This is a genomic window from Gordonia jinghuaiqii (assembly GCF_014041935.1).
GTDB lineage: Bacteria > Actinomycetota > Actinomycetes > Mycobacteriales > Mycobacteriaceae > Gordonia > Gordonia jinghuaiqii.
This window is the reverse complement of record NZ_CP059491.1, coordinates 4,775,655-4,832,916: the sequence shown is the minus strand read 5'-3', so window position 1 is coordinate 4,832,916 and position 57,262 is coordinate 4,775,655. Positions and strand designations below refer to the sequence as shown.

At 68.2% G+C, this 57,262-nt stretch carries 51 protein-coding genes (1 of these 51 running past the window's edge); 27 read left to right on the top strand and 24 right to left on the bottom strand.

Annotation, left to right across the window (positions count from 1 at the left end):
- Positions 1-127: 127 nt before the first annotated feature.
- The 6 genes from H1R19_RS21490 to H1R19_RS21465 all read right to left on the bottom strand — a co-directional run bounded on the left by H1R19_RS21490 (position 128) and on the right by H1R19_RS21465 (position 4,832).
- The gene (locus tag H1R19_RS21490; protein WP_188328314.1) at positions 128-265 is read right to left on the bottom strand and encodes a hypothetical protein; all 138 of its coding nucleotides are present in this window, start codon (positions 263-265) and stop codon (positions 128-130) included.
- Positions 223-756: an acetyltransferase gene (locus H1R19_RS21485; protein ID WP_219850117.1), complete on the bottom strand. Its 534-nt coding sequence runs from the start codon at positions 754-756 to the stop codon at positions 223-225. Before H1R19_RS21485 ends, H1R19_RS21490 begins: the two co-directional genes overlap by 43 nt.
- A 191-nt stretch (positions 757-947) precedes the next feature.
- The gene (locus H1R19_RS21480; RefSeq protein ID WP_188328312.1) at positions 948-2,114 is read right to left on the bottom strand and encodes a hypothetical protein; all 1,167 of its coding nucleotides are present in this window, start codon (positions 2,112-2,114) and stop codon (positions 948-950) included.
- A 3-nt stretch (positions 2,115-2,117) separates the two neighbouring features.
- Entirely contained in the window at positions 2,118-2,516 is a 399-nt protein-coding gene (locus tag H1R19_RS21475) for a hypothetical protein (protein WP_219850116.1), read from the bottom strand.
- A 158-nt stretch (positions 2,517-2,674) separates the two neighbouring features.
- Positions 2,675-3,613 carry an adenylate/guanylate cyclase domain-containing protein gene (locus tag H1R19_RS21470; RefSeq protein ID WP_219850115.1) on the bottom strand — a complete coding sequence of 313 codons (939 nt, stop codon included), beginning with the start codon at positions 3,611-3,613 and terminating at the stop codon, positions 2,675-2,677.
- A 46-nt stretch (positions 3,614-3,659) separates the two neighbouring features.
- The gene (locus tag H1R19_RS21465) at positions 3,660-4,832 is read right to left on the bottom strand and encodes a TetR/AcrR family transcriptional regulator (RefSeq protein WP_188328309.1); all 1,173 of its coding nucleotides are present in this window, start codon (positions 4,830-4,832) and stop codon (positions 3,660-3,662) included.
- A gap of 128 nt (positions 4,833-4,960) precedes the next feature.
- Here H1R19_RS21465 and H1R19_RS21460 point away from each other — a divergent pair, with 128 nt between their 5' ends.
- Together H1R19_RS21460 and H1R19_RS21455 are read left to right on the top strand one after the other, a co-directional pair.
- Positions 4,961-6,172, top strand: a complete 1,212-nt coding sequence (locus H1R19_RS21460; protein WP_188328308.1) for an acetyl-CoA C-acetyltransferase — start codon at positions 4,961-4,963, stop codon at positions 6,170-6,172.
- 46 nt (positions 6,173-6,218) lie between these two features.
- Positions 6,219-8,393, top strand: a complete 2,175-nt coding sequence (locus tag H1R19_RS21455; RefSeq protein WP_219850114.1) for a 3-hydroxyacyl-CoA dehydrogenase NAD-binding domain-containing protein — start codon at positions 6,219-6,221, stop codon at positions 8,391-8,393.
- A 166-nt stretch (positions 8,394-8,559) separates the two neighbouring features.
- Here H1R19_RS21455 and H1R19_RS21450 read toward each other — a convergent pair whose 3' ends face one another.
- Together H1R19_RS21450 and H1R19_RS21445 are read right to left on the bottom strand one after the other, a co-directional pair.
- Positions 8,560-9,495 carry a hypothetical protein gene (locus H1R19_RS21450; protein WP_219850113.1) on the bottom strand — a complete coding sequence of 312 codons (936 nt, stop codon included), beginning with the start codon at positions 9,493-9,495 and terminating at the stop codon, positions 8,560-8,562.
- Positions 9,496-9,607: 112 nt separating this feature from the next.
- The gene (locus H1R19_RS21445; RefSeq protein ID WP_188328305.1) at positions 9,608-10,282 is read right to left on the bottom strand and encodes a slipin family protein; all 675 of its coding nucleotides are present in this window, start codon (positions 10,280-10,282) and stop codon (positions 9,608-9,610) included.
- A gap of 378 nt (positions 10,283-10,660) precedes the next feature.
- Here H1R19_RS21445 and H1R19_RS21440 point away from each other — a divergent pair, with 378 nt between their 5' ends.
- Positions 10,661-10,834, top strand: coding sequence for a type IV toxin-antitoxin system AbiEi family antitoxin domain-containing protein (locus tag H1R19_RS21440; protein ID WP_219850112.1), 174 nt, complete (start codon positions 10,661-10,663; stop codon positions 10,832-10,834).
- Positions 10,835-10,877: 43 nt separating this feature from the next.
- On the opposite strand, the gene H1R19_RS21435 is transcribed toward H1R19_RS21440, so the two are convergent.
- Together H1R19_RS21435 and H1R19_RS21430 are read right to left on the bottom strand one after the other, a co-directional pair.
- Complete coding sequence (locus H1R19_RS21435) at positions 10,878-11,735, bottom strand: alpha/beta fold hydrolase (RefSeq protein ID WP_219850111.1); 858 nt, start codon at positions 11,733-11,735, stop codon at positions 10,878-10,880.
- Positions 11,736-11,757: 22 nt separating this feature from the next.
- Positions 11,758-12,090: an ArsR/SmtB family transcription factor gene (locus H1R19_RS21430; RefSeq protein ID WP_188328302.1), complete on the bottom strand. Its 333-nt coding sequence runs from the start codon at positions 12,088-12,090 to the stop codon at positions 11,758-11,760.
- Positions 12,091-12,241: 151 nt separating this feature from the next.
- Between H1R19_RS21430 and H1R19_RS21425 the strand changes: the two genes are divergently transcribed.
- The 5 genes from H1R19_RS21425 (at position 12,242) to H1R19_RS21405 (ending at position 17,208) form a co-directional block, all read left to right on the top strand.
- Positions 12,242-13,807, top strand: coding sequence for an ABC transporter substrate-binding protein (locus H1R19_RS21425; RefSeq protein WP_244971018.1), 1,566 nt, complete (start codon positions 12,242-12,244; stop codon positions 13,805-13,807).
- Positions 13,789-14,877 (top strand): ABC transporter permease, encoded by a 1,089-nt coding sequence (locus tag H1R19_RS21420; protein ID WP_219850109.1) that lies wholly within the window; start codon positions 13,789-13,791, stop codon positions 14,875-14,877. Before H1R19_RS21425 ends, H1R19_RS21420 begins: the two co-directional genes overlap by 19 nt.
- Before the next feature lie 110 nt (positions 14,878-14,987).
- On the top strand, positions 14,988-15,785 hold the full coding sequence (locus H1R19_RS21415) for an ABC transporter permease (protein ID WP_188328535.1): 798 nt from the start codon (positions 14,988-14,990) through the stop codon (positions 15,783-15,785).
- Positions 15,782-16,549 (top strand): ATP-binding cassette domain-containing protein, encoded by a 768-nt coding sequence (locus H1R19_RS21410; RefSeq protein ID WP_219850108.1) that lies wholly within the window; start codon positions 15,782-15,784, stop codon positions 16,547-16,549. Before H1R19_RS21415 ends, H1R19_RS21410 begins: the two co-directional genes overlap by 4 nt.
- Complete coding sequence (locus H1R19_RS21405) at positions 16,546-17,208, top strand: ABC transporter ATP-binding protein (RefSeq protein ID WP_244970790.1); 663 nt, start codon at positions 16,546-16,548, stop codon at positions 17,206-17,208. Before H1R19_RS21410 ends, H1R19_RS21405 begins: the two co-directional genes overlap by 4 nt.
- Before the next feature lie 84 nt (positions 17,209-17,292).
- On the opposite strand, the gene H1R19_RS21400 is transcribed toward H1R19_RS21405, so the two are convergent.
- A complete protein-coding gene (locus tag H1R19_RS21400; RefSeq protein ID WP_219850107.1) occupies positions 17,293-18,249 on the bottom strand; it encodes a R2-like ligand-binding oxidase in 957 nt (318 codons plus the stop codon).
- A 43-nt stretch (positions 18,250-18,292) separates the two neighbouring features.
- On the bottom strand, positions 18,293-20,452 hold the full coding sequence (locus H1R19_RS21395) for an MMPL family transporter (RefSeq protein ID WP_219850106.1): 2,160 nt from the start codon (positions 20,450-20,452) through the stop codon (positions 18,293-18,295).
- A gap of 240 nt (positions 20,453-20,692) precedes the next feature.
- Here H1R19_RS21395 and H1R19_RS21390 point away from each other — a divergent pair, with 240 nt between their 5' ends.
- Positions 20,693-21,820, top strand: coding sequence for an NDMA-dependent alcohol dehydrogenase (locus tag H1R19_RS21390; RefSeq protein ID WP_188328296.1), 1,128 nt, complete (start codon positions 20,693-20,695; stop codon positions 21,818-21,820).
- Positions 21,821-21,872: 52 nt separating this feature from the next.
- Here the strand turns inward: H1R19_RS21390 and H1R19_RS21385 are convergent, their stop codons facing one another.
- Both H1R19_RS21385 and H1R19_RS21380 read right to left on the bottom strand, forming a co-directional pair.
- Positions 21,873-22,442, bottom strand: a complete 570-nt coding sequence (locus tag H1R19_RS21385) for a potassium channel family protein (RefSeq protein ID WP_219851837.1) — start codon at positions 22,440-22,442, stop codon at positions 21,873-21,875.
- Positions 22,443-22,447: 5 nt separating this feature from the next.
- Positions 22,448-24,466, bottom strand: a complete 2,019-nt coding sequence (locus H1R19_RS21380) for a M13 family metallopeptidase (protein ID WP_219850105.1) — start codon at positions 24,464-24,466, stop codon at positions 22,448-22,450.
- 105 nt (positions 24,467-24,571) lie between these two features.
- Between H1R19_RS21380 and H1R19_RS21375 the strand changes: the two genes are divergently transcribed.
- Positions 24,572-26,002 (top strand): dihydrolipoyl dehydrogenase family protein, encoded by a 1,431-nt coding sequence (locus H1R19_RS21375; RefSeq protein WP_219850104.1) that lies wholly within the window; start codon positions 24,572-24,574, stop codon positions 26,000-26,002.
- A gap of 259 nt (positions 26,003-26,261) precedes the next feature.
- Here H1R19_RS21375 and H1R19_RS21370 read toward each other — a convergent pair whose 3' ends face one another.
- A complete protein-coding gene (locus H1R19_RS21370) occupies positions 26,262-26,699 on the bottom strand; it encodes a pyridoxamine 5'-phosphate oxidase family protein (RefSeq protein ID WP_219850103.1) in 438 nt (145 codons plus the stop codon).
- A 115-nt stretch (positions 26,700-26,814) separates the two neighbouring features.
- Between H1R19_RS21370 and H1R19_RS21365 the strand changes: the two genes are divergently transcribed.
- The 4 genes from H1R19_RS21365 to H1R19_RS21350 all read left to right on the top strand — a co-directional run bounded on the left by H1R19_RS21365 (position 26,815) and on the right by H1R19_RS21350 (position 29,129).
- On the top strand, positions 26,815-27,558 hold the full coding sequence (locus H1R19_RS21365; RefSeq protein WP_188328292.1) for a FadR/GntR family transcriptional regulator: 744 nt from the start codon (positions 26,815-26,817) through the stop codon (positions 27,556-27,558).
- A complete protein-coding gene (locus H1R19_RS21360; RefSeq protein WP_188328291.1) occupies positions 27,558-28,277 on the top strand; it encodes a sterol desaturase family protein in 720 nt (239 codons plus the stop codon). The genes H1R19_RS21365 and H1R19_RS21360 overlap by 1 nt, the downstream gene beginning before the upstream one ends.
- A 166-nt stretch (positions 28,278-28,443) precedes the next feature.
- Positions 28,444-28,596 carry a hypothetical protein gene (locus H1R19_RS21355; RefSeq protein ID WP_219850102.1) on the top strand — a complete coding sequence of 51 codons (153 nt, stop codon included), beginning with the start codon at positions 28,444-28,446 and terminating at the stop codon, positions 28,594-28,596.
- Positions 28,597-28,979: 383 nt separating this feature from the next.
- The gene (locus tag H1R19_RS21350; protein WP_219850101.1) at positions 28,980-29,129 is read left to right on the top strand and encodes a hypothetical protein; all 150 of its coding nucleotides are present in this window, start codon (positions 28,980-28,982) and stop codon (positions 29,127-29,129) included.
- A gap of 162 nt (positions 29,130-29,291) precedes the next feature.
- Here H1R19_RS21350 and H1R19_RS21345 read toward each other — a convergent pair whose 3' ends face one another.
- Positions 29,292-30,044 (bottom strand): pirin family protein, encoded by a 753-nt coding sequence (locus H1R19_RS21345; RefSeq protein ID WP_219850100.1) that lies wholly within the window; start codon positions 30,042-30,044, stop codon positions 29,292-29,294.
- A 194-nt stretch (positions 30,045-30,238) separates the two neighbouring features.
- Here H1R19_RS21345 and H1R19_RS21340 point away from each other — a divergent pair, with 194 nt between their 5' ends.
- Complete coding sequence (locus H1R19_RS21340; protein WP_219850099.1) at positions 30,239-31,876, top strand: NTF2-like N-terminal transpeptidase domain-containing protein; 1,638 nt, start codon at positions 30,239-30,241, stop codon at positions 31,874-31,876.
- Positions 31,877-31,891: 15 nt separating this feature from the next.
- On the opposite strand, the gene H1R19_RS21335 is transcribed toward H1R19_RS21340, so the two are convergent.
- Both H1R19_RS21335 and H1R19_RS21330 read right to left on the bottom strand, forming a co-directional pair.
- A complete protein-coding gene (locus tag H1R19_RS21335; RefSeq protein WP_223204797.1) occupies positions 31,892-32,356 on the bottom strand; it encodes a DUF3054 domain-containing protein in 465 nt (154 codons plus the stop codon).
- Positions 32,357-32,362: 6 nt separating this feature from the next.
- A complete protein-coding gene (locus H1R19_RS21330) occupies positions 32,363-33,604 on the bottom strand; it encodes a lysylphosphatidylglycerol synthase transmembrane domain-containing protein (RefSeq protein ID WP_244970789.1) in 1,242 nt (413 codons plus the stop codon).
- 142 nt (positions 33,605-33,746) lie between these two features.
- On the opposite strand from H1R19_RS21330, the gene H1R19_RS21325 reads away from it, so the two are divergent.
- The 3 genes from H1R19_RS21325 (at position 33,747) to H1R19_RS21315 (ending at position 37,035) form a co-directional block, all read left to right on the top strand.
- Positions 33,747-35,081: an AI-2E family transporter gene (locus H1R19_RS21325; RefSeq protein ID WP_188328285.1), complete on the top strand. Its 1,335-nt coding sequence runs from the start codon at positions 33,747-33,749 to the stop codon at positions 35,079-35,081.
- 71 nt (positions 35,082-35,152) lie between these two features.
- Positions 35,153-36,307, top strand: a complete 1,155-nt coding sequence (gene macS / locus H1R19_RS21320) for a MacS family sensor histidine kinase (protein WP_188328284.1) — start codon at positions 35,153-35,155, stop codon at positions 36,305-36,307.
- Positions 36,308-36,402: 95 nt separating this feature from the next.
- Positions 36,403-37,035, top strand: coding sequence for a response regulator (locus H1R19_RS21315; RefSeq protein WP_188328530.1), 633 nt, complete (start codon positions 36,403-36,405; stop codon positions 37,033-37,035).
- Positions 37,036-37,094: 59 nt separating this feature from the next.
- Here the strand turns inward: H1R19_RS21315 and H1R19_RS21310 are convergent, their stop codons facing one another.
- The 4 genes from H1R19_RS21310 to trmB form a co-directional block, all read right to left on the bottom strand.
- Positions 37,095-38,468, bottom strand: coding sequence for an MFS transporter (locus H1R19_RS21310; RefSeq protein ID WP_188328283.1), 1,374 nt, complete (start codon positions 38,466-38,468; stop codon positions 37,095-37,097).
- Between the two features lie 204 nt (positions 38,469-38,672).
- Complete coding sequence (locus H1R19_RS21305; protein WP_219850098.1) at positions 38,673-41,897, bottom strand: MMPL family transporter; 3,225 nt, start codon at positions 41,895-41,897, stop codon at positions 38,673-38,675.
- Between the two features lie 182 nt (positions 41,898-42,079).
- The gene (locus H1R19_RS21300) at positions 42,080-42,751 is read right to left on the bottom strand and encodes an NYN domain-containing protein (RefSeq protein ID WP_188328281.1); all 672 of its coding nucleotides are present in this window, start codon (positions 42,749-42,751) and stop codon (positions 42,080-42,082) included.
- A complete protein-coding gene (gene trmB / locus H1R19_RS21295) occupies positions 42,748-43,536 on the bottom strand; it encodes a tRNA (guanosine(46)-N7)-methyltransferase TrmB (protein WP_219850097.1) in 789 nt (262 codons plus the stop codon). The genes H1R19_RS21300 and trmB overlap by 4 nt, the downstream gene beginning before the upstream one ends.
- A gap of 304 nt (positions 43,537-43,840) precedes the next feature.
- Here trmB and H1R19_RS21290 point away from each other — a divergent pair, with 304 nt between their 5' ends.
- From H1R19_RS21290 to H1R19_RS21255, 8 genes are all read left to right on the top strand, one after another.
- Positions 43,841-44,731 (top strand): hypothetical protein, encoded by an 891-nt coding sequence (locus H1R19_RS21290; protein WP_244970788.1) that lies wholly within the window; start codon positions 43,841-43,843, stop codon positions 44,729-44,731.
- Complete coding sequence (locus H1R19_RS21285; protein ID WP_219850096.1) at positions 44,728-46,257, top strand: GTPase Era family protein; 1,530 nt, start codon at positions 44,728-44,730, stop codon at positions 46,255-46,257. The genes H1R19_RS21290 and H1R19_RS21285 overlap by 4 nt, the downstream gene beginning before the upstream one ends.
- Positions 46,254-46,670 carry a DUF6802 family protein gene (locus H1R19_RS21280; protein WP_219850095.1) on the top strand — a complete coding sequence of 139 codons (417 nt, stop codon included), beginning with the start codon at positions 46,254-46,256 and terminating at the stop codon, positions 46,668-46,670. The genes H1R19_RS21285 and H1R19_RS21280 overlap by 4 nt, the downstream gene beginning before the upstream one ends.
- Positions 46,671-46,885: 215 nt before the next feature.
- Positions 46,886-48,712, top strand: a complete 1,827-nt coding sequence (locus tag H1R19_RS21275) for a phosphoenolpyruvate carboxykinase (GTP) (RefSeq protein ID WP_188328277.1) — start codon at positions 46,886-46,888, stop codon at positions 48,710-48,712.
- 61 nt (positions 48,713-48,773) lie between these two features.
- The gene (locus H1R19_RS21270) at positions 48,774-49,781 is read left to right on the top strand and encodes an esterase-like activity of phytase family protein (RefSeq protein WP_219850094.1); all 1,008 of its coding nucleotides are present in this window, start codon (positions 48,774-48,776) and stop codon (positions 49,779-49,781) included.
- Between the two features lie 114 nt (positions 49,782-49,895).
- A complete protein-coding gene (locus H1R19_RS21265; RefSeq protein WP_223204794.1) occupies positions 49,896-50,795 on the top strand; it encodes an ABC transporter ATP-binding protein in 900 nt (299 codons plus the stop codon).
- Between the two features lie 27 nt (positions 50,796-50,822).
- Entirely contained in the window at positions 50,823-53,369 is a 2,547-nt protein-coding gene (locus tag H1R19_RS21260; RefSeq protein ID WP_219851831.1) for an ABC transporter permease, read from the top strand.
- 90 nt (positions 53,370-53,459) lie between these two features.
- Positions 53,460-54,230: a hypothetical protein gene (locus H1R19_RS21255; RefSeq protein WP_219850093.1), complete on the top strand. Its 771-nt coding sequence runs from the start codon at positions 53,460-53,462 to the stop codon at positions 54,228-54,230.
- A gap of 73 nt (positions 54,231-54,303) precedes the next feature.
- Here the strand turns inward: H1R19_RS21255 and H1R19_RS21250 are convergent, their stop codons facing one another.
- Complete coding sequence (locus tag H1R19_RS21250; protein WP_188328526.1) at positions 54,304-55,035, bottom strand: class I SAM-dependent methyltransferase; 732 nt, start codon at positions 55,033-55,035, stop codon at positions 54,304-54,306.
- 143 nt (positions 55,036-55,178) lie between these two features.
- Here H1R19_RS21250 and H1R19_RS21245 point away from each other — a divergent pair, with 143 nt between their 5' ends.
- Entirely contained in the window at positions 55,179-56,333 is a 1,155-nt protein-coding gene (locus H1R19_RS21245; RefSeq protein WP_219850092.1) for a glycosyltransferase family 4 protein, read from the top strand.
- Here the strand turns inward: H1R19_RS21245 and H1R19_RS21240 are convergent.
- Positions 56,242-57,262, bottom strand: partial view of an MmpA family trehalose lipid delivery protein gene (locus H1R19_RS21240; protein WP_219850091.1) — the 3' portion only. It continues 737 nt past the right edge of the window; the window shows 1,021 of its 1,758 coding nt (coding positions 738-1,758); its start codon lies off the right edge, out of view; its stop codon occupies positions 56,242-56,244. The two genes, H1R19_RS21245 and H1R19_RS21240, sit on opposite strands and share 92 nt — an antisense overlap.

Sequence of the window (57,262 nt, the reverse complement as noted above, 5' to 3'; positions counted from 1 at the left end):
GCTCGGAGGGCATCCTAGACACGGGCCTTGAGATGCTTGTAACCCCGGACACTCAGCGACGGTTGCGCAGCGATATCTGCGACGCCTCATCGACTCCGCGAGGATCGCACCAGCTGCATCGTATCCGTCACCGTGACATCAGGTAACCGACGAGAAGGCCGACGATGAACAGCACGATCGGGTAGGTGACGAACATCGAGAACCGACCACTGAAGTAGGTGCTCAGCTCGCGCTGCTTGTTGGGTTTGTTGTTTTCCGGAGCCAACGCGTTTCCATTTCCTTGATCTCGGGTTCGGTCGTGGGCCATGTAGTTTCGGTGGTCGTGGCGGTGAATATCGAGAGCATCGAGTTGCCCGAAGCAGTGGCGTAGGACAGCTGAGCACGGCGGATCCGGAGATCGGTTCCATCCGCCTGGTACGTGCCGTCGTCGACACACGAGTATCCGTCGAGATCGGCGGCGTGGTTCAGCACATGCGCCTCGTCCAATGCCGAGATGTCGAGCGTCGTGTCGATCTCGGACAGTCGAATGACATCACATTGCCCGAGATCGAAGTACTGGATGACGACGTTCGAGGCGAAGACAGGCGTCGGATTCTCCGATCGCAGCAGAACACGACTCGCCATCGACTTGTGCGCGGTGTCGTTGTCCAGGTCGTACCAGGCCGCGGGCGGAACGAAATCGAGCTCGGGCGTGGACGCCCGGAGCGTCGCGGTACTGCCGAGATTGACGATTGCGTACTCGATGGCGGAGATCATCGGTCCTCTCAGGAGAAGATGTTGATGCTGATGAACATGCCGACACCGAACGCCGAGGCGGATGGCAGGGCGACCAGGAAGTTCCGGGTGTAGGTCTTCAGGCCGCCAACCCAATAGCCAACCCCACGCGGAAACGATTGTGCCCGATGACGAGCCGATTGTCGGCCGCCGGGCGAGTTCTGACCCTGCACTTAGTCGAACCTACCTTTCACCCATTTGCCGATACTCGCGCCGTAGTGGCTGCCGAGCGCGGCGCCGATCCCCGCTCCCACGGCGGTACCCACGGGGCCTGCGAATGACCCGATGGCGGCGCCCGCCAGCGCGCCGCCCGCGTACCCGCCACCGACTGCGCCGACGACGGCTGCCGCTGTGTCGCCGCCGTCCTGTTCATCGCGGGAGTACTTGAGTCCCTCATCGACGAAGGTGTAGGCGATGCCGGCCCAGAAGGCACCTCTGGCCACGTTCTTGCCAACGGAGTTCAACCGCGCGACATCGTCGGCGCTCATACCCGCCTGTCCCACAGATCGCCGCTGTCGGGCGTACGCGTCTTCAATGTCGGACCCGCGACGCTCTAGTGCGCCGAGTGCGCCCGTCACAGCAGCGCTCTTGGGGTCCATGCCTGCGAGTCCCAGAGCGCCGAGGACGTACTGGAGGCGCGAAGGGTCCAGGTCGGAGGGTTGTCCTGCCTTCAACATCTCCAACTGCTCCGGCGTCAGATCCATCGCTCGGAGGAAGCGCCCGCGCTGTTCGGGAGTGGCCGTCCCAGTGCGTACAGCGGCTGCATCGCTTGCGGCGAGACTCGAATCGACGACTCCGCGGTTGACCGCGTTGGCGTCAGGTGTCATGCCGCCGAGTTCACCGAGTGCGGAGTTGATCGCGTCCCGGGTAGCGGTGACGGCGTCGTCGGCTGCGGTTCCGAGCGCCAGCAGCGCAGCGTGGTGCTCGTACTCGACGCCGGCGTCGTACTCGGCGCCCTCCGGTGCCCGTGCTGCGTCGAAGTTGACCGTGTACTCCCGGCTACCCCGGTCCAGGATGTAGCCGTCGGCATCGGCGAGATCCGTTCGGTTGGTGAGCGCCGTCATCGCACCGCGGATGTTCTGCTGCCCGGCTCGGAGCGCGGCCGCCAAGTCGCCGTATTCGTCGGCGACGCTGCGGATCCAGCGTGTGAGCCCGGCCGCGCGATCATCGGCCGGGCCGCGTGCCTCTCCCGTCCACTGTGCTCCGGTCAGGTCGAGCACGGGATTTCCGGCTTTGGGGGCCTCGATCTCCAAATGAGCCTGGAGCCGCATGATTCCGTTCGCGATCGACGCCATGGTTTCGGGATTCCAGGAGCGGACGTCGTTGTGGCTCGGCGGCATGGCCTACTGCACCGACAACAGAACACTCAGCGGGACGACGTGATCTGTCTGCTGACCGCCCTGTCGGGCGGGGTAGGCAACGGCGTCCTTGATCTGCCCCGCGCTGTGATGATCGGTCTCGACCGTCGTGTTCTTGGCTCCGAGGACCAGCTCGGAGAACGCAGACACGGTGCCGGACACATTGGCCAGCGACTCGGCGACCCGCTCATCGGCGCTCGAGGCCACGGCCGACATGTCGCTCGACGCGCCGGCGAACTGGCCGGAGAGCCGGCTGAATGTGGAGGCGGTTCCCTCCAGTCCCGCATGCGATGTCAGTTCGAGCGACATCAGCCGCGACGCGCAGCGTGAGATCTCGGTAGCGGCCGCCCCGACGGCTGCCGGGTCGACGATCAAGTCCGGCAAAGCTTCCCCCTTATGACTGAATGAACCACCATCGACGTACTCCGGTGAGGTTAAACCAGCAGCGTGATATCGGCCGGAGAGTGTCCACAGGACCAGTGGACCTCATCTCGACCGCCAGACTTCGATCGAGGTCTGGCAGTCGAGATGAAGTCTGGAGGTCAATCGACGAGCGGACCGTCTCGGTGCGCCTCGAGCACACGAGCCCTGAGGTGTTTGTAACCCCGGACACGCAGGGAGGGAATCGATTTCAGGTAGAAGCGGTCGTCATCGGCGAGCTGACCGGCGATCGTGTCGTCGACCAGCGTGGTTCCGGGGCGGGCCGAACTGGTCAGCCGCGACGCTATGTTGACGGGTTCGCCGAAGACGTCGCCGAGCCGGGACAGGACTGCGCCGCGAGCGAGCCCGACGCGAAGCGGTGGCAGGTTGTCGTCTTCGGAGAGCCGATGGATGTCGACGGCGGCGCTGGCGGCGGCCACGGCATCGTCGAAGGTGAACATCACCGCATCGCCGAGGGTCTTCACCACGCGGCCACCGTGATCGACGACCACGTCGAACGTGTCGTCCTCGAATGAACCGAGCAGTCGTTCGAGGTCCTGCATGTCGATCCGCCGAGACAGGCTGGTGTATCCGACGATGTCGGCGAAGCCGACGATGAGGTCGATCTTCTCGTCGGTCGAGTGTTCGGCGTGCCGCTCGAGCGCGAGCGCCATGTGTCGTCGCCAGATCAACTGCTGGATCTGGCCCAGCGCGTTGCTCATCTGTTCCAGGTCCCAGGGGAAGTCGGGGTCGTCGGCGATCTCACGCAGCTGATCGGCCTGCCACTCCGTCAGGCGGGCCATCGTCTGTCCGATGGCGCGGGCCATGGCGATCTGGGTGCCTTCGGGCATCGCGGCCGACGACGCCGTGAACAACCGGAGCGCAGCCAGGTCGGCGTCGGTGAAGACCTTGTCCGGGGTAGATCTACGCGCGAAACCGAAGGCGTTCCAGGCCTTTTCCGCGAACTCCGGAGACATGTCGAGCTCGGCGATCAACTCGTCACGGGTGTAACGGGGCTCGGTCATCGGGGAGATCTCGGATGTCGGGGAGGTCTCGTACATGCGAACAGTGTCCCCTACTCCGTGGCGCCGCGAGCGGTGTTGTGTGTCAGATCGCCAGTACGCCTTTCATCAGATACGCCATCCGGGCCGCGAACTGCGGACTGTGGGCGCCCCGCCGCATCCGTACGGCGTCGTTGACGATCGAGAGCGCGGCGTGCACGGCGACTGCGCCCTGATCGCGTTTGAGGCCGGGATCGACCTGGGTGAGCAGATCGACCCAGCGCGCGACATAGCGACGCTGCACGTCGACGAGGTCGGTGGCGCTGGCCTGGCCGGCAAGCACCGGCGAATTGTTGAAGCTGACCGACAGGTCGGGGGTGCTGGTGATCACGTTCACGTACGAGTCCACCAGGGTGGCAAGCAATTTCGCCGGGTCCGAGGTCGCCGCATAGGCCGCCATCACCCCGGCTTCCAGGCGCGCGCCGCTGCGCTGGCCGATGGCGACCAGGATGGCCAGCTTGGACGGGAAATGTTTGTAGACACTGGGTCCGGCGATACCCACCGCGGCGCCGATCTCGTCGACCCCGACGTCGGTGTAACCGCGCTCGGCGAACAAACCGGCTGCGGCGTCGAGGATCTCGTCACGGCGCGATCGGGTGACGCCGGCAACCGCGGGCGCCGCGTCGAGCGGTGGCGCGGCCGACGGTCGGAGCTCCACGAGTCGGCGGATGAGTGTCTCGATCTCGTCACGCGCGCGGGCGCTCGACATGCGGGTGTGGTGCACGGTGAGGCTGCCGCTCACACTGAGCAGTGCCCACGCGAGTTGCACCGCTTCGCGGTCGGTGAGGTCGTCCCGTTCGGCGGAGAGTGCCGCGGCCCAGCGGCCGATCGCCTCGCGGGTCCGCACCGCGACCTGCCTGTTCTGCTCGGTCGTGAGGTAGTTGCTGGTCCACCGCCACAACGACGCGGTCTGCGGGCGCTGCACGGCCAGCGTGCACACCGTCGAGATCAGCGACGCCGCGTCGTGACCGTCGGCCAGGGCGCGGTCGGTGCACGCCTCGAGATCGTCGACGCCGGCGAGGACGGCGGCGGCGAGCAGTGACTGCTTGTCGTCGAAATGCCGATACACCGACGGAGCGGTGACCCCTGCCGACCGGGCGATGTCGGCCAGCGACACCTGGGGATACCCGCGCTGGAGGAAGAGCGCGGCCGCTGAGTCGACGAGTTGTCGCTTGCGGTCGGCGCCCCGGGCTCGGGTGGCGGGTTTGCGGTCAGGCATGGTGAACAGACCATAGCGCACATTCCACCGATCACCCTCCGCTTGACCACTGGGTATAGCCAAATAGGTTATTCCGGGTTAGCCTCGGTGGGTAACCAATTCGTGGTTCGTGTGAAAGGAACACTTTCGTGCCTGATCAAGCATTCATCTACGAGGCAATCCGTACGCCTCGTGGCAAGCAGCGCGGCGGTGCGTTGCACAGCGTCAAGCCGGTCGACCTCGTGTCCGGGCTGATCAACGAGCTCCTGGCCCGCCACGGTGGCCTCGACCCTGCCGACGTCAACGACGTCATCCTCGGTGTCGTCTCGCCGGTCGGCGAGCAGGGTGCGGTCATCGCACGCACCGCAGCGCTCAACAGCGGACTCCCCGAGACCGTTCCGGGCACCCAGATCAACCGCTTCTGCGCCTCGGGCCTCGAAGCCACCAACCTCGCCGCGGCCAAGGTCGCCTCCGGCTTCGACGACCTGGTTCTCGCCGGTGGCGTCGAGTCGATGTCGCGCGTCCCGATGGGCAGCGACGGCGGTGCGCTCTTCACCGACCCCGCAACCGCATACGACCACTACATCGTCCCCCAGGGCATCGGCGCCGACCTGATCGCCACCATGGAGGGCTTCTCGCGCGAAGACGTCGACGCCTACGCCGCCGAGTCGCAGGCCCGCGCCGAAAAGGCTTGGAACAGTGGCTACTTCACCAAGTCGGTCGTCCCGGTCAAGGACATCAACGGGGTCACCATCCTCGACCACGACGAGCATCGTCGTCCCGGTAGCACCGTCGAGAGCCTCGGCAAGCTGAAGGCCGCCTTCGCCGCCCTCGCCGACATGGCAGGCTTCGACGACGTCGCCCTGCAGAAGTACCCGAGCGTGGAGAAGATCAACCACGTCCACACCGGCGGCAACAGCTCCGGCATCGTCGACGGCTCGGGCCTGGTGCTCGTCGGCAGCGAAGAGGCAGGCAAGCGCAACGGTCTGACCCCGCGCGCCCGCGTCGTCTCCTTCGCCGAAGTCGGCAGCGAGCCCACCATCATGCTCACCGGCCCCACCCCGGCCACCGAGCTGGCGCTGAAGAAGGCCGGACTGACCGTCGACGACATCGACGTCTTCGAGCTGAACGAGGCCTTCGCCTCGGTGGTCATGAAGTGGATGAAGGATCTGAAGATCCCGCACGAGAAGGTCAACGTCAACGGTGGCGCGATCGCCATGGGTCACCCGCTCGGCGCGACCGGCGCGATGATCTACGGCACCTGCCTCGACGAGCTCGAGCGCACCGGCGGCCGCTACGGCCTGATCACCCTCTGCATCGGTGGCGGCATGGGCGTCGCAACCATCATCGAGCGTCTCTGACCCTCCCGGCCCTGCCACTTCACGAGAAAGAACTCTGCGAAACACAATGAGTGACAACATGATCAACTGGGAGAAAGACGCCGACGGCGTCGTCATCCTGACCATGGACGACCCCAACCAGGGCGCCAACACGATGAACGCGCTCTATCAGGAGTCGATGGCTGCGACCGTCGACCGCCTGGAGGCCGAGAAGGACGACATCACCGGTGTCGTGCTCACCTCCGCGAAGAAGACCTTCTTCGCCGGTGGCGACCTCAAGGACATGACGAGCGACCGCAAGGACGTCTCGAAGGCGGAGATCGCCACCCAGATCACCGAGACGACCAACGGCATGAAGAAGGTGCTGCGTCGTCTCGAGACCCTCGGCAAGCCGGTCGTCGCCGCCATCAACGGTGCTGCCCTCGGTGGCGGCCTGGAGATAGCGCTGCACACCCATTACCGCGTGGCCGCGGACGTCAAGGGCCTCGCGGTCGGTCTGCCCGAGGTGACCCTCGGCCTGCTGCCCGGCGGCGGTGGCGTGGTCCGTACCGTGCGTCTGCTGGGTATCCAGAACGCACTCATGGGCGTCCTGCTCCAGGGCCAGCGCTTCAACGCGACCAAGGCCAAGGAGACCGGCCTGGTCGACGAGGTCGTCGGCTCCATCGAGGAACTCATCCCCGCCGCCAAGGCATGGATCAAGGAGAACCCCGAAGCGGCACAGCCGTGGGACAAGAAGGGCTACAAGATCCCGGGTGGTGCCCCCACCAACCCGGCCTTCGCCGCGAACCTCCCGGCACTGCCCGCCTTGCTGCGCAAGCAGATCAAGGGCGCCAACATGCCGGCTCCGCGCGCCATCCTGGCCGCCGCGGTTGAGGGTGCCTACGTCGACGTCGACACCGCCGACATCGTCGAGACCCGCTACTTCGTCTCGCTGGTCACCGGCCAGGTCGCGCAGAACATGATCAAGGCGTTCTTCTTCGACCTGCAGCACATCAACGGCGGCGGCTCGCGTCCCGAGGGCTATGACAAGTTCACCGCCAAGAAGGTCGGCGTCATCGGCGCCGGAATGATGGGCGCCGCAATTGCTTACGTGTCGGCCAAGGCCGGCATCGAGGTCGTCCTCAAGGACATCGACCTCGACGCCGCCAAACGCGGCAAGGGATATGCGGAGAAGCTCGAGGCCAAGGCTGTCGCCAAGGGCAAGTCGACGCAGGAGAAGAGCGATGCGCTCCTCGCCCGCATCCACCCGACCGTCGACGCCGCCGATTTCAAGGGTGTCGATCTGGTCATCGAGGCCGCTTTCGAGTCGGTCGAGGTCAAGCACAAGGTGTTCCAGGAGATCGAGGACATCGTCGAGCCCGACGCCGTCCTGGGTTCCAACACCTCCACCCTGCCGATCACCATCCTCGCCGAGGGCGTGAAGCGGTCCGAGGACTTCATCGGAATCCACTTCTTCTCGCCGGTCGACAAGATGCCGCTGGTCGAGATCATCAAGGGTGAGAAGACCTCGGATGCTGTGCTGGCCAAGGTCATCGACTACACCCTGCAGATCCGCAAGACGCCGATCGTGGTCAACGACAGCCGCGGCTTCTTCACCAGCCGCGTCATCGGCACCTTCGTCAACGAGGCCATCGCCGCCGTCGGCGAGGGCGTCGAGCCGGCGTTCATCGAGCATGCGGGCACCCAGGCCGGTTACCCGGCCGCGCCGCTGCAGCTGATGGACGAGCTGACCCTGACCCTGCCGCAGAAGATCCGCAAGGAGACCGAGACAGCGGCCAAGGCCGAGGGCAAGGAATTCCCGCAGCACGGCTCGAACGCCGTCGTCGACTGGATGATCGAGAACGGCCGCACCGCCAAGAAGGACGGCAAGGGCTTCTACGACTACGACGAGAACGGCAAGCGCACCCAGCTCTGGCCGGGTCTGCGTGAGCACTTCAAGTCGGGCACCAAGGAGATCCCGCTCGAGGACATGAAGGAGCGCATGCTCTTCGCCGAGGCCCTCGAGACCGTCAAGTGTTTCGACGAAGGTGTGCTCACCTCCGTGCCGGACGCCAACATCGGTTCGATCTTCGGCATCGGCTACCCCGCGTGGACCGGTGGTGTCATCCAGTACATCAACGGTTACGAGGGTGGACTCCAGGGCTTCGTCGACCGCGCGCGCGACCTCGCGTCGAAGTACGGCAAGCACTTCGAGCCGCCGGCCTCTCTGGTCGAGAAGGCCGCGAAGGGCGAGAAGTACTGACCCTTCGTGGCTCGTCGCTGACGCTCCTCGCGCCTCAGGGGGCGGGAGACTGACGTAACAGGGCCCCGGCCGGATTCGTTCCGGCCGGGGCTTCTGCTTGCGCTCACCTTTTCCGTTCCCGCTCATAAGAGTTGGGTGAGCGGGAACGGAAGACGTGAGCGCACGGTCAGGCGGCGAGGAGGCCGAGCTTCTGTAGCCAGGGTCGCAGAAGCGCGTCGAGTTCACCCTTCCTCAGGGTCGACCATGTCCACCGGACGACGACCACTCCCGCGGCGCGCAATCGGTCTTCACGGAGCTTCTCGCGGACGACCGCGTCCGCCGTTGTCTCACCGGGTTTCACCAGCGCGCCGTATTTCTGCAGACCGTCGAACTCGCCGACCAGTAATTCGTCCCAGTCGAAGTCGCTGCGGTAGCGCGCCCCACCGAGCACGAACTCCCGTTGCAGAGTGGGAAGTGGCAGGCCCGCGTCGATCATCTGTGCGCGACTCCACGATTCGCCGACGCTTTCCGACGCGGCGTCTGCGAACGGCATGGCCCGTCGGGCGTTGCGAGCGCTTCGACGCCGACGGCCGGACAGCAGGTCGCTCATCGTCTCGCGATCCGCGCCGAGCCGCAGAGCGGCGTCGAAGACGACCAGCGCCTGCGCAAAGGTGCCCATGATGGCGACGTCGACCGCGGTGCGCTCGATCGAGGTCGCGCGAACGCCGTCGATCTGGACGATCTCGGCGGGGTCGAGTGGCGCGGCGTGGATATGTCGCTGTGCTCGGATGGACCCGCCCGAAGTGCGACCGGTGGTCACGTGGACGAGCGACAGGTCGGGATCGAGCATGGGGAGACCGAGCACCGCGGCTGCGGAGGTATGACTGAGGGGGTGTCCGTCCGCCCGTTCCGAGGCGGCGGTGGCGAGAGCGCGGAGGCGATGCCGCTTCTCGGCCGAATCCGCACCCGTGGGCTGATCGGTGGCGGCGATCCAAACACCCGGGATCACACGGATCAGCTCGCCGCGGGCCAGGGAACCGGACAGTTCCTCGTCGGAGAACCCGGCACGGAGCGCCGCGTCGCGCTGGAGGAGTCCGAACCGGTCGGCGGGGAACATCAGCATGGGTACTTCGACGCAGCGGGGCGCTCTTCGGTTCCATCTACACCGGTCGCTCACGATATCCGTTCCCGCTCACATGATCTGGGTGAGCGGGAACGGATCCGGTGAGCGTAACTCAGTCGTCCGACGGCACCTCGGCGCCGCCGACGCTGAGGACGACCCGCGCGCCGTAGGGCACGGCCTCGACGAGGCGCAGCTGCGCCAGTGCCGGGTGGGCGTCGAGCAACCGGCCCGCGTTGGCCAATGCGCGCAGGGCGGCGGTCTCCGCCCGAGCCGCCTCCAACTTTGCGAGACCGCGGGTCTTGGCGGTGATCACCTCGAGTGCGGCACTGCGGACTTCGGCCGGGACGATGACGTCGCGGACGACGACCTCGAGGACTTCCATCCCAACGGTCCCCGCGACCTGTGCCGCGGCGACGCGGATCGGTTCGACGTCGACAGAGTCGCCGCGCCGCACGAGATCGTCCGACGCAACGCCGGCGCAGACCTCACGCAGCGCGATCTGGGCGGCCAAGTATACCGCGCCGATCGGGTCGGAGGCCCGCTCGACGAATGCCACGGCATCGATCACTCTGGCGCGCAACGTCATTGAGATGCGGACCGCCATGGAGTCGGCGGTGAGGATCTCCTGCGGTGCGACCTGGATCAGGCGCTCACGCAGGTCGACGCTCAGCGTTGCGTCGGGCTTGCGTACGCGGTGACGACCGGTGGGCAGCGTCTGGACTTCCGCGCCCCGGTACGCCAGCACGGTGTGGCCCGGTGGGACGGTGATTCGGTTGTGGAACAGCATGGCGATCCTCCTTTCCGTTGCGTCGCAATGCTTGTCGGGTCAGAAAATTCGGATGGCGACACCGCTCGCGGGCGGGCCGGCCGGTGGGGTGCGTCGCGGGGTCGCGAACGACCCGGACGACGACCGCAGAACCGACCAGGCCCGTGCTCCCGGGAGCGGTGCCGTGTCAGGACTCGAACCTGCTCGGGATGTATCCCTTGCCATCTGGAGGCGGACGAGGATTCCGACGCGCAGAAACACTTCGCGGTATCCCGCTCCGGCCTGCTGGTCCTCGTGCCGAATGGGAACTATGCCAGCGGGGCGCCCACGGGTGCAACGGATTTATCTGTGAGACAAGCGGGTGGGAACCCGTTGCCGCCTTGCTGCGTCGAACAAATCGTGAACCTGATTCCCCCAGACCCAACCGGCCTCATCCTGCGCGAGGACGCCCTGCGCGCCGGGCTGTCCGATGAGGACCTCGACACGGCGGTGTCGCACGATCACCTGGTGCGCGTCGGCCCGGGTGTGTTCGCGTTGGCCTTCGGATACCTGCTGTCGTCCAGGCATGTGTGATCGTGCCGTCGGCGGGCGCCTCGAGGGGGCCCGCCGAACGAGATCAGCGACTCAGGAAGGCCGATACCGCCGACTCGAAGGCCTCCTTGGCCTCGATCATCACCCAGTGACCACACTTCGGGAAGATGTGGAGCTCGGCGTCGGGGATGAGGCGCATCGGGACCATCGCCATGTCGGGTGGGCTGACGCGGTCGTCGCGGCCCCAGGTCAGCAGCGTGGGGCAGGCGACCTTGTGCATCGACGCCCAGTACGGCGGGTTGTCCGAGGCGGCCATGAACTGTTGCTGCATCTCGAAAGCTGCAGAGCCGTACATCATCTGCGCGGTCTTGTGGGCGTCGGGATTGATGGCGGCTTCCCATCGCTCCTCGATGAGCTCCTCGGTGACGAGCGAGCGGTCGAAGACCATCGAGTTCAGCCACCGGACCAGCTTGTCCTTGTCTGGGTTGTCGGTGAACTCCTGCAGCAGACGCAGACCCTCACTGGGGCTGGGGCTGAACACATTCGGACCGACGCCGCCGATGGTGACCAGCTTCTCGACCCGGTCGGGTTTCTTGATGGCCAGGTTCACGCCGACGACGCCGCCCATCGAGTTGCCGATCATCGCCGCCGAGTCGATGCCGAGCGCATCCATGAAACGGATGACCGAACCGCCGGCGGTCAGGACCGGGTGACCTTCGACGGCATCGCTCACGCCGAAGCCGGGGAACTCGATCACGTAGCAGTGGTGCGTCTGCGCGAAGTGGCCGAGGTTGCCGCGATAGTTGCGCCAGCCCGTCACGCCCGGGCCGGAGCCGTGCAGCAGGATCAGCGGCGGCGCGTCGGCGTCGCCGGCCTCGTGATAGCGCAGCGTGCCCTGGTCGGTCGTCAGTTCCCGTTTGGTTGCATCGAAGGTGACATCCACAGCGACAAGACTAGAACGTGTTCTAATCCATTGTCACCGCATGGGTGTGATCAGCGTGCTGACCGGGCGAAATATGGCCGACTCCGATGATGTCGTGCAGGATGCGATGGACGATCGCGTCGCCGACGACCTCGTAGTGGACCATCCGGCCCGCCTTCTCTGATCTCACCCACCCCTGGGCTCGCAACTTCCGGATCGACTGCGACGCCGCATTCTCGGTGATCCCGGTGGCGGTGGCGAGCTCGGTGACCGTCGAACCCGGGCGTGCGTGCATCTCGGCGACGAGGCGCAGTCGGGTCGGATCGCTGAGCAGTGTGAATCTCGCCGCCCACGACTCCGCATCGAAATCGGTCACGCAGTCCTCCTCGTCTCGCCGGTGCCCCCAATCGTTCATCACCGTTGTGCAGACGGCAAATGCATGTCTGTGCGAACATGTGTGAATGACGACACGTGTTGCGCGACCCCGGTCCCGGCGGTCCAGGCGCGTGTTCGCGCTCACCGGAGCGATGGTCCTGCTGGTGGTGTCCGCCGCGGCGGGATGCTCCTCGTCGGACTCCGCCACGGCCACCGACCAGATCGTGCTCGGCGAAGGTCAGGAACTCGGCGCCTTCAACCCGATGCTCGGCTATGCCCAGCTCGGTGTCTCACCGATCTACGACGGCCTGCTCATCCCGGCCGCCGACGGAGACGACCGCGTACCCGACCTGGTGCCCGCACTCGCCGCCGCAACGCCCGAGCGCACCGCGCCGCGGACCTGGCGGGTGCCACTGCGGAGCGGGGTCACCTTTTCCGACGGCAGCAGCTTCGACGCCGCCGATGTCATAGCCACCTACCGTGCTGTCGTCGACCCGCAGGTGGCGTCGGAGATCTCGACCGACTTCGCGCCGATCGTCGACATCGAAGCCGATGGGCCCGAGGCGATCACGGTCCGGATGGACACCGACGCCGACCCGTCGCCGTACCTGCTGCTCGGGATCGTGCCGTCGGAGGAGGTGCAGGCGGCTCCGGCCGCCGAATGGTCACTCAACACCGCACCGGTCGGCACCGGCGCCTACCGCCTCGACACTCTCGAGCCGGATCAGGCGATACTCGTTGCCCGCGAGAACTATTGGGGCACCGCACCTTCGGTGAACCGGATCGTCTACACCTACGTGCCCGACGACAACACCAGGGCGCAACGGATCGGGGCCGGCGAGATCGACGGGGCGGCGCTGCCCCCGCGCCTCGCCGACAGCCTCACCGGGAGGGCGGGAATCGACGTCGTCGCGGTGAAATCCGCGGACTGGCGGGGCATCTCGTTGCCGAGCGCCAACGCGTTCACCGCAGACCCGGCGGCTCGGCGCGCGATGAACCTCGGTGTGGACCGCCAGGCCGTCGTCGACGATGTGCTCAGCGGTAAGGGCGAGGCGGCCAGCACCCCGATCGCCTCGGTGTACGGCGACGCCGTCTACGACGAGCAGACCCAGTTCGCCTACGACACGACCGCGGCGGGCGCGGCGCTCGACGCCGCCGGATGGCGAACCGGACCCGACGGCATCCGCACCCGCGGTGCCGACCGCGCATCGTTCCCGCTGCTCTACAACGCTCAGGACACCCTGCGTCGCGACCTCGCGGTGGCGTTCGCGGCCGAGATGAAGAAGATCGGTGTCGAGGCGTTGACCCGGGGGACCAGCTGGGACGAGATCGAGACCAAGATGACCACCGCCGGTGTGCTCCTCGGCGGCGGTGCGACGCCGTACAGCATCGATTCACAGGTCTACGACACTCTCCACACGCGCGTGGCCGATTCGTCGCCGTACTCCAATCCGGGGAACTTCACCGCACCCGGCCTCGACGCCCTTCTCGACGAGGCGCGCGAATCCGCACCCGGGCCGGAGAACGACGAGCGGTACCGGCGGATCCAGCAGATCTACGCCGAGCAGCCGTCGTATGTGTTCCTCGCCTTCCTGCACCACACCTACGCCGCGCGCAGTGCCGGATGGCAACACGACGCCCCGATCCTGGAACCCCATTCACACGGTGTCACGTGGGGGCCGTGGTGGAATCTCCCGTCATGGCAACCGAAGTCATGACCGCGGTCGTCACGCCTGGGGTCACCGCGTCTGGGACCACCACGCCGCCGGTCACCGGCACCGGCGCGCGGAGCCCGCACGACCGCCGTCGTTCGCGGTTGCGGGCGACCGGACGGCTCCTCCTGCGCCGGATCGCGCTGATGATCCCGACGACGATCCTGGTGTCGCTGGGTATCTTCGCGGTGGCCGCGGCGTCGCCGTTCGATCCGCTGACCGCACACCTCGGCGACAACTACCAGAACGCCACGCAGTCCCAGCGTGATGCGGTGACCGAGGCCTACGATCTCGACCAGCACTGGCTGCACGCGTGGTGGGACTGGTGGGGCGCGGTGCTCCACGGCGACCTGGGCTGGTCGTCGACGCTCAAGGACCCGGTCGCCGACGTGATCGTCGAGCGGATGCCGTTCACATTCGCGATGTCGTTGGCCGCGTTGGTCACCGCAGCGTTGATCGCGATCGTCCTGGGTGCTGTCATCGGCATGCGCCGTGGCGGTCTGCTCGACCGCGCGTGCACCGCGATGGCCGCGCTGCTGGCCGCCACCCCGCCCTTCGTGGTGTCGCTGGTCCTGGTCAGCGTCTTCGCGGTGGGTATGGGGATGTTCCCGACCTCGGGCGCCCGGCGCCCCGGCGAGGACTATTCGATCGGCGGCCTGGTCACCCATGGCGTGCTGCCGTACCTGGCGCTCACGATCTCGATGATCCCGTGGCTGCTGCTGACCATGCGGTCGGCGGTCGTCGACGCCTCCGCCTCCGATGCAGTGCGTGCGGCCCGGGCGCGCGGCATCGGCGGGTGGGCGCTGCTGCGTGGGCACATCGCGCCCGTGTCGGTGTTGCCGACACTGGCACTGCTCGGCACCCGACTCCCCGAACTCATCGCCGGCGCCGCGATCGTCGAGACCGTCTTCGGATGGCCCGGTCTCGCCCAGGCGCTCGTCGAGTCGGCAGTGGCACTGGATTTCTCGTTGCTGGCTGCACTCGCCGTCGGGTCGGCGATCCTCGTGCTCGTCGGCTCGGCGCTCGCCGATGGCGCAGCCGTCTGGATCGACCCGCGGATCGGGCTGCGCGCGTGACCATCCTGCGACGAGACGTCGCCGCACCACCGACCACGCCGCCACCGACCAGGCCGTCACCGGACGCAGCGACAGAGAGTCGCCGCGTCGTCATCGCGTTCCGCGTGAAGATGATCGCGCCCTGGGTCGTGCTCGGAGCGGTCGCACTGATCGCGATCGGCTGGCCGCTGCTGGCCGGCGACCAGACCGCCGATTTCTCGAAGTCGTTGCGGGCGCCCGGTGGTGAGGCGCTGCTGGGCACCGACCACTCCGGGTACGACCTGGGCGTCCGCACCGCCGAGGGTCTCCGCATCTCCCTGCTCATCGCGATCGCGTGTGCCCTGCTCGCAACAGCGCTGGGCGTGGTCATCGGCCTCGCGTCGGTCACCGTGGGCGGTTGGGCCGACGCGATCGTGATGCGCGTCGTCGATGGTGTCAATGCACTACCGCACCTCGTCGTCGGTGTGGTGATCGCGGCGATGTGGCGCGGCGAACCTGTCGCGATCATCGCCTCCATCGCACTCACGCACTGGCCCGCCGTCGCCCGCGTCGTGCGTGCCGAACTCCTCGAGGCAACCTCGGCTGGTTGGGTGGAGTCTGCCCGGCTGGCCGGCGCCTCCCGCACGTTCATCGCCACCCGCCACCTCCTGCCCGCGGTGAGCGGACAGGTTCTGGTCGCGTTGACAGTGCTTCTCCCGCATGCGGTCTGGCATGAGACGACCCTGTCGTTCCTGGGTGTGGGACTCTCGCCGGACGAGGCGAGCCTCGGCACGCTGCTCGGTCAGGCACGTGGCGACGTCCTCACCGGAGCCTGGTGGACGCTCGTCGTTCCGGGTGTCGCACTGATGATCACCGCGCTCGCGTGCGCTGCGGCGGCGTCGTCGCTACGGCGGGTATCGCTCCCGCCGGCGGGGGAGGTGTGGCGATGAACGGCGCGCAGGTCGAGCACCTGACCGTCGACATCGACATCCGGCAGCGGTGGAGGCGAAGCGCCGTGCGGGTACTCGACGACATCACCGTCGATCTCCCTGCCGAAACGATGACCGCGCTGGTCGGCGAATCGGGTTGCGGGAAGTCGATGGTCGCCTCGGCGCTCTGCGGGCTGCTCCCTCCGGGGGCGACGGCGCTCGGCACGGTGACGATCGGCGAGGCGGCGCTCACCGGTGACGAGCTCGACGGGAGCGGCCGCCGCTGGGCCGCCCTGCGCGGGCACCGCGTCGGCCTCGTGCCGCAGTCGGCCGCGTCGTCGTTCACGCCGGTGCGCACCCTCGGCTCCCAGCTCGACGAGGTCATCGCGACCCTCGACGGTCCCCACGACGCTGCCCGGCTGTGCCGTCGGGTTCACCTCGATCCCTCGGCGCTGGATCTGTTTCCGCACGAACTCTCCGGCGGCATGGCCCAGCGGGCTGCGATCGCTGCCGCGATGGCCGGCGACCCGGAGGTGATCGTCGCCGACGAGCCCACCTCCGCACTCGACCCCGACCTCGCCGCCGGGATCTGGGACCTCCTCGCCGAGTCGGCGGGCAACGGCGCCGCCGTGCTCGTCATCACCCATGACATCGCGGCGTTGCGCCGGGGGTGCCACTCGATCGCGGTGATGCGCGCCGGACGGATCGTCGAACACCGCGAACCGGCCGACATCCTCCGGTCCGACGATCCCTACGTCGCCGAGTTCTTCCTGGAGGCGTCGTGACGACCTCCGAAACCGGTCGCATCCTCGGCTCCGGCGCCCTGGTGGGCACCGGGCTGAGCGCGCGATACGGCGAGACCGAGGTGTTCGCCGGCCTCGACGTATCGGTGGAGTCGGGGTCCATCACCGGTGTCGTCGGACGATCGGGCAGTGGCAAGACGACGCTGCTGCGCATCCTCGCCGGACTCGTCCCGCCGGCCGCGGGCAGCGTCGACCGGCAGGGATGTCGGCCACCCGGGAATCGTCGGGCGGCCGGGGACATCGGCCTGCTCGCCCAGCACCCGCGACTGGTCACCAACCCTCGCTGGACTCTGCGGCGAATCGTTGCCGAGCCGGCCGCCATCTCGCGACGTACCTGTGACGTGGGCTCGGTCGCGCGGAAGGTGGGACTCGACCCCGCGCTCCTCGACCGCTACCCGGCACAGGTCAGCGACGGCCAGCTGCAACGCGCGTGCCTCGGCCGGCTGGTGGTGCAGGCCCCTCGATTCGTGTTGTGCGACGAACCGATCGCCATGCTCGACCCCGTCTCCGCGCGCGGGGTGATCGCACTGCTTCAGGACATGGTCGACGACGGCGCCGGGATGGTGCTGGTCAGCCACAACCGCCGGCTGGTGGAAGCACGGAGTTCGCGGCTCGTCGACCTCGACGCGAACAGGGCGTGATGGCCTGCGGTGTCGAGTCACCAGGTGGTTTCGACACGGCTCGTCGCTTCGCTCCTCACCTGCTCAACCAGCGGCGGGCTCAGTTCAGGTCTGCAACCTGACCGCGTCGTCCGCGCCGAACTCTTCCTCGAGGACCTCGGGCGAATAGTCGAGGTCGATCTCGGCGACCGGGCGTCCGCGGGCCGATTCGATCGCCGAGAGCCGACGGTTGGCGCGGTCGGCGGCGTAGGCGAGGAACTCGTCGTTGTCGAGGCCGAAGGGCTGTTCGTCGAACTGCTGGTCGACCCAGTCGATCATGCCCAGTGCCAGCGGGAGCAGCTCGTTCATGCGTTCGCCGACGGCGTCCCAGAGCGAGTCGTCGGCTGCCACATGCCGACGGCACGTGAAGGTACCCCACGCCATGTGGCGGCGCTCGTCGTCACCGATGAACCGGATGAGCTTCTGCATGCCGGGGAAGATGCCGTAACGGGTGCAGACCTTCTGCCAGGCGTGATAGCCGGTCAGCGCGAGGCTGCCCTCGATGACGTGGTTGTAGGTGACGCTGGCGCGGATCTGCCTCCGCGGCGACGGGTCGTGATCGAGGGCGTGCAGCGACGCGGGGAGCTCCTCGTAGAAGAGCCGACGATAGAAGGGATTCTCGGCGACGAACGACTGCAGGTCGCCGGTGAGGCCGACGGCGTCCATCCACATGCGGAACACCTGAGTGTGTTTGGCCTCTTCGAAGCAGAACTGCGAGAGGTACATCTCGTCGCCGAACCGGCCCTCGGAGGCCATCGCCTTCATGAACGGCTGGATGTCCTGGGTCACCGCCTCCTCGCCGGCGATGAACTGACTCACGAGATAGGTGGCGCTGCGCCGCTGTTCGTCGGTGAGCTCCACCCAGTCCTGCGCGTCCTGGGAGAAGTCGATGGCCATCGGGTCCCAGAAGCGGGAGTTGCCTTTGATGAAGAGCCGCAACGGAAATGAGTCCCAGTTGAGACCGCCTTGTCGCAACGACGAGAAGTCCTGGCGGCCTTCTGCTTTGTGTTCGATCACAGTCATGGGATCACCAGCCAGACACTCGGGAAGTGGGAATACCCCGACGCTAACCCTTTCCAGGTTGGGCAGTCGTGGAATCGGCCAACTCCGTTGTCGCAGAGCCATTTACCGGCGACGGGTCGGATCTGGCGAGTGCGCTCGGCCACCAGATCCGCTTGCCGATGTCGAGGGTGAGGGCCGGTACCAGCAGTGTCCGCACGATCAGCGTGTCGATGAGGACGCCGAAGGCGACGAGGAACGCCACCTGTGCCAGGAACAGCAGCGGGATGACCGCGAGCGCGGCGAAGGTCGCGGCGAGCACGACACCGGCCGAGGTGATGACGCCGCCCGTGGCGGTGAGGCCCCGGATCATGCCCAGGCGGGTCCCGTGCCGCAACGCCTCCTCCCGTACGCGAGTCATCAGGAAGATGTTGTAGTCGATCCCGAGCGCGACGAGGAAGACGAAGGCGAACAGCGGAACCACCGGATCGGCTCCGGGGAAGCCGAACGGACCGTTGAACAACAATGCTGCGACGCCCAGGGTCGTCGCGAACGACAGCACCGTCGTGGCGAGCAGGATGGCGGGCGCGACGATGCTGCGCAGCAGTGCCACGAGGATCACGAAGACCACGATCAGGACGATCGGGATGATCAGGTTGCGGTCGTGGATCGACGTCTCGCGGGTGTCGAGGTCGATGGCGGTGGTGCCGCCGACGATGGCGTCGGCGTCCGGGACGTCACCGACCGCGTTTCGGATGTCGGTGACCGTGTCCTGGGCGGCCAGCGAGTCGGCGTTGTCGGTGAGAGTCGCGGTGATCGCGACCTTCCCGTCGTGCACGACCGGGTTGTCGCCCTCGGTGAGCACCTCGGCCGAGGCGACACCATCGGTGGACCGGACCTTCTCGAGCACCGCGGTGGCGTTGCCCTGATCGGTGATGATGTAGGTGGGCGCGCCACTGCCCGCGTCGAAGTGTTCGGCTTGGATCTCGGCGCCCTCGACGGATTCGACGGTGCCCATGAAGAAGTCGGTCGAGGCGATACCGTCGGCCTTGAACATGGGCGCGAAGGCGGCGCCGATGAGCAGCAGGATCAGCGTGCCCGCCCAGATGGCGCGAGGCCTGGCGGCCACGCGGTCGGCGATGCGCTTCCACAGCCGGTGGGTGGCGCCGCCGTCGGCCGAGGCGTCGGGCGCGTACTTGGGCTTCAGCGGCCAGAACGCAGTGCGGCCGAGCAGCGCCAGGGCCGCGGGCAGGAACGTCATCGACGCCAGGAACGACGCGACGATGCCGATGGCGGCCACCGGGCCCAGGCTCTTGTTGGAGTTCAGATCGGACAGCAGCAGGCACAGGACGCCGGCGATGACCGTACCCGCCGAAGCGGCGACCGGTTCGATCGTCGCGCGCCAGGCCTGTGTGATGGCCGCGTATTTGTCCTCGGCGGCTATCAGCTCTTCTCGATATCTGGAGACGAGTAGCAGCGCGTAATCCGTGGCGGCGCCGAAAACCAGGATGAACAGGATGCCCTGGCTCTGCCCGTTGAGGTCGAGGATGCCCTGTTTGGTGAGGAAGTAGACCAGGCCCGAGGCGAGACCGAGTGCGAACACCGCGGAGATCAGGACCACGAACGGCAGGATCGGACTGCGGTAGACGACGATCAGGATCAGGATCACCACGGTGCCGGCCACGAGCAGCAGCAGGCCGTCGATGCCGGCGAAGGCCTCGCCGAGGTCGGCGACCTGGCCGGCGGGGCCGGTGACCGCGACGGTCAGCCCCGACGGCGGGTCGGCCAGGGCCTCGCGCAACACCTCGACGGTGTCGGCGGGCTCACCCTCGGTGGAGATCGGCAGGAACAGCTGCGCCGCCTGACCGTCCTCGGAGGGGATCGGCGGCGAGGCCGCCGCGCCGAAGCCGGGCTTCCCGGTCAGCGATGAGGTGGTGGTGCTGAGGAACTCGAGATCGCCGGGCGTGATGCCGCCGGACCGCTCGGCGATGACGATCGCCGGGATCTCGTCGGTGTCCTGGAACTCGGCGAGCAGCTTCTGGACCTGCGTCGACTCGGCGGATGCCGGCAGGAAGGTGCTGTTGTCGTTGCTCGCGACGCTCGCCAGTTTGCCGGCGAACGGTCCGGTCACACCGCCGACGATCAGCCAGCCGAGCAGCAGGAGCGCCGGGATCAGCCAGCGCAGCTTGTGAGTGGGACGGGGACTCGAAACGGTCTTGTCCGGCATGCCCTCATCGTTGCACGCTGCAGGTCCGCGTACGGGCGAGGGGCGGGAAGACGGTGGCTGCATGTGGGCAGATTCGGTGCCCTCGCCCGGACGGATGGCCCGCCGGCAAACGGGTGACGTGGATCATGCGAATCGGCTGCGCGGGACCGGCCCGGTCCACCAACATGTGACATACATCGCATTAGCAGATGGCGATATTTAGCGCCCCGGGATCGGGGTGGCACGAGCAAGGGAGCACATGTGAAGACCAAGGGTGCAGTTCTGCGGAATCCGGGCGAAGACTGGAAGATCGAGGAGTTCGAACTCGGTGATCCGGTCGCGGGTGAGGTTCAGGTCAAGCTCGTGAGCTCGGGTCTGTGCCACTCCGACCATCATCTGCGCACCGGTGACAGCCCGGCGCCGATGCCCGTGCTCGGCGGGCACGAGGGCGCCGGCGTGGTGACCAAGGTGGGCCCGGGCGTGACCCGCCTCAAGGAAGGCGACCACGTCGTCACCGCGTTCATACCCGCCTGCGGAACCTGTGAGCCGTGTTCGCGCGGTCAGCAGAACATCTGCGACGAGGGTGCGCGGCTGCTGACCGGACTGTCGATCTCCGACGACACGCACCGGGCGCACACCTCCGACGGGCAACCGCTGGTGCAGATGTGCATGCTGGGTACGTTCGCGCCATACATCACCGTCAATCAGGCCTCACTGGTCAAGATCGAGGACGACATCCCCCTGCAGGCCGCCGCGCTCCTCGGCTGCGGTGTCGCAACCGGTTGGGGCTCGGCCGTGGAGATCGGCGGCACGCATGCCGGTGACACGGTGGTCGTGGTCGGCATCGGTGGTGTCGGCATCAACTCGGTCCAGGGGGCCGCGGCTGCGGGCGCACGCCACGTCATCGCCGTCGACCCGGTGCCCTTCAAGCTCCAGATGGCCGAAAAGCTCGGTGCGACACACACCTTCGCGTCCATGGAAGCGGCGCTGGAGTCCATCGGCGACATCACCTGGGGCAAGATGGCCAACACCACCATCCTGACCGTCGGCGAGATCGACGGTTCGATGATCGCCCCCGCGCTGGCACTGACCGGCAAGGGCGGGCAGGTCGTCGTCGTGGGTATGGGCAACTTCGCCTCGATGGACGCGCAGATGAACCTGTTCGACCTGACGCTGATGCAGAAGCGGGTCCAGGGCGCGATCTTCGGTGGCGCGAGCCCGCGCACCCAGGTCCCGGCGCTGCTCAACGAATACCGCGCGGGCAAGCTCAATCTCAGCGATCTGGTCACCAACACCTACCGGCTCGACCAGATCAACGAGGCCTACGACGACATGCTGGCGGGCAACAACATCCGCGGCATGATCGTCTACGGCGACGACGACTACTGAGCGCTCCCTCGACTCCCCGGCCGATCGGCCGGGGACGACCGATGACGCCAGGTCACCCTCCGGTGGCCTGGCGTCGCTGGGTGATCAGCAGGTTGAGGAACCGCAGTCCGAGACCGAGGAGCACCAGGGTGCTCGCCATCTGGATCGACACCGCGATGCGCGCGCCCTGCGAGTCCGGTGCGATGTCGCCGAAACCCGTTGTGGTGAAGACGGTGAGGCAGAAGTAGAGAGCGTCGACGCGGGTGAGGCCTGCGTTGAAGCTGCCCGTGTCGTACTCGGAGAAGAGGAAGTACGTGGTGGCGAACGCGACGACGTAGAAGCTCGCCAGCGCCACCAGCATCTCCATGGCGGTCGCCACCGGACGGTTGGAGCGGGCGAACCTGCGAACCTCCCACACGCAGAACGACGTCAACAGAAGGCCGCCGATCAGCAACCCGAGGTAGTTGGCGTCATTCGCCTTGTTGATGGGCAGCAGGAAGTAGCCGCTGAGCAGTACGATCGCCGCGCCGATGGGGCGGAGTAGGGCGAGGGTGAGGTCTCTGCCCCCGGCCAGCCCCAGCTGCGCCGTGCCCGACGCCGGCTGCGGTTCCGGTTGGGTGGATTCGCGGCCGGCGTCGGACATCTCGGTCACCAGATCCGGACGCGTTGTGCCTCTTCGAGATACAGGGCGTCACCGGGCTTCACATCGAAGGCCTCGTAGAACGCGTCCATGTTGCGCACGACGCCGTTGCAGCGGAACTCCGGCGGCGAATGCGGATCGATCGACAGGCGCCGGATCGCCTCGGCGTCACGGGTCTTGGTGCGCCAGATCTGTGCCCAGCTGAAGAACACGCGCTGGACACCGGTCAGGCCGTCGATGACCGGCGGCTCCTGACCTGGAGAATCGGTCCCGTTCGCGCCGCCCTCGTTCGAGATCTGGTAGGCGACGAGCCCGATCGACAGTCCGCCGAGGTCGCCGATGTTCTCACCGATCGTGAACTCCCCGTTGACCTTGTATTCGGGATCGAGTCCGGTCGGGGTGAACTCTCCGTACTGGTCGATGAGCTTGCGTGTGCGCGAGGAGAACTCGGCACGGTCGGTGTCGGTCCACCAGTCCACCAGGTTGCCGTCGCCGTCGTACTTGGCGCCCTGGTCGTCGAAGCCGTGCCCGATCTCGTGTCCGATGACCGCACCGATGCCACCGTAGTTGACGGCGTCGTCGGCGTCGGGGTCGAAGAACGGCGGCTGCAGGATCGCGGCGGGGAAGACGATCTCGTTCATTCCGGGGTTGTAGTAGGCGTTGACCGTCTGCGGCGTCATGAACCACTCGTCGTGATCGACCGGGCCGCCGATCTTCGCGAACTCGCGATCCTGCTCGAATGACGAAGCGCGAGCGACGTTCCCGATCAGGTCGCCACGATCGACACTCAGGGCACCGTAGTCACGCCACTTGGCCGGGTACCCGATCTTCGGGGTGAACTTGCCGAGCTTGATCAGCGCCTTCTCCCGCGTGGCGGGCGTCATCCACGGCAGGTCGGAGATGTTGCGGCGGTAGGCCTCCACCAGGTTGGCGATCAGCTCGTCCATCCGGGCCTTGGCCTCGGGCGGGAAATGCTTGGCCACATAGAGTTTGCCGACCGCGAAGCCCATCGCACCTTCGACGAAACCGACGCCGCGCTTCCAGCGGTCGCGGTTGGCTTCCGCACCGGTGAGAGTGCGGCCGTAGAAGTCGAAACTCTCGTCGACGAACGGCGACGACAGGTACGCCGCAGCGGCGCGCAGCAGACGCCACGTCAGCCAGGTCTTCCACTCCTCCAGCGGGCGGGAGGTGAGGAGCGCGGCGACGCCGGAGACGAAGGACGGCTGCGCCACGACGACCTCGGCGAACGTCGTGTCGCCGGTGGTGCCCAATCCGCCGAACCACTCACCGATCGGGAATCCGGCTGCAGCGGAAGTGAATTCGTCCAGCGACATGAGGTTGTAGGTGAGCTCGGCGTCGCGGCGTCGTACGACATCCCAGTGCTCGGCGGCGATCGCGGTCTCGAGGTCGAGGATGGTCGCGGCACGCGCTGCGGCATCGTCGAAGCCGGCGAGTGCGAACATCCGCTCCACATGTGCGACGTAGGCCGTCCGCGTCGAGGCGTGCTTGTCCTCTCGGTAGTAGGACTCATCGGGCAACCCGAGACCGGACTGCGTGATGTGCACGAGATAGCGGTCGGACTGCTTGGCGTCGGTGTCGACGTAGTAACCGAACAGGCCGCCGGTGCCGTGTCGCTGCAACCGTCCGATGCGTCGGGCGAACGCGTCGACGGAGTCGATGGCGGCGATCTTCTCCAGTTCGCCGGTGATCGGCCCGATTCCGAGGGCCTCGATGTGGTCGGTGTCCATGAACGACGCGTACAGATCGCCGATCTTCTGTTCGTCCGAACCGCTCACCGGGCTCGACGCCGCGCACTCGGTGATGATGTCGCGCACGTTCTCCTCGGAGTTGTCGCGCAGTACGTGGAAGGCGCCGTCGACGGAGCGGTCGTCGGGGATGACGTGCGACCGGAGCCACTTGCCGTTGACGTGGGTGAACAGATCGTCCTGGATGCGGACGGAATCGTCGACCCACTCGAGGTCCAGTCCGGAGTTGAGGTCGGTATGCGATGCAGTCACGCGCTCCATCCTGTCACCGGAATCGCGATTCGTCTCCCCGCGTCCGCCGCAGGCGCAATCCCGGCGTCGCCGCTTCTCGGCGAGTCGCCGGCTTTCCCGTCCTAGGCTGGGTCGATGAACGATCAGGTCAGCTATGACGTCGTCGTGATCGGCGGCGGGCCGGTGGGCGAGAACGCCGCCGACTATGCGATACGGGGCAGTGATCGCACCGCGGTCATCGTCGAACACGAGCTGGTCGGAGGGGAATGCTCCTACTGGGCATGTATGCCGAGCAAGGCACTGTTGGGGCCGGGGGCCGCGCTGGAGGCCGTCCGCGCCCTTCCCGGTGCCGCCGAACGGGTCACCGACGCCCGGCCGGACCGCGATGCGCTGCTGGCGTGGCGGAACACGGTCACCAGTTCGCGAGATGACTCCTCGCAGGTCGAGTGGGCGACGGGCGCGGGAATCGACGTCCTGCGCGGACATGTCCGACTCGACGGACCGCGGCAGGTGCGGGTGGGCGAGCAACTGGTGCACGCGCGGCAGGCGGTGGTGATCGCGACGGGAAGTGTCGCGACCATCCCGCCCAATCCCGGTCTGCGCGAGGCACTGCCGTGGACGTCACGGGACGCCACCAACATCGTCGACGTCCCGGGCAGTCTGCTCATCGTCGGCGGCGGAGTGGTGGCCTGTGAGGCGGCGACCTGGCTGTGCGACCTGGGCGCGACGGTGACGATGGCCGTCCGCGGCGACCGGTTGCTGCCGAAGACCGAGCCGTTCGTGTCCGAGCGCGTCGCGGCGGGGCTGGCCGAACGGGGCGTCGACACCCGTTTCTCCACGACGCTGTCGTCGGTGGACCGGCCCGATGCCGCCGACACCGGATACGGACGAATCCACGGTGGGTCTGCGCGGGTAGTGTTCGACGACGGTGCCGAACTGACGGTCGACGAGATCCTGGTGGCGGCCGGGAGGTCCCCTGCGACAGCCGATCTCGGCTTGTCCTCGATCGGTCTCGAGGACAAGGGGCCGATCGGGGTCGACGACCAGCTGACGGTGCCGGACCATCCCTGGCTGTATGCGGTCGGCGATGTCAACGGCCGAGTCGCGTTGACGCACATGGGGAAATACCAGGCACGCGTGGCGGGGAAGGTGATTGCCGCGCGGGCGGGGAATGGGGACATCGACGACGCGCGGTACTTTGCATCCTCCGACCACGACGCGGTGCCGCAGGTGGTGTTCACCCGGCCCGAGATGGCGGCGGTGGGACTGACCGAGGCGCAGGCCCGCGACCGGGGACTGGAGGTACGCGTACTCGAATCCGACATCTCGGTGGCCGGGTCGTACCTCCTGGGACCGGACTACTCCGGGCACGCGAAGCTCGTCGTCGACGACGCACGCGGTGTCCTGCTGGGGGCGACCTTCGTCGGCGCCCAGACCGGCGAGCTCGTCCACTCGGCGACGGTCGCGATCGTCGGACAGGTCCCGCTCGACCGGCTCTGGCATGCCGTGCCGTCGTATCCGACGGTCAGCGAGGTGTGGCTGCGTCTGCTCGACCAGGCGCACTGACCCGGCCCGGTCGGCTCGGGCAGACACACGAACGCCGCCACCGGTGTCCGGTGGCGGCGTTCGCATGGTGCACGACGGGTCCGCCTCGACGCGCCTCTCGGCGAGTGGCCGCTCGAAGCGGCAGATGAGTTGAGGCCCGGGGGCATTGAGCCGGACACCGTCACGCTGTACAACCGTACCTCCTGCGGAACTATTCCGCGGTGCCCGCCACCACGATATGTGATGCCGATCGCAGCTGAATGTGCTGGTCAGGGCCAGATCAGAAGGTGAACCGCCGGATCTGCTCCGGATGGAGGACCACGCGGACCTGGTCGTCGGCCAGGATCTCGGCGAGGTCCGCGGCGCGAGCGGGATCGTCGAGGTCCCAGTAGCGGGCCGCGAGCCGCGCGGCCAGGTTGTGTGCGGCGTCGAGGCCTTGTTCCACCGTGGTGCTACCGGACACCGAGATCCATCGTTCGCGCTCACCGGCGGGTGCGGCGACGACGAGCGACGATCGGGGGTCCTCGGCGAGCCGCCGCACCTTCAGCGAGTCGGGGGCGGTGAAGAGCTGGATCGTCCCGTCGGCGGTGGCCTCGAACCAGACCGGTCGGGGTTGTGGCGGGACCGGGCCGCTCGCAGTCGAGAAGAAGCCATGCAGTGGGCGTCGTAGGAAGTCACGGTCGTCGTCGGTCAGCGTGGTGAGGGTCTCATCGCTCATGGTCGGTCCAACCACTCCTGGGCGCAATGATTCCGGCGTCGGCATCGGTCGGCGACGCGCGAGTAAATTGGTAAGACCACTTGACCACTGACGATTCCGTGACTACGGTCACAGAATGACCTTCGAGCCGATCACCCAGCGAAGCGTCCCCGAGGACGTCTTCGCGCAGATCGTCGAGGGAGTGCTGTCGGGAGAGCTGGCCGTCGGCCAGAAGCTGCCGAGCGAGCGCGACCTGGCCCAGATGCTGGGGGTGTCCCGGCCGACGGTGCGGGAAGCGCTGAAGCGGGTGGCGGCCGCCGGTCTGGTGACGATCCGGCAGGGCGAGGGAGCGCGGGTCCGAGACCTCGCTCGATCCGGTGGCCTCGACCTGTTGCCGCGGCTGCTGATCCGGGGCGGTTCTCTCGTGCCCGGTGTCGCGCGGTCGATCATCGAGGCGCGGGCCGCGGTCGGCCCGAAGGTGGCCGACCTCGCCGCGCGACGGGCCGGGCCCGAGAACATCGCCGCATTGCGAGCGACGCTCGACGACCTGGCCGCCGAACCGGACCCCATCGGCCAGCAGGTGGTGGCCCTCGAATTCTGGAGCCTGGTCATCGACGCCGCCGACTCGATCGCCTTCCGGCTCATGTACAACTCGCTGCGCGCCGCGTACGAACCCGCGGTACCCGCGCTGGCCGCGGTCCTGGAGCCGGAGGTGGGCAACATCGACGGCTACCGCGCCGTCGTCGACGCCATCGCAGCACACCGGCCCGAGCATGCCGAGGCCGCCGCCCAGGCTCTCATCACGCCCGCGACGACAGCTCTGCTCGCACTCTGCGACGTATTGGAAGCCGAAGAACGAGACCCGGGGGAGACGACCTGATGGCAGCCGACGACATCGACACCACAGCACGCAGGCGGGTGGCCGCCGAGGAACGCCGCATACGGTCACGCCCGTCGTTGACGCTGCGCGGGGCATTCGCGGAGTTCCTCCGCCACCCGTCGCCATGGATCATGGCCGGTTTCCTGGCGATCGCCCTGACGGCGCGGGTGTGGCTGGGCGACTGGGGGTTTGCGGATCTGCTCGTCCCGGCGGTCATGGTGGCGAGTTTCCCGTTGGTGGAGTGGTTGATCCACGTGTTCGTCCTGCACTGGCGCCCGAAGCGACTCGGGCCGGTCACCATCGACCCGCTGGTGTCGCGCAAACACCGTGAGCACCATCAGGATCCGCGTGACATCCCGCTCATCTTCATCCCGTGGCAGGTGCTGGCACCGATCGTCGTGGCCGCGGTCGGTATCGGCCTGCTCGTGTTCGCGAGTCCGGAACGCGGACTCACCTTCATGGTGGTCCTGGCGATGATCGGACTCACCTACGAGTGGACCCACTACCTGATCCACACCGACTACCGTCCACGGCACCGTCTCTACAAGTCGCTGTGGCGCAACCACCGATTCCACCACTACCGCAACGAGCACTACTGGTTCACCGTCACCACGGCGGGCACCGCCGACCGGTTGCTGAGGACCTACCCGGACCCGGAGACGGTGGAGAAGTCGCCGACGGCCAAGGACCTGCACGCGATGTCGCGGTCGGCGCAGTAGCGCCGAGACCGACCCGCCGCCTTCGGGATTCGTAACCTGACGCTGATCCTGTGGATAAGGTGCGTCCCGTGAGTATTCCGTTGTGGCGTGAACTGCGGGCGAGAAATCGCGGAACGGTCGGGCGGACCGTGCGAGCACAGTTGCGCGACAACGTCGGCCGGCGGGTGTGGAGACGTTCGTTCTCGACGACGCGACGGGGCTGGCGCTGAAGTGGACCGACGGTGCCGACGAGCTCTCGGTGGTGTCGGTTGCTCTCGACGAGATCTTCGACGACGCCTTTGTTCGGTTGGACCGGCGCGTGGATCAGCGAGGCCGATGAGATCGTGGAGGCGCCGCTGACCGTGGGTTCTCCGCTGGTGCTCAGCGGTTGGAGCTCGGGACAGCCCGGGGTGGAGTTACCCCTCACCCGTGGAACGTATCGCGTTCGCTATAGCGCCACGAACATGGACGCGGCCGCCGAGGCCGACACCGGCTCCGACATCGACTCGTACCTCATCGAGATCTGGCCGGCGGCGATCGCCCCGACGAGATCCTCAAGCAGACATCAGACCACGCGCGGTACCAGCACGAGCACACGCAGAGCCTCGCCGCCCCCGTGCCCGACGAGACAACCTAGCGCCGGCATCCCGAGGCGATCCGACGGTGGCTGGACCCACGTGATCCACCCCCGCCGCTAGGAAGTCTGCGGTTACGCTCGCACGCATGCGGGTGTTCGTGACCGGCGGGACAGGGGCCATCGGGGGGTATGCGGTGCCTGCACTGGTCGCCGCGGCCGTAGCCGCCGACGTACCTCGTGTGCTCCAGGAGTCGGTCGCCATGGTCTACGTCGATTCCGGTGACCGGTGGATCTGACCCGATCGCTGCGAGTGTCCAACAAGCGGTTTCGGTCGGCGAGCGGCTGGCGGCCGCGCTACCCCTCGGTGCAGGAGGGGTACGCGCAGATGGCGCGTCAACTCGATGACGGGTTCGACGGCCACCGGCCCTCGGCGTGAATCCCGGGGCAGCCCGGCCCGGCTAGCGACCGCCCAGGCCGGTGGCCATGGTCCAGACCAGTACCTCGGCGCCGGCCCCGGACGTCAGGTTCACCGGGCCCGCCTCCACCGCGCGGATCGCGTCACCACCGTCCAGTGTTGTGAGTGCGTCGTCGACGCCTGCGTCGACCGCGCCGTCGACGACGAACACGTGAGTGAAGTGGGCCGCGGGTACCTCGACGCTGTCGCCGGGCCGCAACCGCGCGGCATACAGAGTCGCCCCGGCGTTGGCGATCGAGATCGCCGCGTCGACGTCGGGATCGCCGGAGGCGACCGCGACCAGCCCGCCGCCCGCGAGCCGGTCACCGATGTCGGCCTGGGCGTACGACGGCTCCAGTCCGTGCCGGTCGGGCATCAGCCACATCTGGATGTAGCGGACCGGTTCGGCGCCCGACCCGGGGCGGTCGGGCCACGGATCGTTGCGTTCGGAATGTTCGACGCCGCCACCGGCGCTCATCCGTTGCACCAGCCCCGGGTAGAGGACTCCGGTGTGCCCGGCCGAGTCGCGGTGGACCAGGGTCCCCGCGACCACCCAGGTGACGATCTCGCTCTCCTGATGGGCGTGGAGATCGAACCCCTCGCCGGGTGCGACCTGCTCGTCGTTGATCGCCAGCAGCGCGCCGAAATGAGTGTTCGACGGGTCGTAGTGGTCGCCGAAGGAGAAGCTGTGCCGCGAACACAGCCAGTCGGTCGTGGTGACTGCGCGATCGTCACCTCGGATCACCGTGAAAGCCATGCGTTCATCATCGCAGTCCGGCAAGCTGAGTCACCCGGGGGCGAGCGGCCCGGCCCTGCCGGCGCAGGACGGCGATCATGCACGCCACGGTGCGCCAAAGGTCCCGTCGGCGAGATGAGTTCGTGACCGGCTTGATCCCCGAATGGAAGCTGGCGGCATCGATTTCGGGTGTGACAAGAGTGAAAATTGTAATCATGAAGATCTGGGTCAAGCGAGCAACCACCGCCGCTTGTGCCGCGGTCACGTGCGCCGTCGTGGTGAGCTCCTGCGGGTTCACCGGATCGTCGGACACCGGGGCCGCCGCCGCCATCGACGCATTCGCCTCCGCACTCAGTCGGCAAGACGCCGGCAGTGCGGCCGCGCTCACCACTGCGCCGGGACAGGCCGGCAACCTCCTCACCACCACTTTGAAACAGATGTCGGCTCAACGCGTCGACGTCGACGTCGAGAATCCGGTCGAATACAGCGACGGAACCGCGACGTTCTCGGTGACGACGACGTGGAACTGGGACAAGGGCCGCGTCTACGAGGCGAGCAGCGGCGGCACCGCCCGCAAGCTGTCGTCCGGCTGGAAGGTGACCTGGGACCCGGCGATCCTCCACGCCGGTCTTCCCGCCGGTGGCAACCTGCGTCAGGTCCGCACCGACGCCACACCCGCGCCGTCGGTCCGCAGCCGCAGCGGACGTGTCTTCATGTATCTGCAGCCGGTCAACGAGATCGTCTTCGATCCGTCCAAGACCGCCGATGTCGCCGCGTCGACGCGTGCACTGGTCGGTGTCATCGCACCGATCGCACCGCTGATCACACCGCAGGTCATCAGCGAGCAGCTCTCCGCGACCCCGGGTAAACCCATCACCGCGGTGACCCTGCGCAACTCCGACATGGAGGTCCTCGCCGGCGACCCGGCGCGCGTTCCCGGTGTCACGGTCAACCGCACCGACCAGCTGGTGATGGCCGACCGTCGGCTCAACTCGCCGCTCGAGGCCGGACTCACCAACTACTGGCAGGCCATCCGAGACGCCACCGCGGGCTGGCAGGTCGAGATGGTCGGCCCCGGGAGCGCACCGCGGCGCCTCGCCGGACAACAGGGACCTCCGGGACCCGACGTGCACACCACCGTCGACCAGAACGTTCAGCTGACACTGGGCGACGCGGCGGTCGAGGTCGGACAACCGGCGACGATCCTCACCCTCGACGCGCAGAGCGGCGCCATCCTCGGCATGGCGCAGAACACCTACGCCGTCGAGCGCGGCATCGACATCGACCAGCCCTATCCGGTCGGTTCGACGCTCAACCCGGTCTTCGACGCGGTCGGGCGGGTGGCAGGGCAGCAACCCGCACGCGGCGATGAACTACTCGACCGACTGGGCCTCGGCGTGCAGTTCACCGTGCCCGGCGCGAGCGTCCCCACCCCCGGCCGTCCCGGAATCGCGACCATCGACTTCCGCCCGGGCCAGGGCCAGATGTCGATGGCGAACATGGCCGCGTTCGGCGTGGCGATGGCACGCAGTGCGTCCGGACAGCCGACGTCGGTTCCGCCGTTCGTGCTCAAGGGTGTGCCGACCAAGGTCGTCGGCGGTGATCTCGGTGGTCTCGACCCGGCGCTCGTCGGGCCGGTCCAGCAGGCGATGACCGCAACCGCCGCCACCGGCGACGCGAGCGATCTCACCCGCGCACCCGGACTGCGGGCTCTGGTCGGGACGAACGGACCCGAGGGGCCGGGCTGGTTCGTCGGCCTGCAGGGCGGACAGGTCGTCGTGATCTACACCGAGGGACCCAAGTCGGGGACCGCGGCGCTGCAGGTGGCCCAGAAGTACTTCACCATCAAGTAGCCGAATCGTGGGGCGTCACGCCGCGGCGCGGCGCCCCAGCACGGCGAACACCGCGCGCCAACCCAGCAGGAAGAGCGCGAGGACCAGCGTCGCGACGATGATGAAGCTGACCGCCACGCCCTGGGCGAGGATGAAGCGCAGGATCATCGCCACGGTCACCGTGCAGAACCACACGACGATCCCCACCGGCACCACGCGGTCGGGCCGGAAGTCGTGGCCGAAGAAGTCGCTCGAGCGGACGTGCGCGTACACGTAGGTGATCGACCAGCCCGCCGCACACCCGATGAGGAACGGCCACAAGGTGTGGAGCACCGAGGCCGGGGCGTAGCCCTCCTCATGGCTGGCCCGGCCGATGAGCACGAACACCGTGATCGCCACCGCGTCGAACAGGGCAGCGACCGGCCCCGTGGCTCTCCCCTTCGCGGGAGAGGTCCCGGCGTCGGCCGTGTCGGGGCCCCGGGACATCTTCGAGCTGAGCATGGTGGACTACCGTACCGGGTCCGACGGAGGATCGGTGTCGGTCCTCCGTGTCGATCCCCCCACCGGCGGATTCCGGCGCAGCTCGTCGAGTGGGGAGCTGTCGAGCGGCGAGGCGGGCGGAAGGGCGGCCTCGGTCGGGTGCTCGGCGGCGGCGGACTCCGCGGGCGGGGGTGCCGGCCCCGGGCCGTTCGGACCGCCGTCGGCTCCCACCGGTGACTGTTCGGTGTCGCGTTCGATCTCGTCGACGAAGGTCTCGTCGCGCTTGAACGTCGACCGGAACATGATGGCGATGACCACCCACCCGATCGCCGAGACGATCACATAGCTGATGAACCGGTAGATGAGGACGGCGGTGATCGCGTCGGCCGCGGGCATGCCGGCACTGGTGAGCGCGGGCACGAGGACCGCGTCGACGACGCCGATGCCGCCGGGGAGCAACGGGATCGCCGACCCGACGGCCTTACCCGCCGCGTAGGCGACCATCAGCCCGGAGATGCTCGGATGGGCATCGACCGCCCAGCACGCGAACATCAGGCACGCGACGTCGGCGACCCAGTTGAACAGGCTCCATCCGAAGGCCACCGAGGTGTCGCGCTTGGTCAGCTGCACCGCACGGAGCTGTTCGAGGGTCTCGAGGAGACGCGTGGCGCCGTGCTGGTCGGGCTTGTTGCGGAGCTGGTTGCTCCAGCCGAGAACGCGAATACCCGTGCTCTTCAGCGACTCGGGGTGGCTCGCCAGGTACTGCAGGACCACCGCGACGGCGAGGAATCCGGCCACCGAGAACACGACCGAGAACGGGCTGGTCTTCGCGCCGGCCAGCAGCGCGCCTCCGAAACCGAGCACCGCGAGCCCGACGCCGGCGAGCAGGCCGGACATCACCACCTGCCACGACGCGACGACCGGGGTCGCACCCCACTTGCGTGTCTCGCGGTAGGTGAACGCGGGCGCCAGCACCTGGCCGCCGGGCATGGTCTGACTCAACGAGTTGGCGGCGAGGATGACCGACAGCGACTTCCACTGCGTGACCCGAACACCCGCCGAGCGCAGAAGAGCGCGCTGGACCTGGGCGAAACTGTCCATCGACAACATGGCGGCGACCAGGCAGGCGGCGACCCAACCCCACTGGATGTCGCCGATCCGGAGCCAGGCGCCCTTCAATTCGGGCCAGATCAGCACGACCTCGACGGTCAGGATGGTCAGCACGACGGCGATGAGTACCCAGCGCACCCACCAGAAGCGAGGGCGCATGGCCGGCTGGGCTGTCGCGCCCCCCGGCGAGTCAACACCCTCTGACGACATAGGTGCCACCCTAAGGCAGGGCAGCCTTGCTCATGACCACCCCCGTCCGGGACGGGCCCGGTCCGCGGCGGCTGAGTCTAGTGTTGCTGACGTGAGCGAAGCCGAGAGGGGCGACGGGCCGCGCCAAGCCCCAGACCTCGCGTCCATCGACCGGGCCAAAGTCCACCCGCAGGTGCGTGCCGCGGCCGAATGGAGCTGGCGTCTGCTGCTCATCGCCGCCGTCGCCTACGTCGCCACCCGCGTGTTCGTCGAGTTCGAGGAAGTCCTCGTGCCGGTGGCGCTGGCGACTCTGATCGCGGCCATGCTGGTGCCGGCGGTCGACGTGATGGACCGCCGCGGCGTGCCCCGCGCGTTGGCGGTCATCATCAGCATCGTCCTGGCGGTCGGGCTTCTCGCGGGCGTCATGACGTTCGTGGTCCGCGAATTCATCCGTGGTGTCCCCGAACTCGCAGACAAGGTTCGGGTGACCATCGAACGGGGCCGGGACTGGCTCGTCGACGGCCCGCTCGGTCTCGACCCCGATCAGGTGCGCAACCTCGGCACCGATTCGCTGGACTTCTTGCAGCGCAACCAGGAGCGGGTGACCAGCGGCGCCCTCGCCACCGCGACCACCGCGAGTGAGATCGTCACCGGCGCTCTCCTGATGATCTTCCTGTTGATCTTCTTCCTCTACGGCGGCGGCCAGATCTGGCGATTCTCGGTCAACGTCGTGCCCGAGAGCAGCCGCGAGAAGGTGTGGCGGGCCGGGATCGCCGGTTTCGGCACCCTCGTCGGCTACGTGCGCGCCACCGTCGTGGTGGCCTTCGTCGACGCCTGCGGCATCGGCATCGGGCTGGCGATCCTGCAGGTGCCGCTCGCGCTTCCACTGGCGTCTCTGGTCTTCCTCGGTGCGTTCATCCCGATCGTCGGTGCCCTGCTGACCGGTTCGCTGGCGGTGCTCGTCGCACTCGTCACCCAGGGCTGGATCGCAGCAGTCGTGGCACTGGCGATCGTGGTCGGTGTCATGCAGCTGGAAAGCCATGTGCTGCAACCATTCCTGCTCGGTCGTTCGGTTCGGTTGCATCCGGTCGCGGTGGTGCTCGGCATCGCCGCGGGCCTCGTGTCGGCGGGCATCATCGGCGGACTGCTGGCCGTCCCCCTCATCGCCTTCCTCAACACCGCGATCCGACAGCTCAACAGTCGCGACGGTGAGCGACACGACGGGGAGGGCCGCGACGGGGAGGGTGACGACAGCCGTGGCCCCGGCGCCGAGGGCGAGGACCGGAACGACCGATCAGCGGTCGGGGGCTCGGTCGCAGAGCCGGCCCCGCCGACCTGGGACACCCGCGACCCCGACGCCGCAGCCGAAGCCGTCGTCGAACGGTCGGTGGACGGGGACACGGCGCCGGGGGACGCGGAACAGCGGGACATCGGCGGCGGAACGTGACCGGACCGGAGCTTTCGCGATCACTTACGCGAGCACGGCAGGCGGGCGGCAAGGACCGGCCGTCCTCGGCCATGGGCGACGAACTCATCGACGACGACCCCGTCGGGCCCCTGTGGCGTGCCGCGCAGATCTTCCGACTCCTGTCGTTCCTCTACGCCCTCGGGTTCCAGATCGCGATCAACCCCGACCTCGACCGCGGCGCTGTGGCCTGGCTGCTCTTCGGGGCGCTGTCGGCGTGGACGCTGGTGTGCGGAATCGGGTACTTCGTGGGGTTCGCCCGTAACAGGTACTGGGTGAGCATCGAGGTCGTCGTGGTGTGCGGCCTCATGCTCTCGACTTCCTATGTCGCCGGGGCGGAGTGGGCCTGGCACAACCAGACGTGGCCCACCACGCTCTGGGCCACCAACGCCGTCATCTCGGTCGCGATTCTCGCGGGACCGGTCGGTGGGATCGTGGCAGGCCTGATCGTCGGCGGGACGAGCACCTTCGTGAAGGGCGCATTCGACCTCGACTTCGGGCGCAACGCGACGATCATCGTGATCATCGCGGCCGGGATGGCGGTCGGTCTGGCCGCCGCGATCGCGCGCCGGGCACACGAGAAGATCTCGCAGGCCGCGCGCATCGCCGCGGCGGCCGAGGAGCGCGAACGGTTGTCGCGTGAGGTTCACGACGGGGTGTTGCAGGTGCTGGCCCTGATTGCCCGGCGCGGTCGGGAGATCGGCGGTTCCACAGCCGAACTGGCCGCACTCGCCGCCGAACAGGAGCGCGCTCTGCGCCGGCTCATCTCCGACGCCGACGAGGAGATCGGTGTCGGGAGCGGTTCGGCGCCCGCCACGGTCGATCTCGCCGCGTCGCTGCGCGAGTTCGCCGACGGCGAGGTGTCGGTGAGTGCGCCCGCGGCCCCGGTGACCGTCGCCGCCCGGGTGGGCTCGGAGATCCGCGCGGCGGTCGGCAACGCACTCGACAACGTGCGTCATCATGCGGGTCCCGGTGCGCGGACCTATGTCCTGGTGGAAGATCTGGGGGACGCCGTCGTGGTGAGTGTGCGCGACGACGGAGTCGGCATCGTAGACGGCCGGCTGGTGCAGGCCGAGTCGCAGGGTCGGCTCGGGGTGTCGAAATCCATTGTGGGACGGATCGAATCGCTGGGCGGGACCGCGGTGCTCGACACCGAGCCCGGCGGCGGCACCGAGTGGGAGTTCACCGTCCCGAGGAACGAGAGCTGAGGGAGCCCGACGTGGCCGCAACACATGGCACCGCACACAACGGTGCCGCACAGGACGATGCCGCAGCAGACCGGGGTGAGCCGCGTCTGCGGATCATGGTGGTCGACGACCACCCGATCTGGCGCGAGGCGGTCGCGAGGGATCTCACGGACGAGGGTTTCGACGTTGTCGCGACCGCCGACGGCGTGGGCAGTGCGGGCCGGCGTGCTGCGGCGGTCACCCCCGACGTGGTCCTGATGGACATGCAACTGCCCGATGGCACCGGAACCGAGGCGACCGCCGCAGTCCTCGAGGTGTCGCCGCGTACCCGCATCCTGGTGTTGTCCGCCTCGGGGGAGCGCGACGATGTCCTCGAAGCCGTGAAGGCCGGCGCCAGTGGGTATCTCGTGAAGTCCTCCTCGCGGGAGGAGCTCGTCTCGGCGGTGCGCGCAACCGCGCAGGGGCAGGCGGTGTTCACGCCCGGCCTCGCCGGCCTCGTGCTCGGGGAGTACCGGCGGATGTCGCTGCAACCCGATTCCACGCCTGAGATCCCCGTGCTCACCGAGCGGGAGACCGAGGTCTTGCGTCTGGTCGCGAAGGGCCTGAGCGCCAAGCAGATCGCGCGACGCCTCGACCTGAGTCACCGTACCGTCGAGAACCACGTCCAGGCCACGCTCCGCAAACTGCAGCTCGGCAATCGCGTGGAGTTGACCCGGTATGTGATCGAACACGGCCTGGAGGAGGACTGAGTCCTGCTCCAGGCCGCGTGGTCGGCTGTGTCAGAGATGGGAATCGCTGGGCTCGAACATCATTCGGTGACTGCGAGGCCTGCGGGTGGTGTCCGCCCCGGCGTCGGTTCGGTGGCCGATGTCGACGTCGGTGTCGACTTCGGCGACACCACCGCCAACGTGGCCGCCGCACCGGCGAGCGCGATTCCGGCGAAGAGGTAGAACGCGGTCGCCGAAGAGATTCCCGCACCGATCAGCAGGCCGCCGATGACCGGGCCGACGATCCCGCCGAGACGGCCGAAGCCGGCACACCACGCCACACCCGCGGCACGGGCCCGCGTCGGGTAGAAGTTCGACACGAATCCGTAGATCAGGACCTGGGTGCCGATGGTGCCGGTACCGGCGACCGCCACCGCAGCGAGGAGCAGTGGTAGTGGCAGCCCGAACGTCAGGCCCACGAGTGCGAAGGTCGCCAGGCAGAACGACGTCGCGACGACCTGTTGCGGGCCCCGGCGATCGGCGAAACGGGCGGCGATCAGGCCGCCGACGATGGCGCCGCCGTTGAGCACCAGCAGGAACGACAACGAGCCCTTGGCGTCGAAGCCGTTCGTCTCCATGATCTGGGGCAGCCACGTGTTGAGGCCGTAGGTCAGCAGCAGGCCCACAAAACTCATCATGCCCAGGAGCATGGTCGGGACCGCGAAGCGACGCGAGGCCAGAACCGCGAAACCGACCTTCTCGGCGGTGTCGGCCGACCCGGTGAGGTGCCGTCGGCGCAGGTCCGCGGGAATGCCGGTGCGCGTGGAGATCTCACGGGCCTCCTCGAAGCGGTCCCGGGTGACCAGCCACTGCGGGGACTCGGGCATCTTGAGCAGGGCCAGCGGCAAGAGGGTGACCAGCGGCAGCGCGCCGATCCAGAAGAGCCCGCGCCAGCCGATGTGATCGGCGAGGAGGATCGCCAGGGTCGAGGCGAGAACGCCGCCGGCCGGAACGCCGCTGTAGACGATCGCGTTGAACAGATTCCGCCTGGCCGGGGGAGCGAACTCGGCGACCATCGCGCCCGCGGTGGCGACGAGACCGCCGACACCGATACCGGTGACGAAGCGCAGGATGCCGAACGTGGTGAGATCGTGGGCCAGCGCGGTGGCGCCCATGCCGATCGAGAACCAGGCGATGTTCGCCAGCATCATCCGGCGGCGGCCCACCCGGTCGCCCAGGGCTCCGGCGGTCAGCGCGCCGACCATCACGCCGATGAGGGCGTAGGAGCCGAGTACACCGGCGGTGGCCGGGGTGAGTTGACCGAGTTGCGTCGGGTCGTCGAGCAGAGTCGGCAGGACGGTGCCGTAGACGACCAGGTCGTAGCCGTCGAACACGATCGCGATGGCGGCGAGCGTGACGATCCAGAGCACGCTTCGGCGGTGCTCTGGCGATGTCCAGGTGGTGGATGAGTTCATTCGGCTGCCCTCCAGCGTCAGTGTGCTGGGTGACATCCTGCGCGGAGTGCGGCAGCGGTCACATCAGGGCAATGCCCTGTCCTGGCCCATCCCCGATTCATCTCGATCGCCGATGAATCCCCGGTCCCGGTCTTATGGATCGAGCGGCTCTGTGTGGCGCCCCTCGGTCCACGAGGCCGGGGCCGGGTCAACCGGCGAAGACGTTCACTTCTGCGAACGGCTCCGCTTGAGCAGTTCCTGGACGCTGATCTGCCCGTCGTCGCCTGAGTCGTCACGGGCGTGGCGATCGGTACGCGGCCGCTTGCGCGTGCCCGACTCCTCTGACGAACCGGTGTCGTCGGAGTGGGACGGAGCCGCGGGTGTGGCGTTCGAGCTGAGTCCACGTTCCATCGGCGACGGCCCCGTCGTACGACGACCACGCGAGAACGACGGGGTCGTGCTCTCCGGACTCACCGACGCGGCGAGCGGTCGGCGTCCGGTTTGATCCAGCGCCGGGCGGCGTCCGAGCGGGGACGGTTGTCCGGCATCGGGATTCGCCCTCGGAGGGGTGGGGCTCGACGCCGGTCGGCCCGGCGCGGTATCGGTCGCGGGGGGCGTCGGGCGATCACCGGCGGACGGACGTGACGTCTCGTCACCGAGTCGGATGCCGCCTTCGCCGAGACTCCAGCCGCCGGTGTCCGGGCGGTCGCTCTTGGGCAGTCCCGGGCGCCGGTACGGTGCCACGGGTCGACGGTCGGCCGTGGGCTCGGGAACCGGGGTGCCCGACGACGGGGCCGGACCGACCCGAGCGGGGCGAGGCGGTGTCGGACCCTGCGGCCTGTTGCCCACCGGCGTATTTCCACGACCCGGCGCGGGCTGGTGCGGACGCTGCTGCGGAGGTGTCGACTGTGGAGGAACCGGCTGCGCGGGTGCCGGCTGCTGGGTGACGGGACCGCCGGGCCGCTGGGGCTGCGCCCCGGGCTGGCGGGTGTCGGTCACGGGCGGGCGTCGCCGGGCGGGCGTGGCGCCCGCGGGCATCTGACGAGGCCGCGCCGCCACCATCACCGAGGTGGGTGCCTCGGCGACCAGGGTGCCCGCGCTCATCGGCCGGCCGACGCCGGAGTCGCGCTGCTCGTCGGGCTCGTCGTCGAGGACGGCCTCGCCCAGCCCGATCTTGCGCTGCACCACGCGCATCCAGCGCGGCGCCCACCAGCAGTCGTCGCCGAGCAGCTTCATCACCGACGGCACAAGCAGCATGCGGATGACCGTGGCGTCGAGGATCAGTGCCGCGATCATGCCGTACGCGATGTACTTCATCATCACGATCTCGGACAGACTGAACGCGCCGGTCACCACGACGAGGATGGCGGCTGCGGCGGTGATGATCCCGCCGGTGTGCGCGGTACCGCTACGTATCGCCTCGGTGGTACTCGCGCCCTTCTGTCTGGCCTCGACCATCCGGGAGAGCAGGAACACCTCATAGTCGGTGGACAGGCCGAACACGATGGCGATGATGAGCACCAGGATCGCCGCGAACAGCGGGCCGGGGGTGAAGTTCGCGATCTCGGCACCGTGGCCGTCGACGAAGATCCACGTCAGGATGCCCAGTGTGGCGCCGAGGCCCAGGGCCGTCATCAGCGCGGCCTTGATCGGCAGGACGATCGAACCGAACTGCAGGAACATCAACACGCCGGTGATGAGGACCAGCATCACCGCCATCAGCGGGAGCCGGTCCATCAAGGCGTCGATCGAGTCCTGGGTGAGCGCCGGGGTACCCGCCACATACATGGTGAGGCCCTCGGTGTCGATCGCCCGCAACTGTTCGATCGCCTTGGCGGCGGTGTTGCGGTCCTTCAGGCCGGCCGACACCTGGTAGACGCCCACATTGGGATATCTCTCCGGGTCGTAGGAGCCGAAGTCCGACTTGTCGGGGTCGCTGAACTTGTTGGTGAAGCCGGGGATCTCGTCGGCGCGCTTGGCGATGGCGTCGAGCTTGTTCTGGTCCTCTTGGCTCGACTCGTCGTAGACGATGACGAGTTTGACCGCCTCGGTGCGTTCACTGGGGAAGTACTCGTCGAACTTCTCCTGGGCGACGCGGTTCGGATTGTCCGGCGGCAGGAACTTCTCGCTGATGCCGCCGAACTGGATGCTGCCGAACGGGATGATCAGTGCGAGCAGCAACAGCACGGTGGGAACCGCGGTCTTGACCGGGTGCTTCATCACCCACGTCGCGAGCCGGCCCCAGAAGCCGTTCTCGACTTCCTGGCTGGTCTTCATCCGCCCCGAGAAGCGGTCCTCGATGGCCATCGCCCGCTCCTCGGTGGAGAAGCGCCGGACCAGCGGGATCACGGTGTACTTCATCAGGGTGCTGATCGACAGCAGGTTGACGCGCGGGCCGAGGATGCCGAGGATCGCCGGCAGGACCGTGATCGACAGGATCGCCGCGAGTGACACCGACGCGATGGCGCCGTAGGCGACCGACTTGAGGAAGCCCTGCGGCATGATCAGCAGGCAGGCGAGGGCAGCGACGATGATCGTCGCGGAGAAGACCACCGTCTGACCGGCGGTCATCACCGTTCTTCGGACCGCGGCCTTCGTCGAATATCCCTCGCCGAGTTCCTCGCGGAACCGCGACACGATGAACAGGCCGTAGTCGATCGCGATGCCGAGACCGATCAGCGTCACCACCGACTGGGCGAAGATGTTCAGCTCGGTGGTGAGCGCCAGGATCTTCATGATGCCCAGCGAACCGGCGATGGTCAGACCGCCGATCAACACCGGCAGACAGGCCGCGACGACGCCGCCGAACACGAAGAACAGCATGATCGCCACGATCGGGAGGGCGATCACCTCGGCTCGGTGGATGTCCTTGTCCATGCCCTCGGCCATCGACCCCGAGACCGGTTGCAGGCCGGCGAGCTCGAAGGTGGTGTCGGGCAGGTCGAAGCGTTCGCCGATGTCGTCGAAGAACGGCTCGATGATCTTGTAGTTGTTGAGCACCGTCGTGTCGTCGTCACCGGCGACGCCGATGCTGATGAAGGCGTGTCTGCCGTCCTCGGTGAACAGCCGCTCCTGCAGTGCGCTCTGCGCAGGCTGGTCGAGGAACGGGTCATAGAGGCCCGGATCGGCGCGTCCGACGATGTCGGGGTGCGTCGCGATCAGATCCTCGACGAACGTCTCCACCTTCGCGCCGAAGGCCTTGTCGTCGACGCGTGTCCCCTCGGGCGGGGTGACCATGAGGATCACGTCGGAGGTGTGGTCGCGTCCGAGTGCCTGGTCGGCGTAGCGCGAGCCGAGGTCGGATTCCGACGTCGGGTCGAACCAGCCGCTCTGGCTGAGGTGCTTGCCGAGATCGAGACCGTACAGTCCGAGTCCGGCCATCATCGCGATCATCACCGCGATGACGAGGAAGCGCATTCGATAGACGAATGTGCCGATGAACCGGAACACGCTGATGTCCTTTCGTGTACGACAAGTCGGGCACGCGGGGTGCCGTTGGCGATTCTGTCAGTTCTGCGAGAGATCCTGACAGTGTTGCCTGAGCGATCCCTGAGGCGTCTGGCCACAGGTTCCCCGTGGCGGCACCCGCGACGCCCCTCTCCGCCATGCCCTGATGGGCACGACGCCGCTGGTCAGCGCAGTAGTGCGCTGAGCGGTCGGAACGGCGTGAGCCAGGCGCCTTCGTCGGGCAGCGAGTCCAGTCCGATGCGCGGCAGCGGCTCCCGGAACACGCCGGGGATGTCCTCGAGGTCGATGAACTCGAGTTCCTCGGTGGTGAGGGCCCAGCTGGCGTGTTCGCGGAATCCGATGACGGTGACGGGCACACCGTCGCCGACCACGTCGAGCAGCGGCTCACGGAATGCCTGACCGTCGGCGGATGCCACGATCACGCCGGCTAATCCAACAGTGTGCCTGCGAAGCTCGATGTGGTCGAGCATGTCGGAGTCCACATCGCTGTCATCGGACAGCTTCGGCTTGGCGAAAACCGCGAAACCGACATTCCGGAGTGCATCCACCCAGGGGCGTACGACATCGGCGCTACCTGGGGCGATGTTGGTGAAGACGGTGGCCTCGGGCTCGACGCCCCCGGAGCCGTCGGTGAGAGCGGACACATCTGCGGTCCGCTGCAGCAACCAGCGGCCCAGCGCGTCGAATCGGGGTCGGTGGGCGGCCGTCGGACGTCCGCCGAGCAGCGCGCCGAGACCCATGTCCATGTTGGGTGCGTCCCAGACGAGCAACATCCGGCGCGACCCGGTCTGCCCGGCGATCGTATCGGCGAACGCGCCCGAATTCTGTTCACTCATGCCGGGCTCCCGTCGGTGGTGTCGCCGGCTCCGGAGGCCGGCGGGATGGGCCGTGTGTAGACGAACTCGCTGACGAAGCGACCGTCGCGCTCGGCACGTCCCTCGAACTTGGTCGTCGGCCGCTCCAGCGAGATCGGCGACTCCCGTGTCAGCTGTACGACGTGCGGTCGATCGGCGTCCTGGGTGGCGAGTGCTTCGGCGATCCACTCGGCGTAACCGGCGTGGTCGGTCGCGATGTGGAGCACGCCGCCCGGGACGAGACGGTCGGCTATCAGCTCCAGTGTGCCCGTCTGGACAAACCGGCGCTTGTGGTGCCGCGATTTGGGCCACGGGTCGGGGAAGAACAGTCGGACGCCGGTCAGGCTCGACGGCGGGATCAGCTCACGCAGGACGATCGCGGCATCGCCCCGGATCAGACGCACATTGGTGAGCCCGTTCCGGTCGATCAGACCGAGCAGCTGGGCCAGGCCCGGCTTGTAGACCTCGACGGCCACCACGTCGACGTCGGGTTCGGCAGCGGCCATCGCCGCGGTCGAGATCCCGGTTCCGCTGCCGATCTCGAGGACCTTGGGTGCGTCGCGACCGAAGAGGGCCGCGAGGTCGAGTTGCGGCTCTGGAACACGCTCGGGCCCGATCTCGAGGTCGCGTCCGAGGACCGGCCACAGAGTTTCCCAGTTCCGTTGTTGACCGGTCGTCAAGGTGCCCCGGCGGAACCGGAAGCTGGTCACGCGGGGGTACAACCGGGACCTGTCGGCGCTGTTGTTCACCGGTCCATCGTTGCGCATCGGGCGTGGTCGGCGAAGTCGTGGGGGAGGCGAACCGCCGCCGGTGGGGGATGAAACCGCTGATCGCCGGAGGATGTGGAGGTCAGGACGCCGTTCGCGCGAATCGGGATTAGTCTCAGGCAAGCCGCTGATCACGTGGCATGCCCGTCGCGCAGGCCATGCCCGGCGACGTGGCGAGCGCAACACCGTGGCGAGCACAACACGTGGCGAGCGCAACACCGTGGAACGCGGGAGAGCGCGATGGCGCAGACACGGGGACATTCGGGGGGGTTCGAGTCGTGAGGGGGCGATCGTGGGGGCGCCGGTGAACGGATCACGACCGGACGGTTCGGGGCGCGCCGGGGCCGGGAGTCCGGGGCAGGACGTGTTGTCCCGGGCGGCCGAGCAGGGCAGGCTGGTCGCCCTCGTCGAGCCGTCGTCGCCGCTGGTCCCGATCCTCGACGCCGCAGGACGTCGCTTCCTGCGTCCGCTGCACGTCCAGGTGGTGGGGCGGCCGGGCGTCGGACGCGACACCATGGCGCGGGCGCTGAGGGAACGGTTGTCGCTGACCGCGATCGGGCCGGGCGAGGGTGAGCACGGCGCAGCCGACGCGGACCTGTGGCTACTCGTTCTCGCGGGGTTGCCGCGGCGCGCGGACCACGAACTCCTGACATCGCTACCGCCCGACCGCGTGGTGGTGGTTCTCGGCAAGGCCGACACGCACGGCGAGTGGGAGACCGCCACCGCGGTCGCCTCGACGTGTTCGACGCGTCTGGGTGTGCCGGTGCAGCCGGTGTCGCAGCTGCTGGCGTGCGCCGATCTCGATCCTGCTGAGTTCGCGGCACTGACGGCGATGGCACAGGCGGGCGAGGAGATGCCGTCGATGGCCGGGCGGTTCCTCGTCGGACGGCCCGGTTCGGCGGAGCGACTCATGCGGCAGGGCCTGCTGCGACGGATCGATGCGTTCGGGATCGAGACCGCGCTGGCCCTCATCGCGGCCGGTTCGGCGGCCGCCGGGGACCAGCGCACCCTCAACCGGGCACTGCGCGATGCGAGTGGTGTTGCGGACCTGTCCGGTCCGATCGGTGCCCGCGTCGGCCGCGTCCGGTACTGGCGCGAGGTGGAGGTGCGCGCCGAGCTCGAACGCGCGGCCGCGGGCGGCCACGACCGCGAGGCCGTCGAACGTCTCCTCGCGGCGCCCGGGGTGTCGGGATGAGTGGCCCTGTCCTCGACGCCGCTCACGAACTCACCGGATTCGACGCCCGGCGCGTCGAGACCGGTTCGGGGGTGCTGATCGTCGGCACCGAGGGCGTCGGCGTCCGGACGCTCGCCGACGCGTGTAGCGGGCTCGCGGCCGACCTCGAGATCTGCCCGCGCACACCGGGGCCCACGCGCCCCGGTGTGGGTCTCGTGGTGATCGACCCGTCGTCGTCGGTGGGCCAGGAGGAACGCCTGCTCGTCGAACGGATGCGTTCACAGGTCGGCACCGTCGCCCTCGTGTGCACCAAGATCGACGCGTTCTGGGAGTGGCCGCGGATCGTGCGCACGCACCGCGCGACGCTGGACCCGTTCGCGACACTTCCGCTGTTCGGTGTGTCCGCCGCCGCAGCGCTCGGCGGGGCCGTCGACGAGTCGGGCGTCGACGCCCTGGTCGAGTGGATACGTGAGGCCCTCGACGCACCTGCGGATCTTCGCGCCGAACGGGCACGCGTGTCCGCCGGAGCAGGAGCGGTCGAACATCTGCTGGGTGACGGGACCGGCCCCGAATCCGATGCAACAGGCTCGGGTGCAACGGACGCCGGCGCGGCCGACGCTCTGCTGGCCGAGCGCCGTGCTCTGGTTTCAGCGCGGGACCGGGGCCGTCTCGATCGCCTTGCCGCGGTCCGGGCCGGGCTGTCCCGTGCCCGGTCGCAGTCGTCGGCCGAACTCCACGCAGGCGTCCGAGAACTGGCGGGCGCGGCCACCGACCACGCCCGGGACACCGACGCCGACCACCGCGCCTGGTTGACCGCCGGTTGGGCCGACCTCGCCGACCGGGTACGCCGCGCCGCCGACGACCGCATCGACCACGTCCGCGATTCCGCACTCGTGGGTCTCGAAGCCGAGCAGGCGCCGCCCGAGGCGTGGGCCGACGTCCCGCTCAATCGGCACCGGTCAGGCGCCCGCCCCCGCCGCGGGGGCGCCGAAGATGCGTTGCTCGTGATCATCGGCGCCTCGACCGGTCTCGGCGTGGGGCGCCTGATCGTCGCGCCGATGGCGTCGGTCCAGACGTTGCAGTGGATCAGCATGCCGCTCACCCTGATGTTGGGCGTCGCTGTCGCGGCGTGGGTGATCCGTGTGCGCCGCGGGGCGCTGAACCGATCGGAGCGGGTGTCGCGGACCGTCGAACTGCTCGGTGAGGCACGGGCGACTCTCGATCACCGGCTCGGACTGCGCATCGCCTCGGCCGAGACCCGTATCGCCGGTCAGATCGCGCGTGCCTACGAACGTCGGGCCCGCCGGACATCGGAAGGTGTTGCGCGGCTCGACGACGAGATACGACGTCTGCGCAGCGGCTCAGGCGCACAGGAGTCACGCCGGCGCCGGGACCGGGCCGAGGCCATCCGCCGCGAACTCGTCGCCAGATCCGAACGCCTGTGGGCCGAGGTCGACGATCCCGGCGGGAACGAGCAACAGACAGAACAGGGCCGGAACGAAAGCCGGGGCCGCACGGCCACCGACCACGACGACGGGAATCAGTGACCACGATGGACCCGATGTTCGACGACGAGACCGCGGGACTCGGCGACGCCGGCGAGGCGTCGATCTTCGAGGGGCCGTCTGCGGCCCCGATCGACCCGGCAGGACCCGCCGTCGATTCGGTGGCCGCGATCCACGAGGTCCCGGCTTCCGACGATGTCGACGACCACCTGTGGATGCACGACGACGGCCGTATCTGGGACCTCGGACCGGCCGAGGTCGACACCGACAACGACGGCATCAACGACTCGCTCACGCGTAACGGGCCCGACGGGTTCACCGTGTACACCGACAGCGACCGGGACGGCCAGGTCGACAAGATCACCGAGATCGGCGCCGACGGCGAGTTCCGTTCCGCCGTCCTCGACCCGGACACCGGGGAGTGGATCTCGGGCGGATCGGGACGGGTCGGCTGAGACCCGCCGGAATGTCGGGGTGGCAGCCGTTCGCCCGGTACGGTGTCGGGTACACGATCACCAGGAACTTCGGCCGTCGTGCGGGCGGTTGTGGTGGGCACCGCATCTCGCCGGGCCCCGTGACCTAGCGTCCGTTCGGTGGACGTATCCTAGACGACGAGATCACCTGACGGCGACCATTCAAGCTGGTCACCACCTCGGAGGAGGCCCCAACGATGACCGCAGCCACCATTCCCGGATTGGACCCGAGCAGCGCTCCGACCAAGCATGCGGGGCTGCTGGCCTGGGTTGCCGAGATCGCCGAACTGACCCAGCCCGATCGGGTGGTGTGGTCGGACGGCAGTGACGCCGAGTGGGAGCGACTCACCGACGATCTGGTCAAGGCCGGCACCCTCGTCAAGCTGAACGAGGAGAAGAAGCCCAACTCGTTCCTGGCCAACTCCGACCCCGCCGACGTCGCCCGTGTCGAGTCGCGGACCTACATCTGTTCGGAGAAGGAAGAAGACGCCGGACCGACCAACAACTGGGTCGATCCGGCCGAGATGCGTTCGACGATGACCGAGCTCTACCGCGGTTGCATGCGCGGCCGCACGATGTTCGTCATCCCCTTCTGCATGGGACCGTTCGACTCCGACGACCCCAAACTCGGTGTCGAGATCACCGACTCCGAGTACGTCGTCCTCTCCATGAAGATCATGACCCGCGTGGGACCTCGCGTCCTCGAGATCCTCGGCGAGGACGGCTTCTTCGTGAAGGCGCTGCACTCCGTCGGTGCGCCCATCGAGCCCGGCCAGGCCGACGTGCCGTGGCCCTGCAACACCGAGAAGTACATCACCCACTTCCCCGAGACCCGCGAGATCTGGTCCTTCGGTTCGGGTTACGGCGGTAACGCGCTGCTCGGCAAGAAGTGCTACGCGCTGCGCATCGCCTCGGTCATCGCGCGCGACGAGGGCTGGATGGCCGAGCACATGCTCATCCTCAAGCTGACCAGCCCGGCGAACAAGGTCTATTACATCGCCGCAGCGTTCCCCAGCGCCTGCGGCAAGACCAACCTCGCGATGCTGCAGCCCACCATCCCCGGCTGGAAGGCCGAGACCGTCGGTGACGACATCGCGTGGATGCGCTTCGGCGACGACGGCCGTCTGTACGCCATCAACCCGGAGTTCGGCTTCTTCGGCGTCGCCCCCGGCACCAGCTACTCGTCGAACCCGAACGCGATGAAGACCATCGAGGCCGGAAACACCCTGTACACCAACGTCGCCCGTACCGACGACGGTGACATCTGGTGGGAGGACATCGACGGCGAGGCGCCCGCTCACCTCACCGACTGGCTCGGCAACGACTGGACCCCGGAGTCCGGTCACAAGGCCGCACACCCGAACTCGCGGTACTGCACCCCGATCTCGCAGTGCCCGTCGCTGGCCGACGAGTGGGACGACCCCAAGGGTGTGCCGATCTCGGCGATCCTGTTCGGCGGTCGTCGCAAGACCACCGTCCCGCTGGTCACCGAGGCCCGCGACTGGCAGACCGGTGTCTTCATGGGTGCCACGGTGGGCTCGGAGCAGACCGCCGCCGCCGAGGGCACGGTCGGCACCGTGCGACGCGACCCGATGGCCATGCTGCCGTTCATGGGTTACCACGTCGGTGACTACCTGCAGCACTGGGTGAACATCGGCAAGAACGCAGACGAGTCCAAACTGCCGAAGGTCTTCTACGTCAACTGGTTCCGCCGTGGCGACGACAAGCGCTTCCTGTGGCCAGGATTCGGCGAGAACAGCCGCGTGCTGAAGTGGGTCGTCGGGCGTATCGAGGGCGAGGCGGACGGCGTGGAGACGCCCATCGGCATCGTCGCCAAGCCCGAGGATATCGACGTCAGCGGCCTGGACGTGCCGGCGCAGGATGTCGCCGAGGCGTTGGCCTTCAACGCAGACGAATGGCGCGAGGAGATCCCGTCCATCGAGGAGCTCTTCGACTTCATCGGCGACAAGCTGCCGACGTCGCTGCGCGACGAACTCGACGGACTCAAGCAGCGTCTGAACTGATGCGCGTGGCGGTCTGAAGCCCGCCACAACCTGAAGTGGCGGTTGAGGTATCGTGCCCCTCATGAGACTACGTTTGTGGGGGGCCACGATCGTCGGAGCCTGTGTTCTGGGCCTGTCCTCAGCTGTCGCAGTTCAACCTGCTTCTGCCACACCGTCTTCCGGGGCGGGGGTCACAGCGTTCTACACCGACTCGACGACGGTCGGCAACGGTCTCCCCACGGTCAACCGGATCTCGGGTCTCGATCGGATCGGCAACGGCCGGTACGTGATGATCTCCGAAGATGTCCTGCCGGCGCGCTTCTTCACCGCGACCATCGGATATACCTCTGCGACAGCGTCTTTCCACGGCACGCCGCGGATCAACGGCGGTGGCACGGTGCTCGGCCCGTGGTTCCTCCCGCTGATCCCCGGGCAGGCGCAGTTCGAGGGCATCCGGCAGACCAACGGCGGCTACACCGTCCTCAGTGGCGGCAATACGCCGTTCATCCGCCAGATCGGTCCGATCGGCCAGGTCACCCGTGACGTGCCCCTGCCCGCCGCATGGCGCCCGTCGTCGAAGTCGGGTACCACCGGGCAGCGCGGGCTGACCGGGCTCGCGGTCGGTCCGCAGGGACAGATCAGCGTCCTCACCGCCGGCGGTCTCCGCCAGGACGGACGAAGCTCGGCGCGCCTGCTCACCCTGGGCAAGAGCAACCGCGAGTTCGTCTACCGCACCGACGCCAACAAGCAGGCGGCCGACGTGCTGGCCGTCAACGCCACCGACTTCCTCGTCCTCGAGCGTGGCCCCGGCAAGCTCGCCAACATCTTCTGGACCACCACGCGCGGCGCCGCCTCGGTCACCGGCAAGAAGAAGCTCAGCGGTCGCGAGAAGGCGATGACCAAGCGTCGGATCTTCTCCACGACGGGAACGCCGCGTCTGGTCACCGGCAACATGTCGGGCCTCGCGTGGGGCAACTGGCACCCCGACGATCCGTTCGCCAAGACCCGCACCCGCACCCTCCTCGTCGTCTCGGACGACGTCGGGGCGCCCAATCGCGTGCACTCCTTCGAGGTCCAGATCCCGAAGTGATCGCCAGGTGCGGGCCTGTTCAGCACCCCGCAGTGCCGAAGGTCACGCTCTTCAGGGTGAGGTCAGGGTGATACCTGATGGCCATCTGGCCCAGGATTTGGCACCGTTGATGGCATGACGACGACTGATGTGGCCGCCCGAGACGATGGCGATGCGTTTGGGACGCCCAAGCATGCGGTGGCTGCCGGTGCCGACAACCTGTCCAAGCGTTACGGCAGCGGAGACACCGCCGTCGAGGCCCTCAAGGGCGTGTCGATCTCGTTCCGCGAGGGCGAGTTCACCGCCATCATGGGTCCGTCGGGGTCGGGCAAGTCGACGCTGATGCACTGCCTCGCGGGGCTCGACGTGGCGAGCGAGGGCCGCGTGTTCATCGGTGACATCGACCTGACCGAGTTGTCGGACAAGGCGATGACGATGCTGCGCCGCGACCGCATCGGCTTCGTGTTCCAGGCGTTCAACCTCGTGCCGACGCTGACCGCCAAGGAGAACATCACCCTGCCGGTCGACATCGCCGGCCGCGACGTCGACACCGAATGGTTCGACGCGGTCGTCAACCGACTGGGCATCACCGACCGCCTCGGACACCTCCCCAGCGAGCTGTCCGGTGGTCAGCAACAGCGTGTGGCGTGTGCCCGCGCGCTCATCGGCAAACCGTCGATCATCTTCGGCGACGAGCCGACCGGCAACCTCGACTCCCGCTCGTCGGGCGAGGTGCTGGCGATCCTGCGGGCCGCCACCGACGAGTTCGGGCAGACCGTGGTGATCGTGACGCACGATCCGCGTGCGGCGTCCTACGCCGACCGGGTGGTGTTCCTCGCCGACGGTCAGATCGTGCAGGAGCTGACCCGCCCGAGCGCCGACGACGTCTTCGAGGTGATGAAGAACCTCGACAACGGCCCGGCCCCCAAGGTGTCCCCGGCGCAGGGATCCGCATCGACGGTCTCTGTGTCGAAGACCGCCGGGTCCGAGGCCACCTCCGACGGTCCCGCCGTCGAGATCTCCGAAGCGCGCTGACCCGTGGCCTCCTCCTCCTCCTCGGTGATGCGCAGGGTTTCGCTGCGAAACCTGCGGGCGCACAAGCTCCGACTGTTCCTGACCCTTTTCTCGATCATCCTCGGCACATCGTTCGTCGCCGGGTCGATGGTGTTCACCAGCTCCATCTCGAAGGCCTTCACCGACATCTTCGACAGTGCCGCGCAGGGTGTGGCCGTCCAGATCACGCCGGGCGACCCGCAGTCGCCGGGCGTACCGCTGTCGGTGGTCGACCGGTTGCGCGCACAACGCGCCGAGCTCGGCATCGACAAGCTCGTCGTCAACAACAGCGGGCTGATCACGGTCGCCGACTCCGACGGCAAGGCCATCCAGACCGGCGGCGCCCCCAGCGTCGGCACCACTTACATCCCACCCGCCGAGGCGCTGTCTCCCGCGGAGTCGGAGATCGTCCCGGGCGGGCGGAGCCCCGCGAACGCCGGTGAGATCGCCCTGAACTCGTCGGCCGCCAGGGATGCAGGACTCGAGGTCGGATCGAAGACCAAGGTCGTCATCGGGCAGGGCAACGCGGAGCCGCTCGAGGTGACCGTCGTCGGACTGATCGACCTGCCCACCTCGACCGGCGGGTACGTCAATGCGCAGTTCGACGCCGCGACCGCCGATCGCCTGTTCACCGACGGACAACACGTCGGGCTCGTCGACATGTCGGCCGTCTCCGGTGTGAGCCCGCCGCAGCTGCAGGAGCGGGTCATCGCCGCACTCGGTGCGGACGCGAAGCTGTACGACGTCCGCACGGGCGATCAGGTCCGCGAGGACCAGAAGGAACAGGTCAACGAGTTCCTGCAGATCTTCCAGTACATCTTGCTGGCGTTCGCCGCGATCGGTCTGGTCGTCGGCACGTTCATCATCTTCAACACCTTCTCGATGATCGTCGCGCAGCGGAACCGTGAGTTCGCGCTCCTGCGTGCGGTCGGCGCAAGTCGTCGGCAGGTGTCGCGGTCGGTGCTGTTCGAGGCCTTCGTGGTCGGCGTCATCGGCGGCGTGCTGGGCCTGGCGATCGGCATCGCGCTGGCCGCCGGGCTCAAGGCCCTCACCAGTGCGACGTCGGGCCTCCCGGACGGTGAGTTGAGCATCGGGCCGGGCGCGATCCTCGCGGGCATCCTGGTGGGTGTCGTCGTCACGATGATCAGTGCGTGGGTGCCTGCGGCGAGAGCCGCGCGGGTCCCACCCGTCGAGGCGATGCGCGCCTCGGCAGCGGAGGGATCGGCGTCGTTGCGCAACCGCACCATTCTCGGTGCGGTCGTCGGCGTCGCCTCCATCGCGGCGATCGTCGTGGGCGCCATGGGCGAGGGTGCCGGTCCGGCGCTGACCGTGGGCGCCGGCGCCGCGGGTGCGGTGCTGGCGGCAGTCCTCGTCGGCCCGGCGCTCGCGCGACCGTTCGTCGGCGCGCTCGGCCGCGTGATCGGCGCACCGTTCGGCATGATCGGCCGCCTCGCGCGCACCAACGCGATCCGCAATCCACGACGTTCAGCGGCGACTGCGTTCGCGCTGACCCTGGGACTGATGCTGGTCGCGATCATCGGCACGCTCGGCCAGTCCTTCAAGGGCACGGTCGACGACGCGATCGATTCCGGCATCACCGCCGACTACATCGTCGGCGGCACCAACCAGCAGCCGCTGCCGCCGACGGTCACCCAGGCCGTCGACGGGGTGTCCGGGGTCGGCGAGGTGGTGTCGTTCGGGGTCGTGCAGGCCAAGGTCGACGACCGGCCGGTGACAGGTGTCTCCGCCATCGGCGGTCCGCTGAACTCGGTGACCGTGATGGACATGCGGGACGGTGCATCGCCGACGCTGTCGCCCGACGGGATGCTGATCAGTGAGCGGACCAGCATGACGAACGGCTGGAAACGCGGCGATGTGCTGACGTTCACCTCGGCCACCGGCGCCGAGATGAAGGTCCCGATCACCGGCGTGTACGCCGACAACGAGGCACTGCAGCCGTGGGTGGTGGGTCCCGAGGTCTACGACACTCTGGTGCCGCCGTTCGCGCGGGTCAACGTCACCATGTTCGTGAAGGCCGCACCGGGCACCGACCTGGGCACCCTCCGCACCGAGCTGGAGGACGCCACCGCGCAGTACCTGACGGTCCAGGTGCAGGACCGCGATCAGTTCAAGGGTCAGATCTCGTCCCAGATCGATCAGATGCTCGGCACGTTGTACGCGATGCTCGGACTCGCTCTGGTGATCGCGGTGCTCGGCATCATCAACACGCTCGCGTTGTCGGTGGTGGAACGTAAACGGGAGATCGGCATGCTCCGGGCGATCGGCATGGTGCGCGCGCAGGTCCGCCGGTCGATCTACCTCGAGTCGGTGCTGATCTCGATCTTCGGCGCGGTGCTCGGCGTGCTCCTCGGGACGGTGATCGGCGTGGCGCTGGTGCGGACGCTTGCCGCCTGGGGCCTGGGGGCCCCGGTGATCCCGTGGTCGCTGATCACGATCACGCTCGTCGCATCCGCCGCGGTCGGGGTGCTGGCCGCCCTGTGGCCCGCGGTGCGTGCCGCGCGCACGGGGCCGCTGGAGGCGATCGCCGACCTGTGACAGTTCGACCTGCTTCGGGCGTGGCCGCGGTGGTCCGTGGCCGCGCCTGTCACAGGTCGATATCAGTTTCGGGATGACAGAATCGAGCGCATGACCCGACCACCAGAGGGCGATCCCAACGATCCGCGGAACAATTCGCCGGAGACCCGGCAGTTCGATCCCGAGTTCGATCCGTCGGCCCCGCCGTCGCAGGCCTACACGCAACAGCCTCCGGCACAGCCGTATCCGGGCCCCTACACCGAGCCGCACTACGGAACGTCCCCATACGGCGGCGCCCAATACGGTGATTCCCAGTACGGCGAGTCCCAGTACGGCGATCCCCGGTCCCCGTATGACGAGCAGCCGGGTGGCCGTACTCCGGGCGGCTCGGGGTCCAAGGGCCGGACCATCGGGTTGGTGCTGGTCACGCTCGCCGCCGTCGTGGTGCTCGGGCTGGTCGTCGTGCTGGTCACGCGTGGCGGCGGCGAGTCGACCAGCGCGGCGACGGCGTCGTCGACGACCGAGTCGAGCGAACCGTCGACGACGACCTCGACGCCCTCGAGCACCACGACGACGACCGAGGAGACCACCTCGAGCCCGCCGACCACCCCGCCGTCGGGCACCGTCACCTATCAGCTGACCGGAAGCGGCGACGTCGTCGCGCTGAACTTCAGTCGCGGATCCGGATCGCCGACGGTCATCCCCGCGACCGGGACACCGTGGTCACAGCGGGTCAAGCTCGACGGGACCACGGCGTCGATGTCGGCCATCGTGGTCCGCGGGCCGGTGACCTGCACGATCCTCGCCGACGGCGAGCAGCTCGCCACCGCCACCAGCAACGCAGGCACCCTCAACTGCTCCGCCGAGCTCGACGCGGAGTAGAGCTCTGATCCGACGATCCGGTTGCGTTTTGTCCCGGTAACCGGGACAAAACGCAAACAGATCCTCGGGCCGCTCACCGCTTACGCAGCACCAGCACCAGGTTGGTCCCGAGGACGTCGCGGAGTCCCGGAACGCGCATGACCCACCACATCCAGCGCGGGATGTAGCGGGGGAACGCGGCGACGAGGTCGGCGTCGGCTGCCACCGAGTGCGCCCAGCGCAGGCCGTCGGCGGCGGTGACGGCGAACAGCGATGTCCCGAAGAGGTTCTTGGGTGGGTGCCCGTGGCGACGGGTGTAGAGCCGCGCGGCGCGGTGACCGCCGAGGTAATGGGTCAGGCCCATCTCGTGGCCGCCGAACGGTCCCCACCAGAGCGTGTAGCTGACGATCACGATGCCCCCGGGGCGGGTCACGCGCAGCATCTCGTCGGCCATCTCCCAGGGCTTCGGGGTGTGTTCGACGACGTTCGACGACAGGCACACGTCGACGCAGCCGTCGGCGAACGGCAGCTCCTGTCCGGACCCGCGCACCGAACCGCGATGCTCCAGGCCGCCGGAGTGCATCTCCGTGGGGTCGGGTTCGACCGACATGTAATGCGCCCCGCGCGCCCGGAACGCGTCGGCGAAATATCCTGGTCCGCCGCCCACGTCGAGGATCACCGCGCCGGTCAGGTCCGGGACGAACGCCGCGACCATGTTCGAGGTGTCGGCGGCCAGCGCACCGTAGAACCGGGCGGGATCGGACTGCTCGTAGCGGAAGTCGTCGAGCAGTCCCGCCGCGCGCCGGAGTGTGGCCAGCCGGGCCATTGCGGCCCCACCGGGGCCGGGGGTGTCTGAGGTCGCCATCGTCGGGAAACTCTAGCCGGGACACTCCAGCCGGGACCCTTCGGCCGGGCGGCTTCGCCGCCGGATACATGCCCCCGGGATGTCGATCGGTACGCTGACACGCGATGCGCGCACCCTCTGACGTCCTGCTCCTGTGCTGGCGGGACACCGGCCACCCGCAAGGTGGTGGCAGTGAGACCTACCTGGAACGCGTCGGCGCCGAACTCGCCCGACGCGGCTCACGCGTGACCTTTCTGACCTCCGCCTACCGCGGTGCCGCTCGCGAGGAGGTCCGCGACGGGATGCGGTTCGTGCGGGCCGGCGGCCGGATCACCGTGTACCCGCGCATGCTCGGCACGATCCTGGCCGGCCGTCTCGGTCTCGGCCCGCTCGCCGGCAGCGCCCCCGAGGTCGTCGTCGACACCCAGAACGGTGTCCCGTTCTTCTCGACGCTCGTCTCGTCGGCGCCGACGGTGGTCCTCGTCCACCACTGCCACCGCGAGCAGTGGCCGGTGGCCGGGCGGCTGCTCGGTCACGTCGGGTGGTTTCTCGAATCGCGTGTCTCGCCCCGGGTTCATCGGCGCAACCGGTACGTGACGGTGTCCGCCCCGTCGAAGGCGGAGCTCGTGGACCTCGGGGTAGGGGCCGAGCGGATCTCGGTGGTACGTAACGGCATCGATCCGGTGCCCGACGGTGTCGGGGTGCCGGTGCGGAGAGCCGACGATCCGGTGCGCTTGTGCGTGCTGTCCCGGCTGGTGCCGCACAAGCAGGTGGAGGACGCCCTCACCGTCCTCGCGCAGCTGCGTCGAGCCGGGGTTCAGGCGCGGCTCGATGTCATCGGCGACGGCTGGTGGTCGGATGAATTGCGCTTCGCCGCAGCGGGACTCGGCGTCACCACGGAGGTCACCTTCCACGGTCACGTGAGCGAGCGGCGCAAGCACGAGCTCCTCGCCCGCGCGCAGGTGCATCTGATGCCGTCGCGTAAAGAGGGCTGGGGACTAGCAGTCGTGGAGGCCGCCCAGCACGGGGTCCCCACCATCGGCTACCGCAGCTCGGTCGGCCTCGCGGACTCCATCGACGACGGCGACACCGGACTCCTCGTCGACGGTGTCGACGAACTCGTCAGTGCCACAAGAAAGCTCATCGACAACCCGGATGAGGCGCATCGGCTGGGACGGAATGCGCGCCTCAAGGCGACCCGGTACTCGTGGGCCGCGACGTGCGACGGCTTTCTCGAGACCTTCGACGCTGTGCTCGCCGGGCGCCGAGGCCGAGGCTGATCAGTCCCGCGGCGATCAGGCCGGCCCACACCACGTGTGCTCCGGTGGCGATCATCCGGTCCGCGGCACTCGCCGACCGGTCCGCCGGCTCGTCGACCCGGTACAGGCGCAGATGTGCACCCGCGTACGCGATCTGACCCTCTGCGGCGAGTCTCTCGGGTATCTCTCCGTTCTCGACGAGAACCCAGCCGACGCCGAGTTCGGCGAGAGCGGTGGGCGAGCCGCCGGATTCGAGGACGCGGGTCACGGCCGCAGCATGCTCGCCGGGCGGGTCGATCACCTCGCCGTCGACGGTGAGGGTCCCGGACTCGATGACCGGTGCTCGCATCATGCGCGCCGCGGGGTCGAGGGCGGGTTCGGAGGCAAAGGTGTAGTCGCGCACGGTGTCGGCGGGCCACAGTGCCACCGCGCCGTGGTCGGCGGGCACGATCTGCGCGACCTCCCGCCATTCGCGGGGATAGTCGACGGCACGGACCGAGCCCCCGACACCCCAGGCGAGGTCGGGGAGCGGGGCGACGATGAGCAGGGCGATCCCGGTGAGCGCGAAACCGGCGGGCACCCGTCGTCTGGCGGCTGCGCCCGCGGCACCTGCGGCGAGCGCGAAGGCGGGGACGAGGAGCGCGGCGAACTTCTGGTTGTCGCGTACCAGACCGCCGCCGCCGACGTGCTCGACGACGAACTCCATCACCGACCGAACCGGTCCGAACATGCTGAGCAGCAACAGGATCGCGGTGACGCCGGCAAGCAGCGACAGTGCCTTCACCGTCGGGTCGAGTTCGGTGCGTCGCCGCCAGAGGTGGCGGGCGCCCACACCGACGACGACAAGGAGACACAGGGTGGCGACGGCGGCCCAGCCGATCGTGCGGCTCGCGGGCACGGCGTCGACGTTCCAGATCCCGCCGAGGGACATCACCGTGCCGACGGGGCCG

Bases quoted from the DNA above. Each gene is read 5' to 3' on its own strand.
- H1R19_RS21480 (WP_188328312.1), bottom strand. From the start codon at position 2,114: ATGCCGCCGAGCCACAACGACGTCCGCTCCTGGAATCCCGAAACCATG.
- H1R19_RS21345 (WP_219850100.1), bottom strand. From the start codon at position 30,044: ATGGCTTTCACGGTGATCCGAGGTGACGATCGCGCAGTCACCACGACC.
- H1R19_RS21310 (WP_188328283.1), bottom strand. From the start codon at position 38,468: ATGAACTCATCCACCACCTGGACATCGCCAGAGCACCGCCGAAGCGTG.
- H1R19_RS21385 (WP_219851837.1), bottom strand. From the start codon at position 22,442: ATGTCCGACGCCGGCCGCGAATCCACCCAACCGGAACCGCAGCCGGCG.
- H1R19_RS21410 (WP_219850108.1), top strand. From the start codon at position 15,782: ATGAACGGCGCGCAGGTCGAGCACCTGACCGTCGACATCGACATCCGG.
- H1R19_RS21285 (WP_219850096.1), top strand. From the start codon at position 44,728: ATGAGTGGCCCTGTCCTCGACGCCGCTCACGAACTCACCGGATTCGAC.
- H1R19_RS21485 (WP_219850117.1), bottom strand. From the start codon at position 756: ATGATCTCCGCCATCGAGTACGCAATCGTCAATCTCGGCAGTACCGCG.
- H1R19_RS21260 (WP_219851831.1), top strand. From the start codon at position 50,823: ATGCGCAGGGTTTCGCTGCGAAACCTGCGGGCGCACAAGCTCCGACTG.
- H1R19_RS21420 (WP_219850109.1), top strand. From the start codon at position 13,789: ATGGCAACCGAAGTCATGACCGCGGTCGTCACGCCTGGGGTCACCGCG.
- H1R19_RS21400 (WP_219850107.1), bottom strand. From the start codon at position 18,249: ATGACTGTGATCGAACACAAAGCAGAAGGCCGCCAGGACTTCTCGTCG.
- H1R19_RS21370 (WP_219850103.1), bottom strand. From the start codon at position 26,699: ATGAGCGATGAGACCCTCACCACGCTGACCGACGACGACCGTGACTTC.
- H1R19_RS21380 (WP_219850105.1), bottom strand. From the start codon at position 24,466: ATGGAGCGCGTGACTGCATCGCATACCGACCTCAACTCCGGACTGGAC.
- H1R19_RS21415 (WP_188328535.1), top strand. From the start codon at position 14,988: ATGATCGCGCCCTGGGTCGTGCTCGGAGCGGTCGCACTGATCGCGATC.
- H1R19_RS21445 (WP_188328305.1), bottom strand. From the start codon at position 10,282: ATGCTGTTCCACAACCGAATCACCGTCCCACCGGGCCACACCGTGCTG.
- H1R19_RS21360 (WP_188328291.1), top strand. From the start codon at position 27,558: ATGGCAGCCGACGACATCGACACCACAGCACGCAGGCGGGTGGCCGCC.
- H1R19_RS21275 (WP_188328277.1), top strand. From the start codon at position 46,886: ATGACCGCAGCCACCATTCCCGGATTGGACCCGAGCAGCGCTCCGACC.
- H1R19_RS21315 (WP_188328530.1), top strand. From the start codon at position 36,403: ATGGTGGTCGACGACCACCCGATCTGGCGCGAGGCGGTCGCGAGGGAT.
- H1R19_RS21335 (WP_223204797.1), bottom strand. From the start codon at position 32,356: ATGCTCAGCTCGAAGATGTCCCGGGGCCCCGACACGGCCGACGCCGGG.
- H1R19_RS21250 (WP_188328526.1), bottom strand. From the start codon at position 55,035: ATGGCCCGGCTGGCCACACTCCGGCGCGCGGCGGGACTGCTCGACGAC.
- H1R19_RS21265 (WP_223204794.1), top strand. From the start codon at position 49,896: ATGACGACGACTGATGTGGCCGCCCGAGACGATGGCGATGCGTTTGGG.
- H1R19_RS21470 (WP_219850115.1), bottom strand. From the start codon at position 3,613: ATGTACGAGACCTCCCCGACATCCGAGATCTCCCCGATGACCGAGCCC.
- H1R19_RS21245 (WP_219850092.1), top strand. From the start codon at position 55,179: ATGCGCGCACCCTCTGACGTCCTGCTCCTGTGCTGGCGGGACACCGGC.
- H1R19_RS21300 (WP_188328281.1), bottom strand. From the start codon at position 42,751: ATGAGTGAACAGAATTCGGGCGCGTTCGCCGATACGATCGCCGGGCAG.
- H1R19_RS21425 (WP_244971018.1), top strand. From the start codon at position 12,242: ATGGTCCTGCTGGTGGTGTCCGCCGCGGCGGGATGCTCCTCGTCGGAC.
- H1R19_RS21330 (WP_244970789.1), bottom strand. From the start codon at position 33,604: ATGCGCCCTCGCTTCTGGTGGGTGCGCTGGGTACTCATCGCCGTCGTG.
- H1R19_RS21450 (WP_219850113.1), bottom strand. From the start codon at position 9,495: ATGCTGATGTTCCCCGCCGACCGGTTCGGACTCCTCCAGCGCGACGCG.
- H1R19_RS21365 (WP_188328292.1), top strand. From the start codon at position 26,815: ATGACCTTCGAGCCGATCACCCAGCGAAGCGTCCCCGAGGACGTCTTC.
- H1R19_RS21395 (WP_219850106.1), bottom strand. From the start codon at position 20,452: ATGCCGGACAAGACCGTTTCGAGTCCCCGTCCCACTCACAAGCTGCGC.
- H1R19_RS21340 (WP_219850099.1), top strand. From the start codon at position 30,239: ATGAAGATCTGGGTCAAGCGAGCAACCACCGCCGCTTGTGCCGCGGTC.
- H1R19_RS21375 (WP_219850104.1), top strand. From the start codon at position 24,572: ATGAACGATCAGGTCAGCTATGACGTCGTCGTGATCGGCGGCGGGCCG.
- H1R19_RS21270 (WP_219850094.1), top strand. From the start codon at position 48,774: ATGAGACTACGTTTGTGGGGGGCCACGATCGTCGGAGCCTGTGTTCTG.
- H1R19_RS21465 (WP_188328309.1), bottom strand. From the start codon at position 4,832: ATGCCTGACCGCAAACCCGCCACCCGAGCCCGGGGCGCCGACCGCAAG.
- trmB (WP_219850097.1), bottom strand. From the start codon at position 43,536: ATGCGCAACGATGGACCGGTGAACAACAGCGCCGACAGGTCCCGGTTG.
- macS (WP_188328284.1), top strand. From the start codon at position 35,153: ATGGGCGACGAACTCATCGACGACGACCCCGTCGGGCCCCTGTGGCGT.
- H1R19_RS21255 (WP_219850093.1), top strand. From the start codon at position 53,460: ATGACCCGACCACCAGAGGGCGATCCCAACGATCCGCGGAACAATTCG.
- H1R19_RS21350 (WP_219850101.1), top strand. From the start codon at position 28,980: ATGCGGGTGTTCGTGACCGGCGGGACAGGGGCCATCGGGGGGTATGCG.
- H1R19_RS21455 (WP_219850114.1), top strand. From the start codon at position 6,219: ATGAGTGACAACATGATCAACTGGGAGAAAGACGCCGACGGCGTCGTC.